Annotated in this window: 49 protein-coding genes, 1 pseudogene and 2 CRISPR repeat arrays; of the genes and pseudogenes, 22 read left to right on the top strand and 28 right to left on the bottom strand. The window is 69.7% G+C overall.

Going from position 1 to position 57,227, the window contains the following annotated elements:
• Nucleotides 1–41 precede the first annotated feature (41 nt).
• The 3 genes from ACIG87_RS24270 to ACIG87_RS24260 all read left to right on the top strand — a co-directional run bounded on the left by ACIG87_RS24270 (nt 42) and on the right by ACIG87_RS24260 (nt 2,301).
• Complete coding sequence (locus tag ACIG87_RS24270) at nt 42–419, top strand: winged helix-turn-helix transcriptional regulator (protein WP_396853454.1); 378 nt, start codon at nt 42–44, stop codon at nt 417–419.
• A 42-nt stretch (nt 420–461) separates the two neighbouring features.
• Nucleotides 462–1,529: an MFS transporter gene (locus ACIG87_RS24265; protein ID WP_396853453.1), complete on the top strand. Its 1,068-nt coding sequence runs from the start codon at nt 462–464 to the stop codon at nt 1,527–1,529.
• Nucleotides 1,530–1,635: 106 nt separating this feature from the next.
• Nucleotides 1,636–2,301, top strand: a complete 666-nt coding sequence (locus ACIG87_RS24260; RefSeq protein WP_396853451.1) for a hypothetical protein — start codon at nt 1,636–1,638, stop codon at nt 2,299–2,301.
• A gap of 175 nt (nt 2,302–2,476) precedes the next feature.
• Here the strand turns inward: ACIG87_RS24260 and ACIG87_RS24255 are convergent, their stop codons facing one another.
• Nucleotides 2,477–3,250: a phosphotransferase gene (locus ACIG87_RS24255; protein ID WP_396853450.1), complete on the bottom strand. Its 774-nt coding sequence runs from the start codon at nt 3,248–3,250 to the stop codon at nt 2,477–2,479.
• Nucleotides 3,251–3,808: 558 nt separating this feature from the next.
• Between ACIG87_RS24255 and ACIG87_RS24250 the strand changes: the two genes are divergently transcribed.
• Together ACIG87_RS24250 and ACIG87_RS24245 are read left to right on the top strand one after the other, a co-directional pair.
• Nucleotides 3,809–4,795, top strand: a complete 987-nt coding sequence (locus ACIG87_RS24250; RefSeq protein WP_396853449.1) for a serine hydrolase domain-containing protein — start codon at nt 3,809–3,811, stop codon at nt 4,793–4,795.
• Between the two features lie 118 nt (nt 4,796–4,913).
• Entirely contained in the window at nt 4,914–5,498 is a 585-nt protein-coding gene (locus tag ACIG87_RS24245; RefSeq protein ID WP_396853447.1) for a dihydrofolate reductase family protein, read from the top strand.
• A gap of 466 nt (nt 5,499–5,964) precedes the next feature.
• On the opposite strand, the gene ACIG87_RS24240 is transcribed toward ACIG87_RS24245, so the two are convergent.
• Nucleotides 5,965–6,906, bottom strand: a complete 942-nt coding sequence (locus tag ACIG87_RS24240) for a transposase (protein ID WP_396853446.1) — start codon at nt 6,904–6,906, stop codon at nt 5,965–5,967.
• Between the two features lie 7 nt (nt 6,907–6,913).
• Between ACIG87_RS24240 and ACIG87_RS24235 the strand changes: the two genes are divergently transcribed.
• Nucleotides 6,914–7,114 (top strand): DUF5984 family protein, encoded by a 201-nt coding sequence (locus ACIG87_RS24235; protein WP_396853444.1) that lies wholly within the window; start codon nt 6,914–6,916, stop codon nt 7,112–7,114.
• 54 nt (nt 7,115–7,168) lie between these two features.
• Here the strand turns inward: ACIG87_RS24235 and ACIG87_RS24230 are convergent, their stop codons facing one another.
• Entirely contained in the window at nt 7,169–9,835 is a 2,667-nt protein-coding gene (locus ACIG87_RS24230) for a DUF6493 family protein (RefSeq protein WP_396853443.1), read from the bottom strand.
• Nucleotides 9,832–11,166 (bottom strand): SWIM zinc finger family protein, encoded by a 1,335-nt coding sequence (locus tag ACIG87_RS24225; protein WP_396853442.1) that lies wholly within the window; start codon nt 11,164–11,166, stop codon nt 9,832–9,834. The genes ACIG87_RS24230 and ACIG87_RS24225 overlap by 4 nt, the downstream gene beginning before the upstream one ends.
• A 223-nt stretch (nt 11,167–11,389) precedes the next feature.
• Between ACIG87_RS24225 and ACIG87_RS24220 the strand changes: the two are divergent.
• Nucleotides 11,390–11,842, top strand: a pseudogene (locus ACIG87_RS24220) (GNAT family N-acetyltransferase); the annotation flags it as partial.
• A 101-nt stretch (nt 11,843–11,943) separates the two neighbouring features.
• On the opposite strand, the gene ACIG87_RS24215 reads toward ACIG87_RS24220, so the two are convergent.
• Both ACIG87_RS24215 and ACIG87_RS24210 read right to left on the bottom strand, forming a co-directional pair.
• Nucleotides 11,944–12,165, bottom strand: coding sequence for a DUF397 domain-containing protein (locus ACIG87_RS24215; RefSeq protein ID WP_396853441.1), 222 nt, complete (start codon nt 12,163–12,165; stop codon nt 11,944–11,946).
• A complete protein-coding gene (locus ACIG87_RS24210; RefSeq protein WP_396853439.1) occupies nt 12,162–13,019 on the bottom strand; it encodes a helix-turn-helix domain-containing protein in 858 nt (285 codons plus the stop codon). The genes ACIG87_RS24215 and ACIG87_RS24210 overlap by 4 nt, the downstream gene beginning before the upstream one ends.
• 434 nt (nt 13,020–13,453) lie before the next feature.
• Here ACIG87_RS24210 and ACIG87_RS24205 point away from each other — a divergent pair, with 434 nt between their 5' ends.
• Nucleotides 13,454–13,711, top strand: coding sequence for a hypothetical protein (locus tag ACIG87_RS24205; RefSeq protein ID WP_396853437.1), 258 nt, complete (start codon nt 13,454–13,456; stop codon nt 13,709–13,711).
• Nucleotides 13,708–14,040 carry a hypothetical protein gene (locus tag ACIG87_RS24200; protein ID WP_396853436.1) on the top strand — a complete coding sequence of 111 codons (333 nt, stop codon included), beginning with the start codon at nt 13,708–13,710 and terminating at the stop codon, nt 14,038–14,040. The genes ACIG87_RS24205 and ACIG87_RS24200 overlap by 4 nt, the downstream gene beginning before the upstream one ends.
• 26 nt (nt 14,041–14,066) lie before the next feature.
• On the opposite strand, the gene ACIG87_RS24195 is transcribed toward ACIG87_RS24200, so the two are convergent.
• On the bottom strand, nt 14,067–14,843 hold the full coding sequence (locus tag ACIG87_RS24195) for a DeoR/GlpR family DNA-binding transcription regulator (protein WP_396853434.1): 777 nt from the start codon (nt 14,841–14,843) through the stop codon (nt 14,067–14,069).
• A 40-nt stretch (nt 14,844–14,883) separates the two neighbouring features.
• Nucleotides 14,884–16,929: a beta-galactosidase gene (locus ACIG87_RS24190; protein ID WP_396853433.1), complete on the bottom strand. Its 2,046-nt coding sequence runs from the start codon at nt 16,927–16,929 to the stop codon at nt 14,884–14,886.
• Between the two features lie 277 nt (nt 16,930–17,206).
• Here ACIG87_RS24190 and ACIG87_RS24185 point away from each other — a divergent pair, with 277 nt between their 5' ends.
• The 4 genes from ACIG87_RS24185 to ACIG87_RS24170 are packed head-to-tail and all read left to right on the top strand — an operon-like array spanning nt 17,207 to nt 22,563.
• On the top strand, nt 17,207–18,532 hold the full coding sequence (locus tag ACIG87_RS24185) for an ABC transporter substrate-binding protein (protein WP_396853431.1): 1,326 nt from the start codon (nt 17,207–17,209) through the stop codon (nt 18,530–18,532).
• Between the two features lie 22 nt (nt 18,533–18,554).
• On the top strand, nt 18,555–19,514 hold the full coding sequence (locus ACIG87_RS24180) for a carbohydrate ABC transporter permease (protein WP_396853430.1): 960 nt from the start codon (nt 18,555–18,557) through the stop codon (nt 19,512–19,514).
• A complete protein-coding gene (locus ACIG87_RS24175; RefSeq protein ID WP_396853428.1) occupies nt 19,511–20,428 on the top strand; it encodes a carbohydrate ABC transporter permease in 918 nt (305 codons plus the stop codon). Before ACIG87_RS24180 ends, ACIG87_RS24175 begins: the two co-directional genes overlap by 4 nt.
• On the top strand, nt 20,425–22,563 hold the full coding sequence (locus tag ACIG87_RS24170; RefSeq protein ID WP_396853426.1) for an alpha-galactosidase: 2,139 nt from the start codon (nt 20,425–20,427) through the stop codon (nt 22,561–22,563). Before ACIG87_RS24175 ends, ACIG87_RS24170 begins: the two co-directional genes overlap by 4 nt.
• Before the next feature lie 170 nt (nt 22,564–22,733).
• Here the strand turns inward: ACIG87_RS24170 and ACIG87_RS24165 are convergent, their stop codons facing one another.
• Nucleotides 22,734–24,134, bottom strand: coding sequence for a cellulase family glycosylhydrolase (locus tag ACIG87_RS24165; protein ID WP_396853424.1), 1,401 nt, complete (start codon nt 24,132–24,134; stop codon nt 22,734–22,736).
• Nucleotides 24,135–24,527: 393 nt separating this feature from the next.
• On the opposite strand from ACIG87_RS24165, the gene ACIG87_RS24160 reads away from it, so the two are divergent.
• Nucleotides 24,528–25,490, top strand: coding sequence for a TIGR03557 family F420-dependent LLM class oxidoreductase (locus ACIG87_RS24160; protein ID WP_396853423.1), 963 nt, complete (start codon nt 24,528–24,530; stop codon nt 25,488–25,490).
• 60 nt (nt 25,491–25,550) lie between these two features.
• Here ACIG87_RS24160 and ACIG87_RS24155 read toward each other — a convergent pair whose 3' ends face one another.
• The 9 genes from ACIG87_RS24155 to ACIG87_RS24115 form a co-directional block, all read right to left on the bottom strand.
• Nucleotides 25,551–26,717: a hypothetical protein gene (locus tag ACIG87_RS24155; RefSeq protein ID WP_396853421.1), complete on the bottom strand. Its 1,167-nt coding sequence runs from the start codon at nt 26,715–26,717 to the stop codon at nt 25,551–25,553.
• Complete coding sequence (locus tag ACIG87_RS24150) at nt 26,714–27,232, bottom strand: SigE family RNA polymerase sigma factor (RefSeq protein ID WP_396853420.1); 519 nt, start codon at nt 27,230–27,232, stop codon at nt 26,714–26,716. Before ACIG87_RS24150 ends, ACIG87_RS24155 begins: the two co-directional genes overlap by 4 nt.
• Before the next feature lie 81 nt (nt 27,233–27,313).
• Nucleotides 27,314–28,216 (bottom strand): hypothetical protein, encoded by a 903-nt coding sequence (locus ACIG87_RS24145; RefSeq protein WP_396853418.1) that lies wholly within the window; start codon nt 28,214–28,216, stop codon nt 27,314–27,316.
• A 157-nt stretch (nt 28,217–28,373) separates the two neighbouring features.
• A complete protein-coding gene (locus ACIG87_RS24140) occupies nt 28,374–29,180 on the bottom strand; it encodes an endonuclease/exonuclease/phosphatase family protein (RefSeq protein WP_396853416.1) in 807 nt (268 codons plus the stop codon).
• Between the two features lie 10 nt (nt 29,181–29,190).
• The gene (locus ACIG87_RS24135) at nt 29,191–30,684 is read right to left on the bottom strand and encodes a phosphatase PAP2 family protein (RefSeq protein ID WP_396853415.1); all 1,494 of its coding nucleotides are present in this window, start codon (nt 30,682–30,684) and stop codon (nt 29,191–29,193) included.
• A gap of 83 nt (nt 30,685–30,767) precedes the next feature.
• Nucleotides 30,768–31,769 (bottom strand): YihY/virulence factor BrkB family protein, encoded by a 1,002-nt coding sequence (locus tag ACIG87_RS24130; RefSeq protein WP_396853413.1) that lies wholly within the window; start codon nt 31,767–31,769, stop codon nt 30,768–30,770.
• Nucleotides 31,762–32,769 (bottom strand): diacylglycerol/lipid kinase family protein, encoded by a 1,008-nt coding sequence (locus ACIG87_RS24125; protein ID WP_396853412.1) that lies wholly within the window; start codon nt 32,767–32,769, stop codon nt 31,762–31,764. The genes ACIG87_RS24130 and ACIG87_RS24125 overlap by 8 nt, the downstream gene beginning before the upstream one ends.
• Nucleotides 32,770–32,871: 102 nt before the next feature.
• On the bottom strand, nt 32,872–33,453 hold the full coding sequence (locus tag ACIG87_RS24120; RefSeq protein ID WP_396853410.1) for a Clp protease N-terminal domain-containing protein: 582 nt from the start codon (nt 33,451–33,453) through the stop codon (nt 32,872–32,874).
• Nucleotides 33,450–33,686: an HTH domain-containing protein gene (locus ACIG87_RS24115; protein ID WP_219468848.1), complete on the bottom strand. Its 237-nt coding sequence runs from the start codon at nt 33,684–33,686 to the stop codon at nt 33,450–33,452. The genes ACIG87_RS24120 and ACIG87_RS24115 overlap by 4 nt, the downstream gene beginning before the upstream one ends.
• Nucleotides 33,687–33,934: 248 nt before the next feature.
• On the opposite strand from ACIG87_RS24115, the gene ACIG87_RS24110 reads away from it, so the two are divergent.
• The 3 genes from ACIG87_RS24110 to ACIG87_RS24100 all read left to right on the top strand — a co-directional run bounded on the left by ACIG87_RS24110 (nt 33,935) and on the right by ACIG87_RS24100 (nt 36,170).
• The gene (locus tag ACIG87_RS24110; RefSeq protein WP_396853409.1) at nt 33,935–34,447 is read left to right on the top strand and encodes a hypothetical protein; all 513 of its coding nucleotides are present in this window, start codon (nt 33,935–33,937) and stop codon (nt 34,445–34,447) included.
• Nucleotides 34,448–34,497: 50 nt separating this feature from the next.
• Nucleotides 34,498–34,839, top strand: coding sequence for a hypothetical protein (locus tag ACIG87_RS24105; RefSeq protein ID WP_396853407.1), 342 nt, complete (start codon nt 34,498–34,500; stop codon nt 34,837–34,839).
• Nucleotides 34,840–35,318: 479 nt separating this feature from the next.
• Nucleotides 35,319–36,170, top strand: a complete 852-nt coding sequence (locus ACIG87_RS24100; RefSeq protein ID WP_396853406.1) for a PP2C family protein-serine/threonine phosphatase — start codon at nt 35,319–35,321, stop codon at nt 36,168–36,170.
• Here the strand turns inward: ACIG87_RS24100 and ACIG87_RS24095 are convergent.
• The 6 genes from ACIG87_RS24095 to ACIG87_RS24070 all read right to left on the bottom strand — a co-directional run bounded on the left by ACIG87_RS24095 (nt 36,126) and on the right by ACIG87_RS24070 (nt 44,130).
• A complete protein-coding gene (locus ACIG87_RS24095; RefSeq protein WP_396853404.1) occupies nt 36,126–37,562 on the bottom strand; it encodes a GH1 family beta-glucosidase in 1,437 nt (478 codons plus the stop codon). The two genes, ACIG87_RS24100 and ACIG87_RS24095, sit on opposite strands and share 45 nt — an antisense overlap.
• A complete protein-coding gene (gene yicI, locus ACIG87_RS24090) occupies nt 37,559–39,799 on the bottom strand; it encodes an alpha-xylosidase (RefSeq protein ID WP_396853403.1) in 2,241 nt (746 codons plus the stop codon). Before yicI ends, ACIG87_RS24095 begins: the two co-directional genes overlap by 4 nt.
• Complete coding sequence (locus tag ACIG87_RS24085; protein WP_396853401.1) at nt 39,796–40,671, bottom strand: carbohydrate ABC transporter permease; 876 nt, start codon at nt 40,669–40,671, stop codon at nt 39,796–39,798. The genes yicI and ACIG87_RS24085 overlap by 4 nt, the downstream gene beginning before the upstream one ends.
• A gap of 1 nt (nt 40,672) precedes the next feature.
• A complete protein-coding gene (locus ACIG87_RS24080; RefSeq protein WP_396853399.1) occupies nt 40,673–41,644 on the bottom strand; it encodes a carbohydrate ABC transporter permease in 972 nt (323 codons plus the stop codon).
• Nucleotides 41,645–41,711: 67 nt separating this feature from the next.
• Nucleotides 41,712–43,016: an ABC transporter substrate-binding protein gene (locus ACIG87_RS24075; protein ID WP_396853397.1), complete on the bottom strand. Its 1,305-nt coding sequence runs from the start codon at nt 43,014–43,016 to the stop codon at nt 41,712–41,714.
• 79 nt (nt 43,017–43,095) lie between these two features.
• Complete coding sequence (locus ACIG87_RS24070) at nt 43,096–44,130, bottom strand: LacI family DNA-binding transcriptional regulator (RefSeq protein WP_396853568.1); 1,035 nt, start codon at nt 44,128–44,130, stop codon at nt 43,096–43,098.
• A 492-nt stretch (nt 44,131–44,622) separates the two neighbouring features.
• A CRISPR array of direct repeats spans nt 44,623–45,626; the repeat unit is 28 nt; unit sequence CTGCTCCCCGCGCATGCGGGGGTGATCC.
• Nucleotides 45,627–47,791: 2,165 nt separating this feature from the next.
• Between ACIG87_RS24070 and ACIG87_RS24065 the strand changes: the two genes are divergently transcribed.
• The 4 genes from ACIG87_RS24065 to ACIG87_RS24050 all read left to right on the top strand — a co-directional run bounded on the left by ACIG87_RS24065 (nt 47,792) and on the right by ACIG87_RS24050 (nt 53,743).
• Nucleotides 47,792–48,793, top strand: coding sequence for an SAM-dependent methyltransferase (locus tag ACIG87_RS24065; protein ID WP_396853395.1), 1,002 nt, complete (start codon nt 47,792–47,794; stop codon nt 48,791–48,793).
• Nucleotides 48,794–49,429: 636 nt separating this feature from the next.
• Nucleotides 49,430–50,067: a CRISPR direct-repeat array (repeat unit 28 nt; unit sequence CTGCTCCCCGCGCATGCGGGGGTGATCC).
• A 114-nt stretch (nt 50,068–50,181) separates the two neighbouring features.
• Nucleotides 50,182–50,958 carry a transposase family protein gene (locus tag ACIG87_RS24060; RefSeq protein ID WP_396853567.1) on the top strand — a complete coding sequence of 259 codons (777 nt, stop codon included), beginning with the start codon at nt 50,182–50,184 and terminating at the stop codon, nt 50,956–50,958.
• A 340-nt stretch (nt 50,959–51,298) separates the two neighbouring features.
• A complete protein-coding gene (gene fxlM / locus ACIG87_RS24055) occupies nt 51,299–52,648 on the top strand; it encodes a methyltransferase, FxLD system (protein WP_396853394.1) in 1,350 nt (449 codons plus the stop codon).
• A 3-nt stretch (nt 52,649–52,651) separates the two neighbouring features.
• Nucleotides 52,652–53,743: a hypothetical protein gene (locus ACIG87_RS24050; protein ID WP_396853393.1), complete on the top strand. Its 1,092-nt coding sequence runs from the start codon at nt 52,652–52,654 to the stop codon at nt 53,741–53,743.
• Nucleotides 53,744–53,868: 125 nt separating this feature from the next.
• Here the strand turns inward: ACIG87_RS24050 and ACIG87_RS24045 are convergent, their stop codons facing one another.
• The 4 genes from ACIG87_RS24045 to ACIG87_RS24030 all read right to left on the bottom strand — a co-directional run bounded on the left by ACIG87_RS24045 (nt 53,869) and on the right by ACIG87_RS24030 (nt 56,554).
• The gene (locus tag ACIG87_RS24045; RefSeq protein ID WP_396853392.1) at nt 53,869–54,420 is read right to left on the bottom strand and encodes a hypothetical protein; all 552 of its coding nucleotides are present in this window, start codon (nt 54,418–54,420) and stop codon (nt 53,869–53,871) included.
• A gap of 14 nt (nt 54,421–54,434) precedes the next feature.
• Entirely contained in the window at nt 54,435–55,037 is a 603-nt protein-coding gene (locus ACIG87_RS24040; protein WP_396853391.1) for a matrixin family metalloprotease, read from the bottom strand.
• Between the two features lie 264 nt (nt 55,038–55,301).
• Nucleotides 55,302–55,985: a hypothetical protein gene (locus ACIG87_RS24035; protein ID WP_396853389.1), complete on the bottom strand. Its 684-nt coding sequence runs from the start codon at nt 55,983–55,985 to the stop codon at nt 55,302–55,304.
• Nucleotides 55,986–56,053: 68 nt separating this feature from the next.
• Nucleotides 56,054–56,554, bottom strand: coding sequence for an RNA polymerase sigma factor (locus tag ACIG87_RS24030; RefSeq protein WP_396853388.1), 501 nt, complete (start codon nt 56,552–56,554; stop codon nt 56,054–56,056).
• 371 nt (nt 56,555–56,925) lie between these two features.
• Between ACIG87_RS24030 and ACIG87_RS24025 the strand changes: the two genes are divergently transcribed.
• On the top strand, nt 56,926–57,171 hold the full coding sequence (locus ACIG87_RS24025; protein ID WP_396853386.1) for a hypothetical protein: 246 nt from the start codon (nt 56,926–56,928) through the stop codon (nt 57,169–57,171).
• The last annotated feature ends 56 nt before the right edge of the window (nt 57,172–57,227 follow it).

The following is a 57,227-nucleotide window of genomic DNA, read 5'->3' as shown; positions in this document are numbered from 1 at the left end:
TACAAAAGGCACACGGGTGTGCCTGAGGCACAGGGGATGACATGTCGCAGTACGAACAAACCTGCATGATCCGTGGCGACGGCGGCCGGACGATCCGGGCGATCCTGGATCGGATCTGCAACAAGTGGACACTGCTGATCGTGGCGACCCTCGACCGGGGCGCACTGCGCTTCACCGAACTGCACCAGCAGATACCCGGCATCTCCCAACGCATGCTGACGCTGACCCTACGCAACCTGGAACGCGACGGCCTGGTGGCCCGGACGGCGTACGCGGAGGTCCCGCCCCGCGTGGAGTACGCGCTGACCCCCACCGGCAAGAGCCTCATCCCACCCGCGCTGGCCCTCGCCGGCTGGGCCATCGAGCACGTCCCCCACATCGAAGCGAGCCGGGCGCTCCACCAGACCCGGCCCGGATGACATCGAACTGTCTTCCCGCGCTACGCCAGCCGGGTGCCCCGGATGGCCGAACAGAGCGGCACCAGCTTCGGCCCGCACCCCGTCTGCCTGATTGCCGTGACCCCGGCCGGGGTCACGGACAACCTGCGGTTGAAGGGCCGCGTACAGGGGATGCTCGGCGGCGTGATGGGCCTGAGCTATGTGGCCGGTCCGCTGGTCGGCGGGTTCCTGACCGATCACGCCGGGTGGCGGTGGATCTTCCTCGTCAACCTGCCGATCGGGGTCGTCGTGGTCCTGCTGATCGTCACCCGGCTGCCGTGGCGGCGCGGGGCGGGTACGGCGGCGTCCCCGGACTATGCCGGGGTCGCGGTGTTCACCGGGGCCGTCGCGACCCTGCTGGTCGGTCTGCACGAACGGGCTCCCTGGATGCTCGCGGTGGCCCTGCTGCTCGCCGTGGTGTTCGTACTGGTGGAGAGACACGTCGCGGAGCCGCTCATGCCGCTACGGCTCTTCCGGGTCAGGGCGTACGCGCTGGCCTGCGCCGCGGCGTTCGGCGGCGCGTTCGCGTTGTACGTGTCGCTGGTCTTCCTGCCCCGCCTTCTCCAAGGGGTGTGGAATGTCAGCGCCACCTCGTCCGGGGTACGGATGTATCCGCTGATGCTCGGGATGGTGGCCGGTAGTGGCATCACCGGAGCGCTGATCACGTGGGTCCGGCCGTGTCTCTTCGTCGGCGCGGCCCTGATCGGCATCGGCGCGGTGGTGCTGGGCGGGATCGGCGCAGACAGCTCCGCAGTGCTGCTGGCGACCGGAATGGGACTGGTCGGGCTGGGGCTCGGGCCGACCATGTCCGGGCTGACCGTGGTGATCCAGACCGCGGTGCCTGCGGAGTACCTGGGCACGGCGACCAGCAACCTGGGCTTCTTCCGGCAGGTCGGCGGATCGGTGGTGCTGGCCGTGGCCGACACGGTCTACCGGTCGTCGGCCGGCTCGACGCCCACCTCGACGGCGCACGCCATCACGACGGTCACCGGGATCCTGGCCTTCGTCGGGGCGGTGCTCCTGCTGCTGGCCACTGCGGGCCTGCCGCGCTCGCCACGCACCACGGCCGTGCTCGTACCGCAGAATCGGTGAGGACCAGACGGCCGGGCTCAGCGCCATCCGGGAACTCCGTCGCCAAGTCACGCCGGCTCCGGTGACAATGCTCGCGCCTGAAGGCGGACCGAGAGGATGCGGTGGAGTGGTTCAACGGTTGGGCGGGCGTAAGTGGCCGGTGGTGATCAGCTGGGTGCAGCTCGGATGCCACCGGTACCGGGTGGTGCGGCCGGCGAAGGCACCGAGGTTCGCCGGTCTCTACGAGGGGCGTCTCGGAGCCCAGTTCTGCCTCGACAAGAAGACCGCGCTGATGTTCGCCCAGGCGTGGGGCCTGGCTGCCCGGTCACCACACACGATCGTCTACCTCCCACTACGCCACGCGGAGATGCCCACCGACCATGTCTGGGGACGTCCGCTCGACATGGTGCTGCTGCACCACCGTCTCGCGTTCCCGCCGTCACGGTGGAAGCAGGTCCGCTCCCGGCTCGGGGCCGGCAGGCCGCACACCGTCGAGTTACCTGGTCGAGCATGGCCGTCGCGGTCGATCGCCGACCACCGAAAGACCTGGCACCACGAGTTTCGTGATCATCTTCGGTGGGACATCGCTGCCGACACGTTGGTGCTCACCGGCAGCCGCGAGGCATTCGAACTGCAAGCCGACCAGGTCCGCGCCCTGGCCGAGGAGTGCCCGGCCCATCGTGCCGACAATCCGGCGACGCACTGCTGCGCCGAGATCGGCATGGGCAGAAGCCGGCACCATCCCGACCAACGCCGGCCCTACGCCGAACTGCACGCCGAGTACTCACAGTAAAGCCAAAGCCACGAAGGCGGCAGCGACGGCGAGCACTCCGCGACAGAGGCGGGCGGCCCGAGGCGTCACCGTTTGCCTACCGGCGGAGGATGTGGTGATGAAGCCGAACCTCCCGTCCCGAGCGGCGCTGTAAGCGGCCCGGATGACATCGGACGGCCGGGTGGAGGGGCCTCGATCAATGCGTCCAGAAGCTGGCCGGGAGGGCCTCGACGTCGATCGCAGACCGGTCGAGAAGCTCCGCGATGGGCAGCAGGGCGGTCGCCGGGGCGTCCCCGGCGCGGGCCAGGTGGCGGATCACCTCGGCCTGCCGCCGGGCCCGCTGCGGCACCGCAGCGGCGACATCACCCCGGTTGCCCTCGTAGCCGTACGCGTCGAGCAGAAGATGCAATCGGCGGGCCCGCTCGCGCAGGTCGTCGCCGCGCAACAATGAACCGTCGCGCGGCGACGCGAGCGGCACCCAGGTCAGCGCGGAGAACGCCAGATCCCACTCCCGGGACGACGGACCGGCGGTGTCCCAGTCGCAGAACCCGACCAACCGGTCACCGTCCACCACCGCGTTCAACGGAGAAGCATCCTGGTGCCCGACGACCAACCCGGGCCCCATCGGACGGCCGGCGAACCAGCACTCGCCCTGCGGCGGCGGGAAGCCGGCGGTCAGGTCATGGACCCGTCGCAGCCACCGGCCGACCTGGACCAGCATCGAGTCGGCCGACACCCAACCGGGCCAGGGCTCCCGGCCGCCGATCGTCTCCCCCGGCAGATAGGTGAGTATCTCGCGTCCCTGCTCGTCGAAGCCGAGCGCACGGGGAGCGGCATCGAACCCGGCATCCTCAAGATGGCGCAGCACCGCATGCACCGTCGCGGTCCACGGCGAGGCCCGCTTGTGTACGAGACCATCGATCAACACGGCGCCGGTGGTGTTACCCCCGGGCAGCACTTCTTCGCGCATCCGCCAGGTACACCGGGCTCCGCGACGACAGCGACACCGAGTTTCGCAAGCTATCGGCTGTCGACCGGGCCCCACCGCCGATTGACGTCCCACACTGGTCGAACATCCGACACCGCACGCCCTGTCACATCGAGTCGCGAGCGACTCGCGGCATGTGCGGAAGCGGCGATGGACGTCGCGGACACGGTCACCAGGTTGACCGGTTCGGCCGTCGGCCGGCTCAACATGACCGCGATGCAACCGGTCGCGGTCGCATGCTGATGCGCGGCGGCAGCAGGTCGCGCTGGACGTGGCGGGTTGTGCTGCTCGTGCTCGGCATTACCCCGCGCACCCGTCGACAGCGACCTCATCGAAGCCACAATGGGCTTGCACGGTTCTGGACGTCGACGTCGAGGCTCTGCGCCAGGACGTGGCCGTCTCTCACGACTGGAAGCACGGCTACGGCGGGCAGTTACGGCGGCCGGGCTTGGCACTCCCGCCCGGGGCGTCCCAAAAGCGAGAATTCCGGTATAAAGAGCATGCTGTTCCACTGACCGGCATCGTCCCCTCGGAGTGCCCATGACAACGCAGTTACGTGACCGTCTCGACGGGATACTCCAAGCTGGCCCGGCCGACGGTCTGCATGCTGTCGCGGCGGTTCGCCGTGGTCACACCGTGCTGGAGTGCTACAGGACCGGCGAGGACTTCACCTGGAATGACTCGCTGGGTGTCGTCGAGTTCGGGCCCGAGACGCTGCACGACATCCGGTCGGTCACCAAGAGCGTAACCGGGCTCTTGTACGGCATCGCGCTCGGCGAAGGGCTTGTCCCACCGCCGACGGAGCCGCTCCTGCGGCGGTTCCCGCAGTACCCCGACCTGGCGGTCGACCCCCAGCGTGCCCGGCTCACCGTTGAGCACGCGCTGACGATGTCGTTGGGGGTGGAATGGTGCGAGAATCTTCCGTACAACAGCCCGGCCAACGCCGAGATCGCGATGGAGCTGGCGCCGGACCGGTACCGGTACATCCTGGAGCGGCCGATCCTCGAGCCGCCCGGTACCCGATGGACGTACTGCGGCGGTGCCACGGCGCTGCTCGGCCGACTGATCGCCGACGGCACCGGGCGGTCCCTGCCGGAGTACGGGCAGGCCATGCTGTTCGCGCCGCTGGGCATCGGGAACTTCGAGTGGATGACCGGTGCGGACGGGGTGGCCTCCGCCGCGTCCGGGCTGCGACTCGCGCCCCGAGACCTGGCCAGGCTCGGCGAGCTGGTGCTGGCCGAGGGAACCTGGGACGGTCAGCGGATCATCCCCGCCGACTGGATCCGTACGATGCTCCGGCCACGGCTGCAGACCAGCTGGGGTGCGCAGTACGGCTACCAGTGGTACATCGAATCCATCGGGGGCCGTCGGGTGGTGACCGGCGCGGGCAACGGCGGCCAGCGCCTGTTCGTCCTGCCCGACCTGGAACTCACCGTGGCCGTCACCGCCGGCAACTATGACGACCCCGACCAGTGGCGGACCCCGATCATGGTGCTGGAACGGGTCATCCTTCCCGCAATGGCTTGACGGCTCCCGATCACCTGGCGCACCCCGGCGAGGAGGGTTGGCGCCAGGCGTTCACCAAGCTGGACGCCACGCTGATGAATGTCCAGGCTGTCGCGGCTGATCATCGAGAGGTAGAGGCATGGCAAAGCTGATCTACGTGACGAACATGTCGCTTGACGGCTACATCGAGGACGAACGCGGCGCGTTCGACTGGTTCCCACCCGACGACGAGGTATTCGCGTTCACCACCGACCTCCTGCGGTCGGTGGGCACGTTTCTCTACGGGCGGCGCCTGTACGAGGCAATGGCCGTCTGGGAGACCGACGCCGCTCTGGCCGCGCAGTCCGACCTCATGGCCGACTTCGCGAGCACCTGGCAGAAGGCGAGCAAAGTCGTGTACTCCACGACCCTCACTGCCGTGTCGACTGCCGACACCCGACTCGAACGCCGTTTCGACCCCGCCGCAGTGAACGAACTGAAGGCCACGGCCAGCAGCGATCTCACCGTAGGAGGTGCCGACCTCGCGACGCAGGCTTTCAAGGCCGGGCTGGTCGACGAGTGCCAGCTGTTCATCCTGCCCATCGTCGTCGGCGGGGGTAAGCCAGGATTGCCGACCGGCCTGCGCGCCAATCTTGAGCTTCTCGATGAGCGTCGATTCCGAAACGGCGTCGTACACCTGCGCTACCGCCCTCTCGGGCAGCGCCTGCTCCACTCGACCTGCTGAACGCAACCGCAGACACACGCTCGCCGCCGCAGACGAGGGTGCTCCTGGATGCGGCTGTCTCGGCACCGCACTTCCCTGGCGTCTACCTTGCTCGGCAGGGAGCGGACGGTGATCTCGTGTACGTAGGCATGGCCGGCGAGCGCCGCGGCCAGGGACTTCGAGGACGGCTGACGGTGTACCGCCGCGGGAAGGCTGCGGTCAGTGGACTGGGAGAAGCTGTACTGGATCGAGCACTCGCCGATCCAGCTTTTGTGCGAATGCGCCTCAAGGAACTCCTCGCCGGTCAGCCCAAGCGCGCCGCCGTCTGGGCCCAGGACGCCATGCGGTGGGCCGACCTGCACCTCCGGTGGACCACCACTGCGGACAGGCCGGCCGCGGTGGCCCTTGAACGAACCGTTCTGGATGCGTTGGCCGCGACACCGCTCTGGAACCGCGCGCGCTCCCTGATCGCGGCTAGTGTTCCGTCTCAGTTTTGAGTAGCCGTTTGCTGGAGGGCGACTCGTCCACGTCGGACTTTGGCCAGGATCGATTCGGCGGTGGCGGTCCACACGAATGGTTTCGGGTCGTCGTTGTGCACGCGTAGGTACTCCTCGATCGCGGTGATGAGGTCGTCCACGCTGTGGAACACGCCGCGGCGGATCATCTTGTCGGTCAGTGCGGCGAACCAGCGCTCGACCATGTTCAGCCAGGATGAGCTGGTCGGGGTGAAGTGCAGGTGGAAGCGGGGATGCTTGGCCAGCCACGCCTTGACGTTGGGGTGGGTGTGGGTGCCGTAGTTGTCGACGATCATGTGGATCTGCAGGTTGCGGGGCACCGTGGTGTCGATCGTGCGCAGGAACCGCAGGAACTCGTCGTGCCGGTGCAGCGCGTTCCTCAGGCGGGCAGCGAGGATCGCTTCATGATCGGTTGCGTCATCCGCCGACTGCTTGAAGCCGTGGAACGGATCGCAGAACGTACGCCAGGCGACGTTCCACTCCCAGGGATCCCCGGTGAGTTCCCAGTGCCCCAGGGCCATGAACGCACTGTTCACGGCAACGAGATTCATCGCCGCGTCGGAGACGAACATCGGTGTGTCCGTGAACCGCTCCAGCAGCCGCATCGCCCCCGGGCCGACCTCGCTCGGCACCTGCCCGTCCGCAGCGGCGTACCCGGCCAGCGCGCAGAGCCGCTCGTACTCCGCCCGCTCGATCCGTAGCGCACGGGCGATGGCGTTCACCACCCCGGCGGACGGATGGCTGCGCCCCTGCTCCAACCGGCGTACGTAGTCCGCAGACATCCCCGCGAGTTCGCCGAGTTCCTCCCGCCGCAACCCTCGCACCCGCCGACGGCCGATCGGCAGCCCGACAGCCGCAGGTGCCGTGCTTTCCCGCAACTGGCGTACCGCAGCACCGAACTCGTGACGTTCCACGGCCCAATTGTGCCCGGACAGTCTGGAACGCTGCGGAAGGCTACCCCGCGTAGATCTTGACCTCGTCCAGCTGCGGCGGGAACACGAAGAACGGCGGCACTCGCTGGCCAAGAACCTCTGCCGTTCCCCGCAGACCGATTGGAACACAGTCCGCCAGGGTGCCCACCTGCTGCTCGGGGAGGTTCCCCCTGCGGACCGGACACCCTGACCCCAGACAGGAATCCGGTAACAGAGGGGCCCTTCCTTGCACCTGGGCGGGTCGTCAGGTCGCGATGAGCGCCCGGTGCAGGCGTCGCGCCTCGGTCACCAGGCGGGTCGCCCCGCCCCGGCCCGCGACGTCGGCGAGTCCCGGCACCTCGATCCGCACCCCGGTGCGGGTGGCCGTCTCCGTCGCCAGGGTCAGCAGGTCAGGCAGGCCACGAGGCGGCTTGTCGGCGGTGAGCAGGGTCGGCAGCGCCGCGGCCAGCAGCCGCCACACGGTCAGTGGGGCACCGGCCGTGGCGGTGTCCCGCAGCGGCTCGACGGCCCGGGACAGCTTCACCTGCCCGGTGGCGACCAGCCGACCGAGCTGCTCCCCCACCCCGGTGGCGTCGAGCCGACTGCCGGCGGCGAGCCCGAGCAGGGCATCCACCGTGGCGATCCGGTCGGCACCGTACCGGGCACCGAGGCCATAGGCCAGCGCCAGGTCGACGGCGACGCCACCGGACCCGGCGCAGTCGACGAGCAGGGGCAGCACCGCGGTGCCGTCGCGCAGATCCAGGTCGGCGGCGGCGGCCACCTCCGGCAGGGCGTACGCGGCGACCGCGCCCCGGTGACCGGGTAGGATCGACGGCCAGAGTCGCGGCCAGCCCCGGTACTCCAGATGGGTGAGCGGGGCCGGGTCGGCGGTCAGCAGGCCGTACCGGTCGTCGTACCCCTCCGGTGGCCGCAGCTCGACCAGCACACGCTGGAGCGGAAGGTGGTCGTACGCCCAGTCGTTCCTGCCCGTGCGCGGGCGGCGCTCCATGGTGACGACCCGCATGACCGGTTGCGGCAGCCCGCCGGTGCGCAACCAGGCGGCGAGCCGGTCACCGGCGGGCGTGCCGAGCGCCGCCGCTTTGCCGGCCACCGCCTCGTCGTCGGGGCCGGTGGGCAGCCGGAGCAGTGCCTGGGTGAGATCCCAGTGCCACGGTTCCCGGTCGCCGCATGCCGCCAGGCGCTCGAGCAGCACGAACGGGTCGAGCATGCCGTTGACCGAGGTGGGCGTGGCGAGCAGGCCGTGCTGACAGGCGTCGCCGAGCCGGTGACCGATCTCGGTGAGCCGGGCCTTCAGCAGGCGGTGCGGTGGGGGCACCCGGGGATCGGTGACGACCAGCTCCGGCCCCTTGGCCGAGCGGTCCGGGCGGTGCAGGGCGGCGAACAGCCGACCCCAGCGGGTCTTCGCCGCGACCGGCCGGTCGGCTCCACCGGCGCTGCGGAACATGTCGACGACCAGCTCCTGGAGGCCGAACGGATCCCGGTCGTACCGGTTGCCCCAGCTCCAGTGCCGGCGGTCGACGACCGGGTCGAGCGCGGCGCGTACCCGTGGACCGTCGGTGGCGGTGAGCCGGACCAGACCGTCGACGATCCGGTCCAGCGGCCCGTCGTGGCGGCCGGTGCCGAGCAGCGCGGCGACCTCCTCGGCCAGCTCGTCGACGTCGGTGATCGGTGCCGGGGCGGCGGCCGGTGGTGTGGGAACGGGCAGGTCGTCGCCGCGTGGCGTGGCGACCGCGCCACCGGTGACGACGGCCGGGGTAGCGCCGTGCCGGGTGGCCAGGGTGGTCGCCCGGTCACGGATCTCGACCGCGTCGTGCTCGACGGCGACGGCGATGACCTCGGCGATCGTGGCGGCCCGGTCGCCGTGCTGCCGGGCCAGCCGGTCGAGCCAGGCGAGCTGGGCCCGCACCAGGACCTTGTCGGGTCGCAGCAGCACCTCATGGGAGGTGTCGAGCAGCACGTCGAGGGGCGGATCGGGGAGTTCGCGCAGGGCCTTCTGCGCCATGGTAGCGACCGGGGCCGGCGCGTCGGCGAGCAGCCGGAGGTAGTCGGTGCGCCGCTCGGCGACCTCGGTCGGGGTCGGCTGGAGCTGGTCGAGCAGGGTGGTGAAGGCGCGCAGCGCGGCCGGTCGGTCGCCGCGCAGCAGCCGGCCGATCGAGCCGTCGATCAGCACCGCGCGGTCGACGACCCCCTCCTCGGCCAGCTGTGCCAGGGCGGTCGGCAACGGGTGTCGGCGCCGGTCCTCCCAGGTGGTGAGGACCTCGTCGTACATCATCGTCGTACCGAGGCCGTCGACCTCGAAGAGCCGGGGCAGCAACGCCGGCAGGAACGGATCGGTTCGCAGCCGATCGAGGACCAGCTGGCGCGGCCCGGAACGCCGGTGATCATCGGCCGGGAGCGACAGCACCCAGAGCTCCACGAACCGGTCGCCGGCCGGGGGCGGCAGGCCCTCGGCACGCAGCAGCGTGGCGATCATCCGCCAGTGTTCGACTTCGACCCAACTGCGCTGGGAAAGCTTGCCGGCCATCCGGTAGGCGAGGTCGCCGAGCCAACCGATCCCCCGATCGGCGGCGACCTGGCGTACCAGCCGGGCGGCCCGCGCGCCGTCGAGGGCGACCGACCGGCGGTTGACGACCGGCGCCGCCTGCGCCGCGCTGGGCAGGCAGCCGACCGCGGCGACCGTCAACGCCGTACCCGGGCCGACACTCCACCAGCCCACCTTCTCGGTCTTGACCCAGGCGACCAGCTCGCTGCCGATCTCGCGGCGACGACCCTCGGGCAGCCCGGCCAGGGCCTCGACGATCAGCTCGGCGGAACCTCCCTTGATCAGCTCGAACAGGTCGCTGGTGCCCTCGACCGCCAGCTCCCGCCGGCGCCGGACCATGCTCTTGGTCACCTCGTGCCGACGGCTCACCGCGACACCTCGGCCGCGTTGCCCGCCATCCGAACGGCGAGCGCGTGCTTGCACGGCCCGCGCTGGCCACGGTGCTTGGCCCACCACTGGCACGTGCAGGTAAACGTGTCGTCGGGCAGCCGGCGGACCCGGTACACCTCGCCGCCGCTGCGCACGGTGGCCGCCGCGCCGTCGGATTCGACGGCACCGCCCTCGAGCAGGGCCCGGGCACCGACCAGGCGGGGATTGTCCCGCTCGGCCCGCTCGGCGTCGTACGGCATCACCCGGTGGAAGTACGCCGCCTCGGAGACGTCGTAGCCGACCCGGCCGGCGGTGCCGAGCTGCGCCAGCGCGCCCCGGACCCGGTCCTGGTCTATCCCGGCCGAGGTGGCCAGCGCGTCCACGTCGATGGTCGGATCCCAGGAGAGCAGGGCCGAGATCAGGTCGGCGTCGTCGGCCACCTCGTCGCCGGCGAGCGCGGTGAGGGCCGCGCCCTCTCCGGAGAAGCCCCGGTAGGGCTCAGGTGAGAGGGTGAGCGAGAGCCGCAGGGCACCGGTGTCCAGCTCCCACGTGCTCGGCACCGGGGCCGAGCCGGCCGCCACGGTCGGACCGTAGACCTGCAGGCTCCGGGCGAAACGCAGCATCGGTCGCAGGGCGGTCAGCCGGGTCGCACCGGTCAGGCACACCGCGCCGGGAACGGGTCGGGAGGTCAGCCGCAGCGACCGGCCGGCTGGAACCGCCCAGAGCACCGAGCGGTCGCTCGACGTCGGCAGCCGCCGCAGGAACGCGGCCGCCTCGGTCGCCGGGATCTCGGCCCTCGGCTCGAACGCCGACGCCAGCACCTGCACCTCGGCGAAGCCACGCAGCCAGCGCACCGGCAGCGGCACCTTCTTCTCCACGACCGCGCCGCCGAGCGTGGTGACCGTCAGGTCGTCGGGCCCGACCGACAGCCGCAGCGGGTCACCGCCGCTGACCCGGGCGAGCGCCTCCCGCAGCGGATTGTTGACGTCGACGTTGGTGGTGCCGTGCTCGACGATGTCACCGTCGAGCCCAGCGGGCAGCGCGTCGAGGCGGGCGTAGACACCGCAGCAGCCGGAGAACGACTCGAACCGAAGCCGGTCGCGACTGCCGGTGACGACCGGGTCGAGGCTCGCCGGGCTGATCGGCCGGTGGTAACGGGTGCGGGCCACCTCGGCCACGGCGAGCAGCCCGACGGCGGCCGGCTGCGGCGTGGTGAGGAACCCGGTGAAGAACTGGGGGTTCGGTGCCGGCCCGCCGCTGGTCTGGAAGGCGAGACCATCCGGTCGCAGCACGGATGGGCCCAGGTATCGGTACGTCTGAACAGCGCTCACACCCTGGCAAGCTACGAGATCACTGCGACATTCTCGGCTGCGCCCCCAGGTGCAAGGAAGGGCCCCCACGTCCGGGGCGGTCGTCATGCCTGCACCAGGACGGGATGCCTGCGTTCCGCAGCTCAGCGTCGATATGGTCGGCGTCGCGGTGTGAAGGTGCAGGACTTCGCGGCGCGGCTCGGGCCCGACTACTACCGGCTGCTCGACCGACGCTCGGGCCCGATGCCGTCGCTGGGAGACCGACGGGTACGTCAGCCCTACCTCGACCGCACTGGCCGTGGTCGGCCCCGATGACACGGTGGTGGGCATCGCGAGCTGGGAGGCGCGCACCCGGGGCGGCCCCATCGGGGCGTGCTACGAGATCGGCCTCGCGCTGCTGCCGGAGCACCGGGGGCGCGGATTGGGCACCGCCGCCCAGGCCATGCTGGTGACCTACCTGTTCCGGTACACGATGGCCAACCGGCTCGAGGCGCAGACCGATGCGGAGAACCTCGCAGAGCAGACGGCACTGGAACGCATCGGGTTCCGCCGCGAGGGCGTCCTGCGCGGGGTACGGTTCCGGCACGGCGTCTGGCGCGACATGATGATCTACGGGCTGCTCCGTGACGAGACACCCCTACGCGACGGCCGGCACGACTCCGGCAGCCCTCATGACCACAGCTATCCGAGGGGCTGACCGCACCGGTTCGGCTGGCGCACCCCGACTGCCACGACATGACACGAGGGGTGGCACCCCGCAGGGCCGCCACCCCTCGTCCCGGCCAAAGGGGCGGTGAGTCACTCGCCGGTGAAGTCGAACTCGCCGTCCTTGACGCCACCGACGAAGGCCGCCCACTCGTCGGCCGTGTAGATGATCGTCGCCGCATCACGCGCCTTGCTGTGCCGGACAGCAACCCGCCCGGAGCCGTCGAGAAGCGGCCCCGCCTCAACGCAGCTTCCGCCGTTGTCGTTGCTCTTCGTGCTGATGTGCCAGGCCACCGCAGGTAGAACCTCGCTCATGACAACTCCTTCACGATGCTCGCGATCAACTGTGCCGACTCACTGGTGCTCAGCGCAGCATCCCTGAGCCGATCGTACGCGTGAACGAACTTCATTGATCTTGGCGCTTCCACGTAGAGTCGCCCGGCGAGATTCTCCAGATAGGCAACTGCCGGATACGGCTTCGGCAGCGTAAACAGCGTGAAGGCACCATCCATCCCCGCATGGAGGGCTTTCGCGGACGGTAGCACCCGGATCTCCACGTTCCGTCGGGCGGTCAGTTGCAGAAGATGTCGAAGCTGTTCGCACATCGTCTGTGGTCCACCGACCATCCGGCGCAAGACGCTCTCGTCAAGGACAGCGCCCACTTTGGTTCTGCCGTCGAGCACCTGCTGTCGCTCGATGCGCAACTCCACCCATCGGGACACTGTGGCAGCAGGCACGTCAGGCTCTTCCGCATTACGGATGACCGCTTTGGCGTACTCACGCGTCTGCATGAGACCAGGCAGCAGAATCGTGTTGTACGAACCGATGCGCTCGGCGCGGCCCTCCAGCCATGGGTACTCGATGAAGGACGAGTCGACGACGTCGCCGTAGTCCTCGTCCCAGCGGTCGGTGCGCCAGACCTCCTCGGCCAGCGCCAGCAGGCGAGCCCGTTCGGCGGCGTGATGAAAGCCGTACAGGTCGAGAAGCGCGATGACGTCGCCTTTGCGGATCGGCCAGTCCGCCCGTTCGTAGCGGCCGAGGGCCGACATGTCGCGTTGCAGATGCTCCGAAACGAGTTTCAAGGTCATCCCCCGCTCTTCCCGCAGGGCACGTAGTTGCTGCCCGAGCCACTGCGCGCGCAGGGTACGAATGAACGGCTTGTGCGGCATGATCCACCTCTCGAAAAAGTTGACGAGGCCCGCGAAGGAACCATTGCTCCAGTTCCAGCCCGCTGGAAATGTGGCCTTCGGGTGAGGGTGATCACCGGCCCCCGGGGACGCCCGGTGCAAGCGCAGTAACCGCGGCTGTGCCAACAGCCGAGAAGGTGACGAGAGACGGCCTCGCGGGTGGCAGCCGCATACCGGATCTCGTCGGGTCTCCACATGGAGCCGCGTCACTGACGCGTTCCGGCTCCGACCGACTTGCTGAATATCTATCACGGCAACCGGGGTCTTCGCGACCCCGACCCGCTCGACGTCGACACATCCACCGGCAGCCCGGTGTCCGTACCCGCCGAATGAGGCTGCGGTCACCGGGCGGGGCGGCCCTGCGCGGAACTCCCCCTCCGCCAGGGCCGCCCCATCCACCACACAGGAGGCGACCGATGACCCGAGGCACCGACTCTGACGGCACGTTGCCATCCCGGCTGCACCCGAGCCTGGTCCGCGACCACAAGTTTCCCAGCGCCCGGTTCGGTCGACGGGGTCTCGACCCTCAGGAGGTACGCCGCTTCCAGCACCGTGTCGCGTTGGAAATGGCCACCCTGCACCAGGAGGTGGCGCGGTTGACCGACGAGAACACCCGGGTCAAACGGGTGCTACGCGACTGGCGCAGCGGCCGGGCGAATCAGCGGCAGTCGTGAATCCGGAGGCAGCCTCCGGCCCGGACGCGGTCTTCGCGCCGCTGCCCCTGGCCGGTGACGCAGCAACGGGCGGGAAGAATGACGCACCCCGATACGTGGTGCACCTGCCCGTGACGGGCGCGGCGGATCAGGCCCAGGCGCTGCGCTTCGCGTACGCGCTGGCCCGTTCGCTGGCCCTGGTGCCGGGGATCGAGATCGCCGGCACCACCGTCTCCGCCGAGGACGCCCAGCACGTACGACAGTGGGTGTTCTGTGACCGGATCATGCCGGACCGGCGGCGTTGCCGGGGCCGGGCCGGGCACGGCGGGCCGTGCGATGCCGACGGCTGACCGGTGTCAGCCGGGCACCCGCCGGTTCACCCGACCTCGACGACGACCAACTCACCGACCTGCTCGCCGACCTGCTGCCGCCCGTCCGGCGACAGCCCGGCGTCGGTGACCAGCAGGTCGGCCTCGGCCAGCGGGGCGATGGTGGCGATGCCGATCGTCTCCCACTTGGTGTGGTCGGCCAGCACCACCAGTTGCCGGGCCGCGCCGATCAGTCGCCGGTTGACCGCCGCCTCCAACAGGTTGGGGGTGGTGAACCCGGTACGCGGGCTCATCCCGTGCACCCCGAGGAAGAGCAGATCCACGTTGAGGGTACGGATCGCCGCCTCGGCCACCGGCCCGGTGAGCGCGTCCGACGGGGTGCGGATGCCCCCGGTCAGCACCACCGTCTGGTCGACGCGCGGGTTCTGGTAGAGCGCGTCGGCGACCGGGATCGAGTTGGTCACCACGGTCAGCCCGGGTACATCGCCGAGCAGGGTGGCCAGCGCGGCGGTGGTGGTGCCGGCGGAGAGCGCGACGGCCATCCCCGGCTCCACCATCCGGGCGGCCCGCTCGGCGATGGCCCGCTTCTCGTCCTGTTGGCGCACCGACTTCGCGGCGAAGCCGGGCTCCTCGGCCGACCCCGGGCCGGCCAGGGTCGCCCCGCCGTGCACCTTGTCCACCAGCCCGCGCTCGGCCAGGACCTCCAGGTCCCGCCGGATGGTCATGTCGGAGACGCCGAACCGGCTCACCAGGTGGCTGACCCGCACCCCGCCGCGCTGCCGGATCAGCTCCAGGATGGCGTTCTGCCGTTGCTGGGCGAGCATCGAACCTCCCAACCGCGCGGACGAGGGAACGGTACGCAGGTCAGGCCGCCGCCGACGGGGATGGTTCAACCGCTGGGACCACTCCCGTCGCCGCCTGCTCCTCCCGGATCACGGCCACCTCCCCGGCGGGTACCCGCAGCGTCCCGCCGCAGGGCTGCCCGGTGAGCAGGTCGATGCCGGTCACGTCGAGCGTCGCCTCGGCGTCGGTGTGGTTGACCACGAACAGCCAGGACCGGTCGTCGGCGCGGCGGCGGACCACCTCGACGCCGCGCGGGGCGTCGACCGACGGCCGGACCCCGGACTCGGTGAGCAGCCGCGCCACCAGGGCGTCGGTGGCCGTCTCGTCGAGCCGGGTGGCCAGGTACCAGGCGGTGCCGTGGCCGACCCGGTGCCGGGTCAGCGCGGGTATGCCGGGCAGCGGCCCGTCCAGGTAGGACGCGACCACCTCGGCACCCGCCGGGTGCAGCCACTCGGTCCACACGTCGGCGGTGGAGCCGTCGTCGAGGGTGACCCGCTCGCCGTCGCGCAGCGGAAAGAACTCCTCGGTACGGATGCCGAGCAGTTCCCGGAACGCGCCCGGGTAGCCGCCGAGCCGGATGTGGTCGTGCTCGTCGACGATGCCGCTGAAGTACGTCACCAGCGCCGTCCCGCCGCCGGCGACGTAGCCGCGCAGCGCCTCGGCGTCGGCGTCACGGACCAGGTAGAGGGTGGGGACGAGGACCAGCCGGTAGCCGGAGAGGTCGGCCGACGGGTGCACCACGTCGGTGGTGATCCCGGCCCGCCAGAGGGCATCGTAGAGCGCCTTCATCCGGTCGGCGTAGGTGACGTCGGCACTGGGGCGGGAGTCCAGCTCGACCCCCCACCACGCCTCCCAGTCGAAGAGGATCGCCACCTCGGCCTCGACCCGGCTGCCGCGCACCTCGGCCAGGGCCTTGAGGTCGGCGCCGAGCCGGCAGACCTCGTCGAAGACCTTGGTGTCCGGGCCGGCGTGCGGGACCAGGGCGGAGTGGAACTTCTCCGCGCCGGCCCGGGAGGCCCGCCACTGGAAGAAGAGCACCCCGTCGGCGCCGCGCGCCACGTGGGTGAGGCTGTTGCGGCGCAGTTGGCCGGGGGTCTTGGCGACGTTGCGGGGTTGCCAGTTGACCGCGCTGGTGGAGTGCTCCATGAGCAGCCACGCCTCGCCTCCGGCGACGCCCCTGGTCTGGTCGGCGGCGAACGACAGGCCGAGGTGGGCGTTCGGGTCGGCGGCGTCCAGGTAGTGGTCGTTGGCGACCAGGTCCACGTCGGACGTCCAGGAGTGGTAGTCCATGTGCTTGGCCATGCCGACCATGAAGTTGGTGGTCACCGGTTGGCGGACCCGCCGGGCGAGCACCTCCCGCTCGGCGCGCAGCTGGGCGCGCTGCGCGTCGGAGGAGAAGCGCAGGAAGTCCAGTTGCTGGGTGGGGTTGGCGAAGGTGAGCGCGGCGCGCGGCGGGTTGATCTCGGCCCAGTCGTGGTAACGCTGGCTCCAGAAGGTGGTGCCCCAGGCGTCGTTGAGCCGGTCCAGGTCGGTGTAGCGCTCGCGCAGCCAGCCCCGGAACGCCTCGGCGCTGACGTCGCAGTAGCAGTGCACGTTGTGGCAGCCCAGCTCGTTGGAGACGTGCCACATGACCACGGCGGGGTGGTCGGCGTACCGGTCGGCGACCGTCTCGACCAGGGCCAGGGAGCGCTGGCGGAAGATCGGTGAGCTGGGGCAGTACGCCTGCCGCCCGCCGGGCCACAGCACGGTGCCGTCGGCGCTACGGGGCAGCGTCTCGGGGTGCCGGTGGGCCAGCCACGGGGGTGGGCTGGCGGTGGCGGTGGCCAGGTCGACGTGGATGCCGCCGTCGTGCAGGACGTCGAGGGCCCGGTCGAGCCAGCCGAACTCGTACCGGCCGGGGGACGGTTCGAGCAGAGCCCAGGAGAAGATCCCGACCGAGACCAGGTTGACCCCGGCCTGTCGCATGAGCGCGACGTCGTCGACCCAGACCTGCTCGGGCCACTGCTCGGGGTTGTAGTCGGCGCCGAAGTAGATCCCGTCGCCCTGCCAGGTGCCGTGCTGCCACATGAGAGCAGAGCGTGCCCTTCCCGACCGATCAAGTCAACACTTTCCAACATCGACAAGTTTTCCAACGTTTACCGCCGGGACTGGTTGCCAACGCTGCGATATCGAACCCGAGCTGCCCTCTTGACAGAGCCGTACGGACGGGTAGCTTCAACCGCCACCGGGAGTTCGTGTTTGCCAATGTTCGTTCTCGGTGGATCTATGTTGGCATTCCCCAACGGCCCCCACCACCACTGACGGCCCTCGGGCGCAGCACACCTCTTCATCCGCAGGAGGCACCATGTCCCGTCCCCGTACCGAAGCCGAGTACCTGGCTCGGCTCGTACCGTCCTCCGTCGCCGGCATCGGACGACGTTCCCTGCTCGCCGGGGTCGGCGCGGGCGCGCTGCTCGGCACCGGGCTGCTCGCCGGCTGCGGCTCCGACTCCGACTCGGGTGCCGACAGCAAGGAGGTGTCGGTCGGCTCGAACCAGTCCGACCCGAACCCGAAGGCGGTCATCGTCAAGGTCATGGACGGGTTCAAGACCGCGTCCGGGATCACCCCCGCGATCAACACGGTGGACCACAACACCTACCAGGAGAACATCAACAACTACCTCCAGGGCAAGCCGGACGACGTGTTCATGTGGTTCGCCGGCTACCGGATGCGGTTCTTCGCCGCCAAGGGTCTGGCCGGGGACCTCAGCGACGTGTGGGGCAAGCTCTCCGGCTACTCCGACGCGTTCAAGAAGGCGTCCACCGGCGACGACGGCAAGCAGTACCTCGTACCGTCGTCGTACTACCCGTGGGCGCTCTTCTACCGCAAGTCGGTCTGGAAGCAGTACGGCTACCAGGTGCCGACCACGCTCGACCAGCTCAACGCGCTGAGCGCGCAGATGAAGCGGGACGGCCTCACCCCGATCGCCTTCGCCGACAAGGACGGCTGGCCGGCGATGGGCACCTTCGACATCCTCAACCTGCGGATCAACGGCTACCAGTTCCACATCGACCTGATGGCCGGCAAGGAGGCGTGGACCTCCGACAAGGTCAAGAAGGTCTTCGACACCTGGAACGGGCTGCTCCCGCTGCACCAGCCGGACAGCCTGGGCCGCACCTGGCAGGAGGCCGCCCAGTCGCTGCAGCAGAAGAAGAGCGGCATGTACCTGCTCGGCCTCTTCGTGGCCCAGCAGTTCAGCAACGAGGAGCAGGACGACCTCGACTTCTTCACCTTCCCCGAGATCGACTCCGCCGTCGGGGCCAAGGCGCTGGACGCGCCCATCGACGGTTACATGCTGGCCCGCAAGCCGAAGTCCGAGGCCAACGCCAAGAAGCTGCTGGAGTACGTCGGCTCGAAGGAAGCCGCGGACATCACCGTGAAGAACGACCCCAGCACCCTGGTCGCCAACGGCGGCGCGGACACCGGCGGCTACACGGCCCTGCAGAAGAAGGCCGCCGAACTGGTCGGTTCGGCCACCGAGGTCGCCCAGTTCCTCGACCGGGACACCCGACCGGACTTCGCCTCCACCGTGATCATCCCGGCGCTCCAGCAGTTCATCAAGAACCCCAGGGACATCGACGGCCTGGTCAACAGCATCGAGAACCAGAAAAAGTCGATCTTCACCAGCTGACGGCGAGAGGGGGAGGACCGTCGTGTCCGACCTGCCCCTGATCCAAGCGGATCACGCCGTGCCGGCACCGGCCACGACCACCACCTCCCCGGGTGGTCGTGGCCGGCGGCTACGGCTCCTGTCCCGCACCGACCGCATGGTGATCACGCTGATGGTGCTCGTACCGCTGCTGCTGGTGGTCGGTCTGATCTGGCTGCCCGCACTGGCCACCGTGGCGCTCTCCGGCACCGACTGGGACGGCATCGGCCCGCTCAGCGAGATCGACTGGGTCGGCGGCCGGAACTACTCCGACGTGGTCAACATCTACCCGCCGTTCGTGCCGGCGATGCAGAACAACCTGCTGTGGCTGGCCGCGCTCTTCGTGGTCGCCACCCCGTTCGGGATGCTCCTGGCCGTGCTGCTCGACAAGGAAATGCGCGGCAGCCGGTTCTACCAGACCGCGCTCTACCTGCCGGTGGTGCTGTCGCTGGCGCTCATCGGTTTCGTCTGGCAGCTCATCTACTCCCGCGACCAGGGGCTGCTCAACGCCGTCCTGGGCAGCCAGACCGACTGGTACGGCGACCCGAACGTCAACATCTGGGCCGTGCTGGTCGCCGCCGGGTGGCGGCACGTCGGCTACATCATGCTGCTCTACCTGGCCGGGCTGAAGGGGGTCGACCCGTCGCTGCGGGAGGCCGCCTCGGTCGACGGGGCCTCGGAGACCAGCACCTTCTTCCGGGTGATCTTCCCGGTGCTGCGGCCCATCAACATCATCGTGCTGGTGGTGACCGTGATCGAGTCGCTGCGCGCGTTCGACCTGGTCTGGGTGATCAACAAGGGCCGCAACGGTCTGGAGCTGATCTCCGCCCTGGTCACCCAGAACGTGGTCGGCGAGGCGAGCCGGATCGGCTTCGGCTCCGCCCTGGCGACGATCATGCTGGCCGTCTCGCTGGTCTTCATCACCATCTACCTGGCCGTCGTGATGAGGGAGAACCGGCGATGACGCGCACCCTGACCCGTGAGCCGGGGTCCGCACCGACGTCGAAGTCTGCCCCGCGCCGCCCACCGCTGCGTCCCGCCCGGGTGGTGCTGCACCTGTTCCTCGGCGCGGTCGCGGTCGGCTGGCTCTTCCCGATCCTCTGGGCGGTGCTGACCTCGCTGCGGTCGTACGCCTACACCGCCGCCCACGGGTACGTCTCGCTCGGCGGGTGGACGTTCGACAACTACGTCACCGCCTGGCAGACCGCCGAGTTCGGCAAGCACTTCCTCAACTCGGTCTACATCACCGTCCCGGCGGTGCTGCTGACCCTCTTCCTAGCCTCGTGCGTGGCGTTCGTGATCGCCCGGTTCAGCTGGAAGCTCAACATCGTCCTGCTCGGTCTCTTCACCGCCGCCAACCTGCTGCCCCAGCAGGCGCTGCTGATCCCGCTGTTCCGGATCTTCACGCAGGTGCCGCTGCCGGAGTTCATGAGCGACTCCGAGCTGCTCTATGACAGCTACTGGGGGCTGATCCTGGTCAACGTCGCCTTCCAGTGCGGCTTCTGCGTCTTCGTGCTGAGCAACTACATGAAGGCGCTCCCCCGCGACCTGTACGAGGCGGCCATGGTGGACGGGGCGGGCATCTGGCGGCAGTACTGGCAGGTGACCATGCCGCTGTGCCGGCCGGCGCTGGCGGCCCTGGCCACCCTGGAGGTGACCTGGATCTACAACGAGTTCTTCTGGGCCACCGTGCTGATGCGCACCGGCGACAAGTTCCCGGTGACCAGCTCGCTGAACAACCTGCGCGGCGAGTTCTTCACCGACAACAACCTGGTGTCGGCCGGCTCGGTGCTGGTCGCCGTCCCCACCCTGGTGATCTTCTTCCTGTTGCAGAAGCAGTTCGTCAAGGGCCTGACCCTGGGAGCGTCCAAGGGATGAGCATCGTCCACCTGCGCCGCGCGCGGACCAGTCTGGTGCTCGACGCGCGCGGCCCGGGGCTGCCCCGGATCGCGCACTGGGGCGTCGGCCTCGGCCCGGTGCCCGCCGACGACCTGCCGGCCCTGGTCGACGCCACCGTACCGCCGGTCGTGCCGAGCAGCTTCGACGCGCCGACCGTGCTGTCGCTGCTGCCCGAGGCGAGCGCCGGTTGGAGCGGCCGACCCGGCCTCGCCGGCCACCGCCACGGACAGGACTGGTCCACCACCTTCCACCTCGACGGAATCGACGTCGACGACCCGCAGGGCGGCGCGGCGAGGGTGACCGTCCGGGCGACGGACGCGGGGGTGGGGTTGGCCCTGACCGTCGAGATCACCCTCGACCCGGCCGGGCTGCTGACCGTGCGGCACCGGCTGCGCAACGACGGCGACCGACCCTACGAGGTGCGGGAGCTGACGCCGGTGCTGCCGGTGCCGGCGGTCGCCACCGAACTGCTCGACCTGACCGGGCGCTGGTGCCGCGAACGTGCGCCGCAGCGGCACCCGTGGCCGCTGGGGGCCTGGGTCCGCGAGGGTCGGCACGGCCGCACCGGACACGACGCCACGCTGCTGCTGGTCGCCGGCACCGCCGGTTTCGGCTTCGGCCACGGCGAGGTGTGGGCGGTGCACACCGCGTGGAGCGGCGACCACGTGACCGCCGCCGAGCGCCGCCCGACCGGGGAGTCCACCCTGAGCGGCGGGGAGTTGCTCGCCCCGGGCGAGGTCGTCCTCGGCCCCAGCGACGAGTACGCCACCCCGCTGCTCTACGCGGCGCACTCCTCGGCCGGGTTGGACGGGCTCAGCGACGTGCTGCACACCCACCTGCGGTCCCGCCCGGGTCACCCCCGCGCGCCACGCCCGGTGACCCTCAACGTCTGGGAGGCGGTCTACTTCGACCACGACCTGGACCGGCTGCGGGCGCTCGCCGACCGGGCCGCCGAGGTCGGCGTGGAGCGGTTCGTCCTCGACGACGGTTGGTTCCGGGGACGCCGGCACGACCGGGCGGGCCTGGGCGACTGGCACGTCGACGCCGACGTCTGGCCGGCCGGCCTGCACCCGCTCGTCGACCACGTGCGCGGGCTGGGCATGCAGTTCGGGCTCTGGGTCGAACCGGAGATGGTCAACCCCGACTCCGACCTGTTCCGCGCCCACCCCGACTGGGTGCTCGCCCCGCCCGGCCGGCTGCCCCTGCCGTGGCGGCACCAACAGGTCCTCGACCTGGCCCACCCGGACGCGTACGGGTACCTGCTCGGCCGGCTCGACGCGCTGCTGACCGAGCACGACGGCATCGCCTACCTCAAGTGGGACCACAACCGGGACCTCACCGAGGCCGGGCACGCCGGCCGGCCCGGGGTGCACGCGCAGACGGTGGCGGCCTACCGGCTGCTCGACGAGTTGCGCGCCCGGCATCCGCACCTGGAGATCGAGAGCTGCTCGTCCGGCGGTGCCCGCGTCGACCTGGAGATCCTGCGGCGCACCGACCGGGTCTGGGCCAGCGACTGCAACGACGCCCTGGAACGGCTGTCGATCCAACGCTGGACCGGGCTGCTGCTGCCGCCGGAGCTGATCGGCACGCACATCGGCCCGGAGCGCTCGCACACCACCGGGCGGGTGCACGACCTGGGCTTCCGGGCGGTCACCGCGCTCTTCGGCCACCACGGCATCGAGTGGGACATCGGCGCGATCAGCGACGACGAGCGGGCCGAGCTGGCCGCCTGGGTGGCCCTGCACAAACGGCTCCGGCCGCTGCTGCACACCGGCCGGGTGACCCGGATCGACCACCCGGACCCGGCCGTCCAGGCGCACGGCGTGGTCGCCCACGACCGCTCCCGCGCGGTGTACGCGGTGTCCCGGCTGGCCACCTCCGCCACGCAGGCCCCGGGCCCGCTCCGGCTGCCCGGCCTCGACCCGGCCCGGCGGTACGCCGTCCGCCCGGCCGCAGGGGTGCCGGAGCCGGCGATGTTGCAGATCACCGCACCCCGCTGGCTGCCCACCGTGACACTGAGCGGTGCGGTGCTGGGGTCGTTGGGCCTGCAACTGCCCGCCCTGCACCCGGAACAGGCCCTGCTCCTGGAGGTCGACGCAATCGACATCGCTTGATCTATACAGGGGAGACGATATTGCGGTATCCGCGACAGGTCGACACCGCAATATCGCCCCCACTGAGTCGATCACGAAACACGCGAGGCGAGGCGGAGCCGAGCGGGGGCGTACCGGAGAAGGCGGTGGCCGGGTCCGGGCGGACCCGGCCACCGATGGTCCGGAGGCGATCAGCTCGCGGTGCAGGTCACCGCAGGAACCGGGTTGGTGCCGGTCCAGCTGCCGATGAAGCCGAAGGCGGCGCTGGCCCCGGCCCCGAGCCGGCCGTTGTAGTCGACGTTGCGGGCGGTCACGGTGCTGCCGCTGGTGCTCACCGAGGCGTTCCACGACTGACTGACGGTCTGGCCGTTGGCGAAGGTCCACTTCGTCGTCCAGCCGCTGATGGCCGCGTTGCCGGCCGTCACCTTGACCTCACCCTGGAAGCCGCCCTGCCACGAACCGATGATCGTGTAGGTCGCCGTGCAGCCACCGGTCGCCGGCGGAGTCGTGGTGGGCGGAGTGGTCGGCGGCGTGGTCGGCGGAGTCGTGGGTGGAGTGGTCGGCGGGGTCGTCGGCGGCGTGGTGGGCGGGGTGGTCGGGGTGGTGCCGGAGTAGACCGACGCCTCCTTCGACGTCGCCTTGATGCCGTTGGCGCCGTTGAAGATCCGCTGGCCCCAGGTGGTCAGGGCGGCCGGGTTGAAGTTCGTGGTCATGTCGAGGTATTCCACGCCGCCGCCGTTGCCGCTCCACGACCAGCCCAGGTAACCGATCCCGTTGGCCTGGCTGTACGACAGGATGGTGTCCTCGTCGGGGTTGCCGTCGGAGTGGTCGAAGCCGAACTCGCCGACCACGATGGGCAGCTTGGCGCTACGGAACCGGCCCAGGTAGTCGCTGATCTCGGCGGCGGTGTCGAAGACGCCGTACATGTGGATCGAGAAGACGGTGTTCTTCTGCGGGTCGGCGGCGAACACGCCGGCCGCGTTGTCGCGCATGGTGAACGACCAGTCCTGACCCCAGTTCGGCGCGTCCACCATGATCGTGTGGGTGAGCCCGCCGGCCCGCAGCCGCTTGATCGCGTTGGCGCTGTCGGTGGCCCAGGTGGCATAGCCCTGGTTGCCGTACGGCTCGTTGCCGATGTTGACGATGACGTACCGCTCCTGGCCCTGCAGGGCGCTGGCGATGCTCAGCCAGTAGTCGACCGCCCGGTCCAGGGTGATCGCGCCGGCCTGCTCGCCGTAGCCGGTGGTGTCGTGCACCTCCAGCACGCAGATCAGCTTGTTGGCCTTGCAGAGCGAGATGACGTTGCTGACGTCGGCGGCGGTGTTCTTGGTCCAGCGGTCACCGCTGGCCAGCACCACCCGTACGGTGTTCGCGCCCAGCGCCTTGATGTTGGCGAAGGAACTGGTCTGCTGCGGGTACCAGGTGTGGGCGTGGTTGACGCCACGCATGATGAACTCGTTGCCGTTGGCGTCGTAGAGCTTGCCGCCGGAGACCGAGAAACCGGCCGCGGCCTGGGCCGGCTGGCCGAAGGCGAACACGGCGGCGAGAACGGTGAGCAGGGCGACGCCGGCGACGGAAAGTCGCTTCTTCATGGCTTTCCTCAGGAAGGTCGACCCCGTTGCCCTGGCGGGGTGGCGATGGTGGTGACGGTGGCGCTCGGCTGTAGCCCGACAGCCGCCGCCTGACTCCCAGGCCGCGTGCGGATCAGCGTAGGCCGATGACACAGGGAAGGCAACCGGTTAAGTTGCCCGGCTGTCCCCGCCAGGTCCTGTGGCGACCCACGCCGGCCGCGGGCCGCCACAGGGGGCAGTCATCCCCACCACAGGATGTGACGCCACCAGCCTGAACCGGTTAAGCCGGACCTTAGACGCCGCTCCCGTCACCGTCAAGAGGCACCGCGCCGGACGACGCGCCGGGACAGCCGAGGTTGACCGGCACCGACCAGGGGTAATCGGTGACGATCGTCGCCCGGAAGGAGCAACAGGATGGTCAGCGTCGGCTACACCCTGATGTGCGAACAGGCCGGCCCGAAGCAGTTGGTCGACCACGCGGTACGGGCGGAGGCGGCCGGCTTCGACCAGCTGGTCATGTCCGACCACTACTACCCGTGGCTCGACGCGCAGGGCCACTCCCCGTACGCCTGGTCGGTGCTGGGCGCGGTCGCCCACGCCACCGGCCGGGCCGCGCTGATGTCCTTCGTGACCTGCCCGATCCGCCGCTACCACCCGGCGGTGGTGGCGCAGAAGGCCAGCACCATCGGGGTCCTCTCCGACGGCCGGTTCACCCTCGGCCTCGGTGCCGGGGAGAACCTCAACGAGCACGTGGTCGGCGGCTGGCCGCACGTCGAGCAGCGACACGAGATGTTCTCCGAGGCGCTCCAGATCATCCGTCCGCTGCTCAACGGTGAGACGTTGACCTTCTCCGGCAACCACTTCGACGTCCCCGACGCCTACCTCTGGGACCGGCCGGAACGCCCCGTCCCGATGGCCGTGGCCGCGTCCGGGCCGTCGTCGGCAGCGCTCGCCGCCGAGTACGCCGACGGCATCGTCGCCACCGAACCCGACCCCCGGATCATCCAGCTGTACGACGACGCGGGCGGCGTCGGGCGGCCCCGCTACGGCCAGGTGGCGATCTGCTACGGCCCCGACGAGGCCGAGTGTCGCAAGATCGCGCACGACCAGTTCCGCTGGTTCGGCAACGGCTGGAAGGTCAACGCCGACCTGCCCGACCCGGACGCCCTCGCCGCCGCCACCCAGTTCGTCCGCGAGAGTGACGTCGCCGACGGCATCCCCTGCGGCCCCGACGTCGACCGGCACGTCGAGGCGTTCCGCGCCTTCGTCGACGCCGGCTTCACCCACGTGTCGATCGTGCAGGTCGGCGGGGACACCCAGCCGATGTTCCTGGACTGGGCGCAGGAGCAGCTCCTCCCCCGCCTCCGCGAACTCTGATCCACACCCCTCACCCGGCCGGCCCGGACACCTCCCCGGGACCGGCCGTCGACCCCGCCACTACAGGGGACGCCAGCCGGTCGGGTCGTCGCTACCGTCGACCAGCCTGATCGAGGCGGCCAGGTCGAGCCCCCCGTCGCGCCCACCCACCGCGGCGTGGCCCGCCTCGGACTCCGTGTCCACCTCGGCGACGCAACCCGCGCAGCCGGGCACCTGGGCCACCCGATAGGCACCGAACCCCTTCGGCCCGTCGTCCGCCGAGGCGACCCGCCCACGCACCATCAGCCGGGTACGACGGAAGTCCGACCCGTCTCCGGCGAACACCCCGTCGGAGACGCCGATGAGGATGTCGCGCCCGCCCGCCTCGCCCGCGCCCGCCTTCATCACGTAGTGCGCGGTCACGTCCAGCCACCTCCCCCGGTACGTTCGGATCTCCACACCCTTGAGCATGCTGCCGGGCGGATCGGCGACCGGCTCGAACGGGACGGTCACCCGCTGTTCCTCCCAGAGCAGGCCGGTGGCCACCTGACGTACGACCGCCTCCGGCTGGTCGAACCCGATGACCCCCACGGAGATCCACCCGTCCGGCGCGTACTGCCAGGACAGCACGGTGTCGCCGCCGCCGGCCCACAGGTGGGCGGGGTGCCCCCCCACCGGGGCGACCGGGGATCCGGGCAGGTCGACCGACGGGGCCGGCGACGGCATCCGCCGATCCGACTTCCGCCGGTACTGGCCGAAGACGTCCTGTCCACGCGCACCCACCCGGACGACCACCGACGCGCTGGAGGCCATCATGGGACCGGGTTCCACCGGACCGCCGGGGCTCAGCGCCTCCGGCACGTCTGCCCGCACCGAGATCACGTACAGATCCGACTGGTACGACTGATGGCCGGCTCCGGCCGGCAGGTTCCCCAGCCGGAGCAACCGGCGGGTCGGGTCGAACCTCTCCGGGGCCACTGCCGGCGGCCCGGTCCGGCTCACCGTCGGTGACGGAAGGTTGCCGTCGCCGGGGATCGTGCCCTGCCGTACGCCGACGACCGCGACGGCGACGCCGAACAGGGCGAACACGGTCACGATGGCCGCCGCTGCCGTCACCACCCGGCGGCGACGTCGCATCACCTGTTCCCCCGCCACCAGCAAGGTCTCCGGCCCCACCCCGCCGTCGGGCAGGTCGTCGGCGGCCCGCGCCAACAGCTGCCGGACCAGGGTCTCCTCGTCGTGGCTCATCGATTCACCTCCGTCGGGTCCGCCAGCGGCAGCTGTCGGCGCAGCGCGGCGAGCCCGCGCGCGGTCTGGCTCTTGACGTTGCCGGTCGAGCAGCCCAGCACCCTGGCGGTCTGCTCGACGCTCAGGTCGGCGTAGAAGCGCAGCACCAGCACCACCCGCTGACCGGGAGGCACCGTTGCCAGCGCGGCCCGCACCGCCACCGTGTCCACCACCGCATCCGTCGGCGGGACACCCCTCGGCTCCGGTTCCGGCGCGCGGTCGAACAGCTGCACCCCGAACCAACGGGAGCGCCGCTCCTGCCGGAACGCGTTGACCAGCATCCGGTGCACGTACGCCGCCACGTCGTCGGCGGCCCGCGCCCGGCCCCACTTCACGTACAACCGGGTCAGTGTCTGCTGCACGACATCGTCGGCGCGGTGGGCGTCACCTCCGGTCAGCAGGTACGCCGTCCGTCGCAGCTTCGGCGTCACCGCCGTCACGAACTCGACGTACTCCTGCCGTTGCGTCGCCTGCATCGACCACTCCCCGTCCCGGACGCTGGCACTGTCACCGTACGGATGGCCCCCGGACCGGAATCGGTTGCACGGGGGCGCACCTCAGAACGGGCACCACCCGGCTTCGTCGTCGGGGTCGGTGACCAGCCGGACACGGCCGGCGAGGGCCAGCGCGGCCCCGGGGCCGCCGAGCGCGGCCAGACCGTGGGGCGTCAGGGCGCCGACCTCGGCCGCCGAGGGCCGCGTCGCACCAGGGATCCGACCGACCCGGTACGTGCCGAGACCGCCGGTCGACCACGCCGGCCGGCCGTCGACCACGGCGCTCCCGTCGTCGCCCACCCGGTCCCGGGTCACGCCGACGGTCAGATCGCCGTACGGCGACGAGGAGCCGGGTGCGACGTAGCCGGTCCACGCCCGGTGCCACCGACCGTCCCGCCGCTCGACCACCACCCGTTCGAGTCGGCAGCCCGTCGGGGGTGGCAGCCGGACGAAGGGCACCATGAGCGGTCGGTCCTCGTCGACCAGCCCTTCGGCGATCCGCCGCAGGACGCCGGCCGCGCCGGGCAGGTTGGTGGCCAGCACGGCGGCCCACCCGTCAGCGGCGTACCGCCAGACCAGGGCGGCACGCGCACCGTCGGGGCTGACGTACCGGTACGCCGGCCGGTCCCGCACCGGCGCGACGGCGACCCCGATCGGGGCCATCGGTGGGGCCGACCCGGCCAGCTCCGGATCCCACTCGCGCAGCGGCCGGCACACGTCCACACCCCGGGCACCCACCGTCACGGTCACCACCCGCCCGGCTCGGGCCGGATCAGTCGCTGGGCCGGGAGCGCGGTGCGGGACGGGTCCGGGCAGCAGTGCGGTGACCGAGTGCTCCCGCCGCTGCCCGGCATACGTCCGGTGGGTCAACTCCCCGGGTAGCCAGGAGAGCCGGAAGACCTGCCGACCGGGATCGAACTCCGCCGTGGCGTACCCGGTGTTCTCCTGCTCCCGCATGGCACCCATCGGCCACTCCCCGTCCCGGACGTTGGCGCTGTCACCGTACGGATGGCGGCGGGGCCGGGGACGGTTGCACGGGCTCGGTCAGCAGAGCCAGGGCCTGCTGGCGGCGGCGCGGGCCCGAGGTCGGACACGCCGACCACGGCAGGCGTCGACAAGTCCGTCAGGCCGGATCGAGGTCCAGGTCGGCGACGACCGGGTAGTGGTCGGAGCCGTACTCGGTGTCACCGCCGCGGACCACCCGGAAGTCCCGCAGCCGGGCGGCGAGCGCCGGGGTGCCGAGCAGGTAGTCCAACCGCATGCCGGAGAACTCGACGCCCCCGCCGTGCCAGGTCGGCGCGGTCAGGCCCGCCTCGGGCGGCCCGCCGGTGTGGGCCCAGAGGTCGACCAGGCCGGCGGCGAGCAGCCGGGCCACCGCCCGGGTCTCCACCGTCCGCCCGTCGCGGCGCAGGTGCCGTCGCCGGTACGCCGCCGGCAGCCGGGCCACCCGTTCGGCGTGCCCGGTGACCGGGTCGAGGGTGTTCAGATCACCGGCGAGCAGGGCCAGCTCCCCCGGCGTACGGCGCAGCGCCCCGGCGAGCCAACCGGCCTCGATCCGCCGCCGCAGCCCGGTGTACGGGTCGAGATGCGCGCTGAGCACGGTGAGCGGGCCGGCGGTGGTGGCCAGCTCCACCCGCTGCGCCGCGTGGTGGAACGGCCGCCGGACCGGCCCGGCCGAACAGATCCGCCACCCGGGGCGGACCAGCACGGCCACCGGCTGACCGAAGCAGGCACGGGCCAGCCGCGGGCGCATCCCCACCCGGTCGGCGAACCCGGCCAGCACGCCCGGCCGGTCGAAGCCGCGCAGCTCCTGCAGGGCCAGCACGTCGGGGGCCTGCGCGGCGACGACCCGGGCCACCAGGTCCCGGCGGTCGGGTCCGGTCCGGTCCCGGCCGCCGGTCCTGATGTTCCAGGTCATCATCCGCAGCACGGTCGGTGGCTCACTCCGGGCGGCCGGCCTTGGCCAGCTCGTCGTCCAGCTCGTCGACCTGCTCCGACTCGATCGCGGGGCGGTTGCCCTGGTCGACGTCGGCGTTGGGCCGGATCACCCAGTAGAGCAGGCCGATCCAGAGGCCGCTGAGCAGGAGCGCGCCCATGAAGTCGGTCGGGTGGTGCATCCCCCGGTACATCCGGGAGACCGCCACCCCGGCCGGCATGATCGCGGCCAGCGCCACGAAGAGCCAGCGCCACCAGCGGTCGGTGCGGACGAACACGACGATCGCGATGACGAGCCAGAGGCAGGTGGTCGCCGCGATGTGCCCGGACGGGAAGGAGGAGGTGGGCATCGGCCCGTCCAGGTTCTCCACCGCCGGGCGGGGCCGCTGCACCAACCGGGCCGAGGCGAGGAAGAGACTCAGCTCGCCGAAGAGCGCCAGCACCACGAAGAGCACCGGCCGCCAGCGCTTCCAGACGGCCAGCACCAGCGGGCAGAAGACCAGCGAGACGAGCAGGATGGCGTGGGTGTCGCCGAACTTGCTCCACCACCAGCTCAGTTCGGTGAGGAGGTCGGTGTGCCGGGCGGCGAACCAGCGCGGCACGTCGGTGTCCAGGGTCTCGAAGACGGTGCCCTTGGCGTGGTAGCTGACGTACGTGCCGAAGGCGTACAGGGCACCGAAGACGATCACCCAGCCGACCAGCAGTTCGGCGACGGCCGACCGGGGGTGCTCCAGCACGTGTTCCTCGGCCGGGGCCGGGGTGATCTCGTCGCCGGCCTCCGGCTCCAGGCCCTCGGCCAGCGGCGGCACCGGCCGGCCGCGCTCCCGCCGCCACAACCGGAAGGCGTACGCGGTGACGCCGAGCCAGGCCGCGCCGAGCAGCCAGCCGCCGAGCACGTCGGAGACGAAGTGCACGCCGAGCGCGATCCGGGTCAACCCGATCAGCGCCACCAGCACGGCGGCGATGGCGATCGCCGGCTTGCGCCAGCGGGGCGCCATGGCCGGCAGGAAGACCAGCAGCAACGCCCCGTACGCGACGAACGAGCCGAGCGCGTGTCCGCTGGGGAAACTGTTGCCGGGGGCGCTGGCGACCGGCACGTCGACCACCGGGCGGAGCCGGCCGACCAGGGCCTTGAGCGACGGGTCGAGGATCAGCCCGCCCACCCCGGTCACGATCAGATAGACCGCCAGCCGGGACTGGTGGCGGATCAGCAGGCTGACCACCGCGATGGTGACCAGCCAGATCAGCACCGGTCGGCCGCCCAGGTCGGTGATCGCCTGGAGCACGGTGACCAGCGCGTGGTGCGGTGCGACGAGCCCGTTGAACCACTCGGCCGCCTCGTGGTCGGCGTGGTACATCGGGCTCCACCTGAACCGGACGAGCATCAGCAACAGCCCGAAGCCGACGCCCGCGCCGGCCACGGCCAACAGGCCGGCGACGCTCCGTTCGGCGAAATGGCCGAGCGGCCGTCGGGCCGTCGTCTCCCTGACCGCGGTCAACCCGCACCTCCCTGCGTCGACGTGGCGAGGCGCGCTGTACCCGATTCCGCCACCTCGTACACGCCCGTCGGGTGAGGCGGGGTCTACAGCGCGGTCATCTCACCGGTGTCGAGCATCTCCACCCGCTCGGCCTCGGGCTCCCACAGGTCCGGCTGGGCCGGCTCCGGCACCCCGATCCGCATCGCCTCCAGTTGGGCGGCGAAGGCCAGCCCGCCGAAGAGCGCCATGCCGGTGAGGTTGGCCCACAGCAGCAACGCCATCATCCCGGTCAGCGCCCCGTACGTCTGGCCGAAGCCGCCGGCGAACCTGACGTACCCGGCGAGCAGCAGGCTGGCCAGCCACCACAGGGCGGTGGCGATGCCGGCGCCGAAGAAGAGCCAGGACAGGCCGGGCTGCTTGCGCCGGGGCGCGTGCCGGAAGATCACCGCCACCGCGACCACGGTCAGCACGAGGCTCAGCGGCCAGCGCACCACCTCCCAGGCTCCGGCAGCGAGGTCACCCCACTCGTAGTGCCGCTGCACCGACTCGCCCATCGCCCCGCCGCCGACCAGGATCAGGAACCCGGCCAGCGCCGGCAGGCCGGCGACCACGGCGAGCACCGCCGCCCGCAGGTACTTCCAGAGCGCGGGGCGGTCCCGCTCCACACCGTAGATCCGGTTCGCGCCGCGCTCGATCTGGGCCATCGTGGTGGTCAGCGCCACCAGACCGGTGATCAGGCCGAGGGTCAGCGCCAACTCACCGGTGCTCTCGGTGCGGTCGCTGTCACCGAGCAGGTCCTGCACCACCTGCTCGCTCTGCCCGGGAGTCAGCGCCAGCACGGTGTCGGCGACCACCTGGCCGCCTTCCTCGACACCCAGGTCGCTGATCAGGCCGGTCAGCGCGATCAGGAACGGGACGACGGCGAGGCAGAGCTGCAGGGCGAAGGCCCGGGAGTGGCTGAACCCGTCGCCGTAGCGGAACCGGATGAACGCGTCCCGCAGCAGCCGCCAGCCACCGTGGCGGCGCAGCGTACGCCAGGCGTCGTCGGCGGAGAGTTCGTCCGACGACATCAACCGGGTCTCGGGGACGAGCCGGGTGCTACTCACGGCGGGCTTCCTCGACCAACTTCTCACCGCGCTTCGCTGCCGCGTCGGCGTCGTACGCCAGGTCCGGGTCACGCGCCGGGCGCGGCACGCAGAGCCAGAGCGACCCGGGCCTGACCTCGGCGGTCAGGACGCGGCCCGGCGCGATCAGGTCGCCGTCGAGCTGTCGGGGTTGGGCCCGGTTGCTGGTGATGACGACCTTGCGGGCCCGGTGGACCTCCAACTGCGGGACGCTGCCCTGCCGGCGGACCAGCGCCCAGCCCATGGTGAGCCAGTGGCGCAGGGTGCGCGGGGTGAGCACGGCCACGTCGAGCCAGCCGTCGTCGGGTTCGGCCTCGGTGAGCAGGCGGACCCCACCCTGGAGCCGCCCGACGTTGGCGACCAGCACGGAGCGGGCCCGGCGGCGCACCGGTGGCCGGTCGTCGATCCGGATGGTGACCCGCATCGGCCGGTCCCGCAGGTGCTTCGCGGCCCCCACCACGTACGCGGGCCAGCCGATCCGGGCCTTGGTGGTCTCGGAGGTGTCCGCCAGCATCTGGGCGTCGAAGCCCATCCCGGCCATCACCGCGAAGCACTGGTCGTCGACGACGCCGACGTCCAGCCGGCGTCGCCCGCGCTCGACGGCCACCTCCAGGCCGGCGGCCAGGTCGTTGGAGAGCCCCAGGTTGGCGGCGAGCAGGTTGCCGGTGCCCTGCGGCAGCACGGCGAGTTCGACGTCGGTGCCGGCCAGCGCGGTGACGCAGGCCATCACCGTGCCGTCGCCGCCGCAGGCGAAGACCAGTTCCGCGCCGGCGGCGACGGCCTGTTCGGTCTGTCCCCGGCCGGGGTCCTCGGCGGTGGTCTCGTACCAGCTCGGGGCGGGCCAGCCGGCGGTGGCGAGGGCCTCGTCCACGGTCCGCCGGAACTCGTCGAGATCGGTCACCTTGGTCGGGTTGACCACCACCGCCGAGCGCGGGGGGCGGTCGTCGCCGGTCACCGTGCGCTGCTGTTCTGCACCATCCACGGCGCAAGTGTGCAGCACCCCGGGCCGGTCAGCGACCGGACGGTGACCGACGTTGCATTGACCGCAAACAGGTTTGAGCCGGGCCGGGACCGGATGGGCCGGTCAGGCCGCCGTCCGGAGCGCGAGCTCGATCCGTCGGCGCAGGTCGTCGAGGTCGACGCCCGCCTCGATCAGCACCCGGGCGCCCAGGCCGCCACCCTCACGGAGCAGGCCGAGCAGGATGTGTTCGGTGCCGATGTGGCGGTGGTGCAGCCGGAGCGCCTCGCGCAGCGCCAGCTCCAGCACCTTGCGGGAGCGGGACGAGAACGGCCCGCCGACCGCCCGACGCAGCCGCCACCGGCGGCGTGGGGCCGGGACGGCCTCGCGCAGGGCGTCCGGGCCGAAGGAGTCCTCGATCCGGGCGACGATGGCCGCGAGGTCGATGCCGATCTCGCGCAGCGCGGCGGCGTCCGCCTCGCCGAGCCCGATCCCGCCGTCGCCGACGTGTCGCCGGATCCGCGCGCGCAGGTCGTCGGCGCGCACGCCGGCCCCGGTCAGCACCCGGCTGGCGAGCGCGTCGTCGTCGGCCAGGATGGCCAGCAGCAGGTGTTCGGTGCCGACGGGCCGCCGCCCGTCGCTGCGGGCCTGCTCGACCGCCCGTCGGACGACAGCGCGGGCCCGGTCGGTGAACCGCACGAACATCATTCCTCCCAGGTTCCTCGGACCGCCGGTCGCCCGGCGTGCTTCTTGTGGACCGCCTGCCGGCTGACCTCGAGCGCGTCGGCGATCTCCTGCCAGGACCAGCCCTGCCGTCGGGCGTTGTCCACCTGGACCACCTCCAGCCGTTCGAGGAGCCGGCGCAGGGCGAGCACCGCGCGCAGGCCGACCCTGGGGTCGGTGCTGCCGGCCGCCGCCGCGAGTTCCGTTGCCCGACTCATGGTGTCAACTTACGTTGACACTCCCTAACCAGGGCCCTACCAGTCACAAGCGATGTTCATCTTGCTGGCTGACGGCGCCGTCACGCTCTCCCGCCATGGGTGCGTGATTCCGTCCACCCAGGCGAGTTGGGCAAAGTTTGGAAACTCTTCGTATATCCACAGTCGTGGATGCAAATTTTGGGTTCCGTCTACCGGTTCCCCATTGGAAGCATCGGGCCGAACTGATGCCACGGTAAGGAGGCACACAAGTGCAGAGAGTGATCCGACGCGTTGGACGCCAGGGAAGCGCGATCTTACTTATCGTCGCCACCCTCCTGGCCGCCGCAGCCTCACCAGCCGCAGCTCGGCCCAGCGAAGTGTCGGCAGCTTCCTCGCTGTCGCCCGATCTCTTCCGGACGGACGAGCGCGGAGCCCTTGCGAGACTCGCCATGGCCAAGGCAAGCCAGCCACAGGCACTCGCCCCCATCGTCTACGCCGACATCGCCTGCCACATCCTTCCGACGAGGTACGTTCAGGACAAGGGGTGGGGCGTGGACGCCCAACCCAACAGGCAGTTGCACATCTACCGCGACCTGTTCATCAACGGCCAGTGGTGGAAGACCACCGAGAACTGGCCCTACGCGTCGTCGAGCGGATCATGGAGCACTCCGACCGGGGACCATGCAAGTCTGCTCAGCGGTACCTTCATGTTGTGGGTGACCGCCTACTACAACTCGGATGATGCCTACATCGGTCGCGCGACCGACATTTGTACCGCCTGAAGGCCGGCAGCGGCCACCGCCATGGAGGCATGGTCAGCCCTGGAGTGGTGATGATCGACGAGAACCCCGCCAACGACCCGACCCGTGAGTGGATCACGGGCGGGCCCGACGTCGCGTTCGACGCTCGCGCCTTGCTCCGCAAGATCGACAGCAACGGCCAGGGCCTCGTGCGCTATCTCGCCGAGCGGGCCGGCAGCCCGGTTGCCACCCAGACGATCGCCACTGATCTAGGCGTCTCGACGCAATCGATCGAGGATTGCGTCGCCTGGATCAACAAGCTCGCCGAAGCCTTGGGCTACGTACCGCTCGTAATCTGGTCGGGTGTCGGGCTACTCATCACCACTGACGCAGCTGTTGTCGCACGTCAGGGGCTGATCGACGCCCAGCGTTGACGGATCCAGGGGCGGTGGGCTCAGTCGAGTCCACCGCCTCCGGTCTGTCGGTTCCGCCTCGCGGTAAGCCTACGCCGGATCGCACCAAACGCCCATAACGCCGCCAGTAGCAGTGCAGCGGGTATCAACAGGCCAAAGGCGGATCTCAGCAGCGTGGGGAAGTCCATCGTCACCCCCGCTCTCGAAGCCCTCGTGGACGCTACGTTTCAGGCCACCCGTCGATGCGGTTATGGCGTCATACCTCGCAGCACTGGCAAGCGTTGCCGACCGCCTGTCCACCCACAGACCAACCGGCGGCCAGCAGAGAGATCAGTTTCGGTGAGAAGAAGACACCGTAGCGCTTCTCACCGGATCTGATCCGCTGCTGGTCAGCGCGCTGGCCCGGATCACCTTCGCCGAGAACCCACAGACGAATCGGCCTGCACCGACACGACGCCGGACGCCCCGGTCCCGGCCCGCAGCGGTGCTACCGTCCGCTGGTGTTCCGTCGCCGCACCGCCGACCAGCCCGTCGAGGCGGCCCGTCGGCTGCCCGTCGGCCGGGTCGAGTGGAAGGTCGCCGGCGGTTCCGTGGTCGGCCACCGCTACCCGGCCAACTTCGACGTCCTGCATGTCGACCCGGAACTGCCGTTCGTGGCGGTCGTCGACGGCATGGGCGAGGGCGAGGGCAGCCGGATCGCCGGCAGCACCACGCGGGACACCCTGCACGAACTGGTCCACGCCAGCTGGCCGACCGTCGGCCCCCGCGAGCTGCGCGCTGCGGTCACCGAGGCCCAGATCCGGGTACGCCGGGCCAGCGCCGCCCTGGACGAACTGGCCGGCTGCACCCTGACCGCCCTGGTCGCCGAGCCGGACGGCGAGCTGGCCTGGCTCGTCCAACTGGGCGACTGCCGGGCGTACCGACTGCGGGACGGGTTGCTGGAACTGGTGACCGTGGACCACACGATGGCCTGGCTGGGGGTGCTGCACGGCTGGTGGTCGGCGAACTCCCCGGAGGCGGCCCGAGCCCGCTACCAGCTCCTGCGCTATCTCGGCCACCCCGACCGGCCGGACCCGGACCTGCTCGGGGTGGCGCTGCGGCCGGACGACACCTGGCTGCTCTGCACCGACGGGGTGAGCGACCAGCTCGACTACCACCGGATCCGTGAGCTGCTCGGCGAGCCGGACCCGAGCCGCGCGGTACGCGCCCTGCTCGCCGAGTCACTGGCCGAGGGCGGCAGCGACAACGCCACCGCCGTCGTCCTGCGCCTCACCTCCGCGCACCATTCCGCACCCTCGCCTGCGCCGTCAACTGCTGACGCCGACCCCGACGCTCGAAGAGTCAGGAACTGACAGCTGGCCGTTGGTGGCCAGGTGGCGGTACCAGTGGGCGCTGTCCTTCCAGGTGCGCTCCTGGGTGTCGTAGTCGACGCGGATGATGCCGAAGCGACGGTCGTAGCCGTAGCCCCACTCGAAGTTGTCCAGCAGCGACCAGACGAAGTAGCCCCGGACGTCCGCGCCCTGCGCGCGGGCGTCGGCCATCGCGCCGATGTGCCGGCGCAGGTAGTCGATCCGCCGGTCGTCGTGGACCCGTCCGTCGGCCGAGACCACGTCGTCGAACGCCGCGCCGTTCTCGGTGATCATCAACGGCTGGCCCGGGTACTCGCGATGCAACCGCAGCAGCAACTCGGTCAGGGCCGGTGGGTCGATGTTCCACCCCATCGCCGTGTACGGGCCGGGCTGCGGCAGGAAGTCGACGTCGTCGGCGCCCACCCACGGCGAGTGGGCCGAGGCGCCGTGCCCGTCGGCGTCGGAACGGGCCGAGTGTCCGTCCCAGGTGCGGACCAGGGTGCTGGAGTAGTAGTTGACCCCGAGCACGTCCAGCGGCACCGCGATCAGCTTCTCGTCACCCTGGCGCACGAACGACCAGTCGGTGACGGCGGCGGTGTCGGCCAGCAGGTCGGCCGGGTACGCCCCGTCCAGCATCGGGCCGAGGAACGCCCGGTTCGCCAACGCGTCGATCCGCCGGACCGCGTCGGAGTCGGCGGTCGAGTCGGACGCGCCCCGGACGACGTGCAGGTTCAACGTCACCGACAGCTCGGCGTCCGGTGCCAACTCCCGGACCACCCGCCCGGCCAGGCCGTGCGCCAGGTTCAGGTGGTGCACCGCCGCCAGCGCGGCCGCCGGTTCGGTCCGACCGGGCGCGTGTACGCCGGAGCCGTAGCCCAGGTACGCCGAACACCACGGCTCGTTGAGCGTGGTCCAGGTGTGCACCCGGTCGCCGAGCGCCGCGACGATCCCCGACGCGTACTCCTCGAAGCGCAGCGCCGTCTCCCGCGCCGGCCACCCGCCGGCGTCCTCCAGTTCCTGCGGCAGGTCCCAGTGGTACATGGTCGCGACCGGTCGGACGCCGCGCTCCAGCAGGCCGTCGACCAGCCGTGCGTAGAAGTCCAGGCCGGCCTGGTGGAACCGCCCGGAACCGCCCGGCTGCACCCGGGGCCAGGAGATCGAGAAACGGTACGCGCCCAACCCCAGTTCGGCGATGTGGTCCAGGTCCTGCGACCACCTGTGGTAATGGTCGGCGGCCACGTCGCCGGTGTCACCGTTGCGGGTACGCCCGGGGGTGTGGCTGTAGGTGTCCCAGATGGACGGGCCGCGGCCGTCCTCGGTGGCCGCGCCCTCGATCTGGTACGCCGCCGTGGCTGAACCCCAGACGAAGTCCTCCGGGAAGTTCCGTGCCGTCATCGTCCCGACCTCTCCGTGCCGGCCACCACGCAGTGGTACGCCGACGACTCGCCCGCCACCAGCTCGGCGGTCGCCACCCCGCCGCGGAAGCTCACCTCGAACTGCGCGCCCGGCCCCTCGCCGGGCGCCGGGATCCGTACCCGTTGCCGTTGCCCCTCCGCTGGAGCGTAGAGCCGCAGTTCCACCCCGTCGGCCCAGTCGTAGTCGGGCCGGTCGGAGCGCGACCCGAACCCGATGACCGCGCCGGGCCGGGCGAGCACCGGCAGGCTGTCGTACTCGTGCTTCTCGGTGACCCAGGCCGGGCCGGTGAGCTGCGCGCCGGTGACCAGGTGGGTCCACGTGCCGGCGGGCACGTAGAAGGTGACCTGCCCGTCGGCGCTGAGCACCGGGGCGACCAGCACGTCCGGGCCGAGCATGTACTGCCGATCGAGGTGCGCCACGGCCGGATCGTCCGGGAACTCCACGATCATCGGACGCATCATCGGGATTCCGTCCCGGTGCGCCTCCTCGGCCGTCGCCGCCAGGTACGGCATGAGACTGAGCTTGAGCCGGGTGAAGTGGCGCAGCACGTCCACCGCCTCCGCGTCGTACGCCCACGGCACCCGGTACGAGCCGGAGCCGTGCAGCCGCGAGTGCGAGGAGAGCAGGCCGAACGCGATCCACCGCTTGAACACCGCCGGGTCGGGGGTGCCCTCGAAGCCGCCGATGTCGTGACTCCAGTAGCCGAAGCCGGACGACGCCAGGGACAGCCCACCGCGCAGCGACTCGGCCATCGCGACGAACGTCGACTCGCAGTCGCCGCCCCAGTGCACCGGGAACTGCTGGCCGCCGGCGGTGGCCGAGCGGGCGAACAGCACCGCCTCGCCCTCGCCACGCACGGTCCGCAGCAGCTCGAAGACCGCCTTGTTGTAGAGGTAGGAGTAGTAGTTGTGCATGCGCTGCGGGTCCGACCCGTCGTGCCACACCACGTCGGTCGGGATGCGCTCACCGAAGTCGGTCTTGAAGCAGTCGACGCCCATGTCCAGCAGCGCCCTGAGCTTGCCGGTGAACCAGGCCACCGCGTCCGGGTTGGTGAAGTCGACGAGCGCCATGCCGGCCTGCCACTTGTCCCACTGCCACACCGACCCGTCCGGGTTGCGCACCAGGTAGCCGGCCTGGCGGCCCTCCTCGAAGAGGTACGAGCGCTGCGCGATGTACGGGTTGATCCACACGCACACCTTCAGGCCGCGCTCGTGCAGTCGGCGCAGCATGCCCTCCGGGTCGGGGAAGGTCGCCGGATCCCAGACGAAGTCCACCCAGTGGAACTGGCGCATCCAGAAGCAGTCGAAGTGGAACACCGACAGCGGCAGGTCCCGCTCGGCCATCCCGTCGACGAACTCGGTCACCGTCTTCTCGTCGTACGACGTGGTGAACGACGTGGACAGCCACAGCCCGTACGACCAGGCGGGCACCCGGGCCGGTCGGCCGGTCAACGCCGTGTAGCGGCGCAGCACGTCCTTCGGGGTGGGCCCGTCGATGACGTGGTAGGTGAGCGACTGGCCCTCGACGCTGAACTGCGTCTGCGCCACGACCTCCGAGCCGACCTCGAACGACACGTGCTCCGGGTGGTCCACGAAAACCCCGTAGCCGGCGCTGCTGAGATAGAACGGCACGTTCTTGTACGCCTGCTCGCTGGCGGTGCCGCCGTCGGCGTTCCAGACGTCGACCGTCTGTCCGTTCTTCACGAACGGGCCGAACCGCTCGCCCAACCCGTACACCGTCTCGCCGACGCCGAGAGCGAGCCGCTCGTGCACGTACCGGCGGCCCTCGCCGTCGGCGACGATTCCGACGCTGCGACCGGTGGAGGCCGTGATCAGCCGGTCGCCGTGCCGGAACTCGACCCGCCAGCCGTCGACCAGCGCGACCCGGACGGTCAGCTCGCCGGTGGTCAGCGACGCGCTGATGCCGGTGATGTCGACGGTGACCGGGTGCGTGTCGTCGGTGTTCAACCCGAAGTGGGGTTCACGGGGCAGTCCGCCGTTGTGGTGGCCGATGGTGACTCCGACCACGCCGGGCGCGGGGGAGAAGAAACGGACGGTGACGACGGGCCGGTTGAGCGTGTCGCCCCGACCGTTGATGCGACCGGCCGGCGCGAAGACGGTGAAACCACGGTCGTCGGGCTCGACCGATTCCACCGTGCCGGGGCGCAGCACGCTGACCCCCGGGCGCAGTTGCCAGTACCCGTCGGTGAACTTCACTTCTCGGCTCCTGCCGTGATGCCACGCGCCAGAGTGCGCTGGAAGATGAGGAAGAAGAGGATGGCCGGCACCAGGCTGATCAACGCGCCGGCGTTGGTCGTCGGGGCGTCCATCAGGCGGTCACCCTGCAGCGACGCGAGCGCGACCGGGATGGTCTGTGTCTGGTTGTCGATCAGCATGACCAGCGGGATGAGGAACTCGTTCCAGGTCCAGATGAAGAAGAAGATGAGCAGGACGGCGAGGGTCGGCCGCAGGTTCGGAAAGATCACCCGCCACAGCACCGTCCACTTGCCGGCGCCATCGAGCGCCGCGGCCTCCAGCAGCGCGCGCGGGAACGTGCCCAGCACCGAGGCGAGCAGGTACGTGCCGAACGCGCTCTGGATGACGGTGAAGATGATGATCACCGACGGTCGGGTGTTGTAGAGGCCGATCTCCTTGGCGGCGTAGTACAGCGGGTAGATCAACGCCTCCTGCGGCAACATGTTGGCCAGCAGGAACAACCCGACGATCCACAACCGGCCGCGGACCCGGCCGATACCCAGGGCGTACGCGTTGAGCAGCGACACGAGGACGCCGAGCACCGCCACGGACCCGGCGATGAGCGCCGAGTTCCACAACTTGAGCGGAAAGTTCACCTCGGACCAGTACGTCCGCAGACCCCTGGTGTAGAACTCCGTCGGCCAGCTCAGGGGGCCGCCCGACGAGTAGTCACCGGGCGACTTGAACGCGTTGAGCAGCATGAACGCGAACGGCACCAGCATGACGAGCGCGCCCACGGTGACTCCGGCGAGCACCACCCAGCGGCTGACGCCACGGTGGTGCCGGTCGCGCACCGGCCGGCGGAGGGGGGCGTCGGTGATCGTGACGGCCATCTCAGAACCCCCGGTCCCGGCGCTCGCTGCGGGCCTGCACCCAGATGAAGACCACGGCCACCACGACGATGATCACGGTGAGCACGGTGGAGATCGCGGAGCCGTACCCGACCTGGAGCTTCTTGAAGAACGTGTAGTACGCGAAGTACGACGGCACGTTCGTGGAGTTCTCCGGGCCGCCCCGGGTCAGCGCGAAGATCGGCCCGAACACCTTCAACGCGGCGATGGTGCAGGTCAGGGCCACCACGAAGGTCTCCGGGCGGATCTGTGGAAGCGTGATCGCCCGGAACCGGCGCAACCAGTTCGCCCCGTCGACCTCGGCCGCCTCGTACAGCTCCGGGTCGACCCGCTGCAACGCCGCCATGAACACGACCACCGGGTAGCCGATCTGCACCCAGATCATCACCGCCATCACCGCCGGCAGCGCGGTGTCCGGGTCGCCCAACCAGTCGTGGCGCAGCGCCCCGAGACCGACCGCGTCGAGCAGACTGTTGAACGCGCCGTCGGGGCGCAGGATCCAGCCCCAGACGATGCCGGCCACCACCACGGGCAGCACCTGCGGCAGATAGAACGCGGCCCGCAACGCCGCCGCCGTACGCGGCTTGAACCGACGCCCGATGACGTCGAAGAGCACCGAGGCGAGCAGCAGCCCGAGCAGGGTCGGCACCACCACCATCGCGACGATCATCGCCACGGTGTTGCGGAACGACGCCCAGAACACCTCGTCGCGCAGCAACTGCTGGTAGTTGTCCCACCCGACGAAGGTGGGGTCACCGACGCCCGACCACCGGGTCAGCGACAGGTAGCCGGTGCCGACCAGCGGCACGCCGATGACCAGGATGAACAGCACCGCTCCGGGGAGCAGGTAGAGCCAGTACGCCGCGTCGCGGCCTCGTGGTCGACGCCGGGACGCAGGCGCGGGGGTGGGGGTCGCCGCCGACGGTGTGGCGGCGACGGTGTCGGAGACTGCCATGGAGGATCCTTCCCGGCGGGGCGGGCGGGCACGTCGGTCGTGCCGGTCGCGCCCGCCGCTCGCCGTGTCACTTGCCGGTGATCTCCTTGACGCCATCGGCGTACGGCTTGGCGATCGTGTCGAGCACCTGATCGGGGGACTTGGACCCGTTGATCAGGCTCTGGAAGCCGCCGACCAGCACGTCGTAGTAGCCGGGCACCGGCCAGTCCGGGTAGAAGGCCAGACCGTCCTGCTTGCTGACCGTGTTGAAGTCCCCGATCAGCTTGCGGTCCTTCGGGTCGCTGATCTTGGCGGGGTCGCCGGCCACCGGGATACCACCGTTGTTGCCGATCAGGTCCTGGATCTCCGGGCGCAGGGTGATGTCGATGAAGTCGTACGCCAGGCTCTTGGCCTTGCTGCTCGTCGGGACGACCCAGAGGTTGCCGGACGAGCCGGCGTTCAGGGTGTTGCCCGGGAACAGGAAGGTGTCCCAGTTGGCCTTCATCTCGGCCTTGAAGCGGCCGTACCACCAACTCCCCGAGACGATCATCGGCGTCTTGCCCGCGATGAACGCGGTGCCCATGTCCTCGGCCTTGAGACTCGCCGAGTCCTTGGCCACGTAGCCCTTCCGCACCCAGTCGGCGAAGGTTTCCGCACCGTACTTCAGCGGGTCGGCGTGGAAGTCGACCGGGTTCTTGTAGAGCTGGTAGTTGTCGACGAACTGCCGGTCGGCCTTCGACAGGGCCAGCTGGTAGAAGAGCTGCCCGGCCGGGTACTCGGCACCGGCCATGCCCAGTGGGGTGATGCCCTTGCCGACGAAGGTGTCCATCGCGCCGGTCAGCTCCGCCATGGTGGTGGGCACCTTGACGCCGTTGCGGTCGAACAGGTCCTTGTTGTAGTAGACCGTGACGTACTCGCCGTAGTTCGGCACGCCGAACCAGTTGCCCGACCCCATCACGCCCTTGTCGCTGTACCGGGCGGTGGTCTGGAGGCTGGGGCTGAGCTTGTCGGCCCAACCGCGCTTGTCCGCCTCGCCGCTGAGGTCGGTGAGCAGGCCCTGGGACGACAGCAGGCCGGCCGTCGCATTGCCCTTGTTGTACTCCATGATGTCCGGACCCTCGGACGAATTGATGATCATGCCGGCGTTCTGCTGGATCTGCTCGAACGCCTTGCGCTCGAAGCGCACCTCGACGCCCGGGTGCTCGGTCTTGAAGATCTCGATGGCCCGGTCCCAGCCGATCCCCATCGCGCTGTTCTCGCCCTCGTAGTGCCAGAGTTTGAGGGTCTTGGCCCCGCTGTCGTCACCGCTGTCGTCGCCCCCGCACGCGGCCACGGTGGTCGTCGCGGTCGCCGCCAGGGCGATCGCGGCGACGATCCGGCGGAATCGCTGCATTGCTATCCTCCTCGTTGAGTATCGAGCCCGGTACTTCGCTGGGTCCGTCGTCGCGTTGCCGCGCGACGACGGGCCGTTTCTACTGGTCAGCCCCCATCGGTTGGCGGCTTCGTGGTGCTGCGGTCGATCCCCGGACCTCCAGCGCGCACGGCAGCAGCTGCTGGTGGCGCTCGGCACCGGTCCCGTCCAGGTGGCGCACCAGCGCCTCGATCGCGATCCGGCCCATCGCCGACCCGGGCGACGTCATCGCGGTCAACGCCGGGGTGGCCAGCTCGGCGACCTGGGGCGAGGTGACCATCGAGACGACCGACACGTCGTCGGGCACGGACAGCCCACGCGCGGTCAGTTCGCCGAGCATGCCGAAGATCGCCGTCTCGTTCATGGCCAGCACGGCCGTCAGGCCCGGCGCCCGCGCGAAGGCGGCGGCCAGCGCGGCCCGCCCGCCAGCGGCGCTGTCCTCGGCCGGGATCATGACCGGCTCCAGGCCGTGGCCGGTCATGGCCGTGACAAAGGCGTCCCGGGTACGCAAAGCCGGCCCGTAACCGCTGGTCAGGGTCTCGGCCGAGTGGTTGACGTAGACGATCTGCCGGTGCCCCAGGCCGACCAGGTGCGCCACCGCCTCCCGCACGGTCTGCTCGAAGTCGATGTCAACGTAGGAGAGCCCGTCGGTGTCCCCGGTACGCCCGATCAGCACCAGCGGCACACCGGCCTGCTGGAGCGCGGTGACCCGCTCGTCGGTGAGCTGCACCTCCATCAGCACGACGCCGTCGAACATCCGCTGGCTGGCCAGCCGGCGCAGGTCGTCGAGGTCGCCGCCACCGCCGACGGGTGACAACACCAGGTGGTAGCCGACGGCGCTGGCCGCCGCGGCGGCCCCGGTGACGAACGCCGTCTCGGTCGCGCCGAGGCCGCGCTCGTCCATCGGCAGCAGCAGGCCCAGGATCCGGCTGCGCCGACTGGCCAGACCACGGGCCATGGCGTTGGGCTGGTAGTCGAGCTCGGCCATGGCGGCGAGCACCTTGGCCCGGGTGGCGTGGGAGATCGGCCGGGCACCGGTGAGCACGTAGGAAACGGTGCTGGCCGAGACCTGCGCCAGGCGGGCGACGTCTTGCATGGTGGCCACCGCGCACCTCCTCCGGCCAGGCAGGGGACCGCATTCGAATGATCGTCGAAGCGGTTCGACGAAGCGGTTCGACAGACGCTAAACCCCTGTTACGGCGACGTCAATAGCCGATGTCGAGGGAGTCACGTCAGCCGCGCCCCGCCTCGCTTGCCGCCCGCGCGCCCGCGCTCCGCCCGCGCCTCCCGCACGTCGATCCTGCGCGGCAGCCGTCCGCGACGGCCTGCGCCGCGCACGCCGCCGCCAACCTCAGCCTGCCGCCGACCGTCGTCTTCGACGCTCGGCCTCTTCGCCCAACAGGCCAAGATCAAGCTTGATGAGAGAAGGGTGTACGACGCCATCGCCGGGGTCCGCCTTGGCTACCATGCTCCGTGGCCCCAACTGCCGACCTCGACCAGCGGAAGCAGGACCGACCACATGAACGGGCTGTCAGCCAAAGTGATTGAAAACGACGTAGTTGATCTCTAGCGCCCCAGGTCAGGAAGTCTGCTCCCCGCGCATGCGGGGGTGATCCGTCGGTCGCCCAGACCATGCGCAAGATCGAGGGCTGCTCCCCGCGCATGCGGGGGTGATCCCCGTCACCGGCGGCTGGGGCACGGCGACGACCGCTGCTCCCCGCGCATGCGGGGGTGATCCCACCCCGATCCGGGTGCGGGTCGCCGAGGCCGACTGCTCCCCGCGCATGCGGGGGTGATCCGACGTCACGACGTTCGGCTCCTACGACGCGGCCCTGCTCCCCGCGCATGCGGGGGTGATCCCGTGCCCAGCTCGACGACGACGAGGAGTCGATCCTGCTCCCCGCGCATGCGGGGGTGATCCCTTCCGGCCGACCAGTTGCGCGGCCACGTTCAGCTGCTCCCCGCGCATGCGGGGGTGATCCCAGCATGGGCAGGTTGGCCTCGGCGGCCAGGCGCTGCTCCCCGCGCATGCGGGGGTGATCCCAAGGCGGTGACCCAGTGGTGACCACCCAGATGCTGCTCCCCGCGCATGCGGGGGTGATCCTGACCCGACCGCCGTCAAAACCACCGACACGTCCTGCTCCCCGCGCATGCGGGGGTGATCCGGCGCTCCGCTCGAAGGTTGGGTAGGCCAGAGGCTGCTCCCCGCGCATGCGGGGGTGATCCTGCTGATCTCGGCTCGCCGTCGGGGCACCCCCTCTGCTCCCCGCGCATGCGGGGGTGATCCCGCCGTTGCTCATCAGCGTCGTGGCGAAGAAATCTGCTCCCCGCGCATGCGGGGGTGATCCTAACGCCGACGATTACGCCGACGGTTAGGGCAACTGCTCCCCGCGCATGCGGGGGTGATCCCTTCGGGCGCTTCGTGAATCGGCCGACCATCCCCTGCTCCCCGCGCATGCGGGGGTGATCCGTGGATCGACCGCATCAAGGACTTCGGGGTCTGCTGCTCCCCGCGCATGCGGGGGTGATCCCGGCGCGTACGTCTCGTTGATCCGGGTGGTGCGCTGCTCCCCGCGCATGCGGGGGTTATCCGTGGAGGCTCGGTTGTACTGCCGTTGCACCCCGATAGTGTGTAAGCCCCCTTCAGATCACCGGTGTCATCGAGGATCAGCACCCCACCCGGGTCACCGAGCGCGTCGATCACGTAGCCGCGCACGTCATCGCCGACCTTGTCGGCGTCCGAGACTGCCTCGCCCAACAGCCGCTGCATCGCATGCGGCGAGGCGTCCCCGGCCTATTCGGCCAACTGCCAACACGATCGAGTGTCCACATCCGACAACAGTCCGCACAGGAACGCCCGCGCCCTGCCGGCGCGGCTCGACCCGGGAGAACCGGCCCGCGATCCACGCGAACCCGGTGTCGAACTCCGCCAACCATCTCTCGGCATCTACGCTGCGCCCAGCGGCCACCACACGATCCTCACTTGTCCTCACAAACTGCGCATGATCAACCGGTGGCCTTCTCCATGCCCGCAGACGCGCCGACCAGCCCCGGTCAGGCTGAACTCATCGCCGGCCATCTACATAACGGACCCGGACTGCCGTACTAGACTGAGCCGTGCCGCCTGAGCTGCCCTTATGTGCGAGGATGGAGTCCGATACATGCAGGTGACCGAAGTTCTAGACCCGCTTGCGGCACTGATTCGCGCCAGCGAACACCCCGATATTGCGGGGGTGCTGCGCTACGGCGGTGACACCCGCCCCGGCGGACAATCGCCCCCTGGGGTCAAGGTCACCTATCAGTCCGGTTCGTCTGCGTTGCTCTGGGCTGCCGAGGAACCACGTCCGGCCCCGGCTGGGGTGCCGCTCCCGGCGGAGATGCCCCCGCCCACACAGCGAGCAGCCCGAATGCTCGCCTTCACGACGCAACTACTGGACTACGCGCGTCCGCCCACCTTCAAGTCGTGGGAGACGTGCGACTACCCCGGGGTCCACCTGTCGCCTTCCGCACTTCGGATCAACTGCGAGGATGGCACGACGGTCTATCTCCGTGTCGTCGTGGCATCCGGTTCCGGCAGGGAACCAGAGGTGGACCCCCACCCGGACTATCGGTTCCCTGAAGGAGTCCGAGAATGGCCCCTCAAAGTCAGTGCAGCACCTGCGGCGCGCGAGTAGGCGTCACCCCGGGGCAATCCCGCCCCGCCGCACCAGCCAATCGGCAGCCGGGGCACCTGCCCCGGTTCAGGCCAACCGACCATGTAAACGCGCTCCACAGAGACGCCCTCCCGCCAGGAGGCCAACTCCCTTAACGTTCAGCCGAGCCGCTTACGCACGTCGAGGCGGTTACCGCGGTTGAATCGCTGACGTCTGTGGTCGGTTCGGTTCCGGTTGGTCACATGCGGCGTGTCGGTGAACGTCGATGACGGTCGTTCCATGCCGGGTGTATGAGGTACGCCGATAGTGGGAGTCTGTCCGCTGCCGGACGGGCCAAGCGGCAACAGCTACGGATGCAGGCCGCGCGGATGTTCGCCGTTGACGTGCCAGCGACGACCGCAGACCGAGACGAGCATGGCGTACGGAGGCTGCATAGGCCCTCGCCATCGGCCTGGTCGACCGACCCACCCTCCGCATCGACATCGATGCAGACGGAGAGGGCACGCCAGCAACGACGTCACCGAGCAGGGAGCCCGACACAGCCATCACGGTGTACGCATCAACTGACAGCGACCTGATCGACATCGCCGCCGACCGTCGCCGAGTGAACCCGGTAACCGTCACGACCACGGGGCGGCTCACAACGCCATCGGCAGGTTCCGCGCTGGCTACCATCCTCTATACACAACAGCGGACCCACCAGCGGAGCAGGACCGACCACATGAACGGGCTGTCAGCCAAAGTGAAGGAAAAGAAGTAGTTGATCTTTAGCGCCCCAGGTCAAGCAGTCTGCTCCCCGCGCATGCGGGGGTGATCCCCGCTTCAGGGTGGGATGCCGGTAGAGATCCACTGAGCCTTTTCCAGGCTGATCTTGCAGCTCAGGGTGGGTGTGGCGGGCCCGGTGATCGATGGGTGCGAGGCTCACGTCGGCCAAGGCCCGAAACCTCGACCGGGAGCCTCGTCATGCCGTCGTACCCTGCCATGATCCCGAGGGGAGCCGCCCTGTCAACGCCGTCTCAGATCCAGGCCCTGGTTCAGAGGGCCCGGCACCTCGGGTTCCCGGGTACGCCGCGCGTCAGGGTCCTGGATGGAGCCCATCGGCTCATGACAACCATGAACTTCAGCAACGACCACGAGCGGCGGTTGCCGTCAGAACGTCCGCACGGTCCGATCCATGGTGGACACAACATCGCGATATCCATGGTTGTCGGTTTATTATGTGGCGGACCGGCGAGCCGGTCCCGCGCCGCAGAAACCTCCGAAAGGGCTCGAATGACGGCAATCGCCAACCGCCCGGACAGGGCGGCAGCTGACCTGGAAAACGCCAATATCGCACGGATTTACGATTACTATCTGGGAGGCCTCTACAACTTCGCCATCGACCGGCAGAAGGCGGAGCGCATCAAGCTGACGCTACCCAGCGTCGACCTGCTGGCTCGCGGTAACCGGGACTGGCTGCGCCGATCCGTGCGGTATCTGGTGGCGCAGGGGGTGGAGCAGTTCATCGACATCGCGGCGGGTCTGCCGACTGCCACCAACACGCACGAGGTGGCGCACGCCCTCAACCCCCGCGCTCGGGTGATTTACGTGGACAACGACCCATCGACCGTCATCCACGGCGAGGAAATCCTCGCGAAGGAGCCGCTCGCAGCCATGGCGGAAGCCGACGGGAGGCACCCTGAGCAGGTATTCGCACACCCAGCAATCCGTGAGTTGATCGATCTGTCTCAGCCGGTGGGGATCATCATGGGCGGGCTGCTCGTGTTCATCTCCGACGAGGATGATCCGAAGGGGCTCATCGCGGCGTACCGGGACGCCCTGGCGCCTGGCAGTTACCTCGCGATCTCCCACCTCACCGCCGACACGGTGGACGCGGAAACAAGAGCACAGGTAGACCGAATGGTCGCTGCCTACCAAGCCGGGGTCGGTGCGGCCCTCCATGTGCGGGACAAGGCGACGTTCACGTCCTGGTTCGAAGGTATGGAACTGATTGATCCGGGGGTGACCCTGATGGCGGACTGGCGTCCGGACCCGGGTCTGGACGTGGATGCCCAAACGCCGTCGCGGCAGCTCGGCTACGGCGCGATTGGCCGGATCGCTACGTAGCTGCTGATGAACGATGTCGAGATCAGCGCCCGTCGACCCGTGATGCGGAACGACACGGCGTAGCAACGCGGGAAGCCGGTGGTGCGTGGCGCCCCACCGGCAATCGGCGTCGGCGATCTCGTCGTCGAGCCAGACGAATGGCGGCGTACCGCATCAGCGGACGGTCTTCCATCCAATGAGCTTTTTCCAAGCTGATCTTGCAGCTCGACAGACGCGGCGGACCCTCCTACCCCGCCACGACCCCGTTGTCCAACCGGACCCGTTGAGTCCGCTGAGCGATCATTACGGCACGGCGGGGCCGAATCGGCAGTACGGCGAGGCAGACGAAGCTGTCCACCGCCTCGTCCGACGCGCGCTGGCCACGGCGGCCATGACCGACAGGACTTGTTCCCACCCTGGCACGAATGCCACTGGACCGTCGTCAAGCTCCACGAAACAACGGCTGGCGCAAGGGCCAGCCGGTCTGGAACTCGACTGGCCCATGTGACGCCGACGCCGGGTCCGCATTGACTACCATCCGCTGTACGTCAACCGTCGGCCTCAACCAGCGGAAGCAGGACCGACCCCATGAACGAGCCGTCAGCCAAAGTGAACAAAAACAGCACAGTTGATCTTTAGCGCCCCAGGTCAAGAAGACTGCTCCCCGCGCATGCGGGGGTGATCCGACCGCCGCCGAGGAGGCAGCGGCGCAGTTCGCCTGCTCCCCGCGCATGCGGGGGTGATCCTACTGCTCGACATGTATACGTTGAAGCGCAAGCCTGCTCCCCGCGCATGCGGGGGTGATCCCTCCCGGCGGGACGCGCTGACGCTGGGCGAGCTCTGCTCCCCGCGCATGCGGGGGTGATCCCTTCGGCAGCTGCGGTGCGCCGATCGTCGCGCCCTGCTCCCCGCGCATGCGGGGGTGATCCGTGCGGAAACGTCGTCGCGCCATGCCTCTTTGCCTGCTCCCCGCGCATGCGGGGGTGATCCCACCTCGGTCAGGTCGTCCACGGTGCCCGGCTTCTGCTCCCCGCGCATGCGGGGGTGATCCGCAAAGCAAGCGGCGTGGCCGGATGCACCTGGCCTGCTCCCCGCGCATGCGGGGGTGATCCCTGCTCGCCGCCGGTCAGCTCGCCTGACGCGATCTGCTCCCCGCGCATGCGGGGGTGATCCGCACCTGGTCTGCGTGGAGTGACCCGGTGGGGGCTGCTCCCCGCGCATGCGGGGGTGATCCGAACCACGCCTCGTCGCCGGCAGCACCCGGCCGCCGCTCCCCGCGCATGAGGGGGTGATCTTCCGGGGCATGGATTCCACCCTCGAGTAGCACTGCTCCGCCCATGCGGGCGTCAGCGACCTTTCTAAAGGACGTCTCGTAACTCGGACGCAGGTCCATGGTGGATCATGTCGTGGTGCAGGTGATCACGGCGGCTCGCCCGGAGTGGATCTTCCCGTTCACTGGGCTGCAGCCCGCCCAGTTCCGCAGGCTGGTCAGGTTGGTCGCCGAGCGGGGTGGTGACGTGATCGCTGACGGCCGGCCGGGCCGGCAGTGGTCTCTCGACCTCGCCGACCGAGTGCTGCTGGTAGCCGCGTACTGGCGCACGAACCTGACGATGCGGCAGGTCGGACCGCTGTTCGGGGTATCGCACTCCGCCGCGCACCGGGTCATCGACACCCTCGGCCCCCTGCTCGCCCTCACCCCGCGACGCCGACGACGCATCGACCAGATCACCATCGTCGACGGCACCCTCATCCCGACCCGGGACCGCCGCCTGGCCGCCCCGAGCAAGAACTACCGCTACTCGGCGAACTTGCAGGTCGCCATCGACGCCCACACCCGCCTCGTCGTCGCCCTCGGCGATCCGCAACCCGGTAACCGCAACGACACCATCGTCTACCGCACCTCCGGCGTCGACCAGAGACTCACCGGCCGGATCGTCATGGCCGGCGCCTACCGCGGCAACCCCGAAGTGATCATCCCGTACCGCAAGCCCGCCGACGGCAGCGAACTACCCAAGTGGAAAGCGGACCTGAACAAGCAGCACCGCACCGTCCGCGCCCAGGTCGAGCACGCCCTGGCTCGGATGAAGACCTTCAAGATCCTGCGCGACTACCGCCGAGCCGCCAGCACATTGGCCGACACCGCTTCCGGCATCGCCCACCTCCACAACATCATCCTCGCGGGGTGACACCAGCACCGGTGCCGGGCAACGCCTTCACCGAGTTACGAGACGTCCTTTAAAGTCGCCCAAGAGCGACCGCTTACCCACGCCGACCCCGCCTTGCACAACGATCAACAGCGCGAACCGCTCGTACGGGCCATGACGAAACTACTCACCGTCAACCCACTCAGCCTCTGCACGCTCCCGGACGGCCCACTCACCAGATGGACGCCATGGATCGAGGCGTTCGAGAAGGCCGGCCAAGACCTTCTAGCTAGCTCTCTCCTGGGAAGGCCGACTACACCGCGGCCTGCGCGCGGTACTCGCCCACCACATCATCTTCCACGCCAACCGGGCCGGAATCTCTGTGCCCGACCTGTCCACCATGGCGGCGTTGGCGATGACCGGCACCCTCGGTTTCGACGCCGTGGTGTCGTTCGCCTCCGACCCACCTCCGACCACTAGGGTTGCCCCAGTGACTACTGTCAGCGATCACGACTCCGCTACCCCCGACGCCCTGCGCGACATCATGACCCAACGACTGATCACCGAGAAGGTCATCCGCACCCCCGCCGTACGCGACGCCTTCGCCACCGTTCCCCGACACCTGTTCGTGCCGGGCGTCACCCCGAAAGCCGCCTACCTCGACGGCGCGGTCTACACCAAGTTCGCCGCTGACGGCACCAAGATCAGCGCGGCGAGCCAGCCCCGCATCGTCGCCATGATGCTCGAACAACTCGACCTGCAACCCGGCCACATCGTCCTGGAGGCCGGCGCGGGCACCGGCTACAACGCCGCCCTCATGGGCCACCTCGTCGGACCCACCGGACACATCTACACCATCGATGTCGACGCCGACCTCGTGGACGGCGCGACCAACCACCTCGCCACCGCCGGCGCCAGCAACGTGACCGCGATCCTCGGCGACGGCGCACACGGACACGTCACCCGCGCCCCCTACGACCGGATCATCGCCACCGTCGGCGTGTGGGACCTCCCCACCCCATGGCTGGACCAACTCGCACCAGACGGCCGTCTGGTGGTGCCGATGCGCCTTCGCGGCGCCACGTCCCGCTCCATCGCCTTCACCCGTACCCCCGACGGCCTTGTCAGCATCGACAGTCAACTCGCCGTGTTCATGCCTCTGCGCGGAAGCCTGGACGACGCTCGCCGCATCGTCGCGATCAACGCACAGCAGGACGTGACCTTGGCCGTCAACAAGGACCAGGCCGTCAACGCCGACCAGCTCACCGGCGTGCTCGACACGACCGCGTACACCCAGTGGACCGGCGTGATCTTCCCGCCGATGGTCCCCTACGAGTGGATCGAGCTGTGGCTCGCCCTGCGCCTACCCAACTCGATCCTGCGGATGAACACCGCACGCGACGCCGTCGACCGTGGGCAGGTCACCCCCATGCACCCCCAGTGGGGCGCCATGGCCACCGTCGAGGGCCCCAGCCTCGCCTACCTCACCCTCCGACCCGCCGCACCTGTCGACGGGCAGAAACGCTACGAGATCGGCGTCATCGGCCACGGCCCCGACGGCGTCGCCCTCGCCGACATCGTCACCGAGGAAACGGCACGATGGGACAGCGACTACCGCACCCGCAACGTGCGCTTCGAGATCCCCACCACCCGACCCGGTGAACACGCCCCCGACAAAGGTCGATTCGTGATCGACCGACCGCACCACCCAGTCACCGTCATCTGGGAGTAACCCGTGTCCGCCGGGACGACAGCACGCCACTTCCCCCTCGTCGCCCGGTCACGGCCCGCCTGCACCGCACTGCCCGCGAGGATCGGCGCGCTCGCCGACCTCGCGGCCCAGGCAGACCGCGACAACGACCCAACCGCCGCGGCACGCGTGCACAACCAGGCCGCACTCATCGCCTCCGACTGCGACCAACACGAACTCGCGCGCACCTGGTGCCACCGCCACGCACACGCCTGGCTCCACCATGACCAGCAAGGCGGCGTGGCAGGCCGTCGCGCCCTCGAACCCCTGGTCAACCTCGCACGCCTACACATCCGCGCAGGAGACCACGACGACGGCTTCACACTGCTCAACACCCTCTATCAAGCCGTCGCCTGTCGCGCTGACACCGTCATCGACGACATACCGGTCCCAGCGACCGCACTCACTCACACCCCAGAGACTCACCACGACCTGGTGCGATGGCTGTGGAGCGTCCTCCTCGCCGACGGCACCCGCGCCCTGACCAGCGCGGGCCGCTGGGACGAAGCCGAGCAACACCTCCAGCGGCACAAGGGCATCGGCCATCGCATGCTCGACGGCCGCCAGGTCGCCATAGTCGCCCGCCTCCACCGCCACCAACACGCCGCCGCCCAACGCCTCATCGATGACACCCAACCGGGCGAGGCGTGGGAAACCGCCGTCACCGCCTGCCTAGCCGGGCTCGGCCACCCGCCCACCCCCACCCGTATCGACCGGATGACCAGGCACTACCACCTTCTGGACCCATCGCCCACACAGATCGTGTTCCGCACCCGCCTCGCCCTGTCGATCATTGAACTCAGCGGCGGTGTCAAGACCACCAACCTCGAAGCCACCATGAACCACGCGGTAAACGCGGCTATCCAGGCCGCAGATGGCTACGCTGCCCGCGACATCCTCACGCATCGCGAGTGGAGCTCGACATTGCGGCGGGATCATTACGATCCGCTGGCGAAGATCGTTGAGGACAGCGCACTTGGCAGCCCGATGCCCCCGCGCGACGTCCAGATGCTGACTACTGCCCTCCTAATGAGCGAAGCAGTCATTGCCCGGACTGGTGAACTACCATCGATGTAGCAGGTCTTTAAGACCCGAGGTCAAGAAGCGGGCCGCCGTCCGGGCGATGCCGTGGCGTTTATGGGCGGCCCGCGAGCGGCGGAGCGGCCCGGTGGTGCGGGCCGCTCCGCCGAGGGAACTTTCGATCAGTTGAGGAAGGTGCCGGTTTCGACGGCGGTGGCACTGACGGTTCTTGGTAGTTCGGGCGGATCGCCCGCACCAGCGAACTGGAAGGTGTGTCCGTCGCTGCTGCGTGCGAACGTGCCCTGGTCACCGGTGATCAGCCAGCGTCCGGTAAGCTCGCCGGGCTTAAGCTGGAAAGGTTGAACGAAGAGCAGGTACTCCCGGTCCTTGGCGAGGATCGCGCCGGTGTCGTGCAGCTTCATGGTCTCGTCGCCGACCTGCTGGACGGCGAGTACATCCGAGGACACCTTGCCCCAGAGCACTTCCCGCACTCTCACCTTTGAGATCGTGACAGGCAGGTCCTCCAGCTTGTCCCTGGTGGACGACTCCACCGTCCCCCGAACGATCGCCGTGCTCTGCGCCCGTAATTCAGCCAGGGTGGCGTAGTCCTTGACCCGGCTGGCACTCAAATCAGTTTGGCCTTCCGGCTGTGCTGCGATCTCACTGCCGGGTGCGCTCCCGCATCCGGCCAGAAGCGCTGCAGCTATCACTACCAAGGCGAGTCTTTTCAGCATGTACGGGTCTCCGGTCAGTAGATGAAGTTCGCTGCGGCGACGTCGTCGGCTTTCGGGGCATTGACCAGGCAGCTGTCGTAACGCAGGTCGGTCGTGGGGTAGGCAAGCGGAACGCTGACACACGGACCGATGCCGCTATGGGCGATCCCGAGGACGTGGCCGAGTTCGTGCGCCATCACGCTCTGCTTCTTTGCCGCCGAATAGCCGTCGGCGTAATAGGTATTCCAGGTTGCGGTAAGTTTCGTGGTCCAGGTACCGCCGCTACCGCAAACCGGGTTACCGCCACCGACTTTTTGAGTGATGCCGTCGTAGCTGACGTTGCCGTAGTTGGCGATGTTAATGCCGACGTGCCCACCTGACGCGACCTTCGAAAAGGAGATTGGCGTCGAGGTCGCTTGCCAGGCCGAGGCGCTGCTTTGCGCGACGGTGCCGTAGGCGCCACCACCTGTGCCGTCGGTCCACTGGACCGTGGTGCTGGAGACCTTGCACCCGTGTAGTGCGTAGGCCAATGCGGGGGCTGCTGTCATGACGAGCGTCGTGGCGCTGACGAGCGTGGCGGAGGTGACGATCGCGGCCGTCCGAAATAGACTGCGAGGCGTCCTGGAGACGATGCTCATTCTTCTCCTTGCCGGAAGAGGGGACCACGGCGGCTGTGGTGGGCCAGTACCCCAGCCATACTTTGTTGCCGGAAGCGCGCTCCAGGAAATGATTCTAGTGCGTCAATGCGTCGCTCGTTGGGAGATTCGCTTCGCGGGCATCACTCCTTGCCAACCTGTGGTGACGAAGAGTAGTCGTGGCCCTGGTCGCAGTCGCGCTACCGCCACTGAAAGTGAGTGAACCAAAGCGATGAGTGATGTATCACGATTTGGTCTCGGCGTGATTCAGTGGAACACCTCCCGCCATGCAGCCGTCTCGGTGGGCGTGTAGCTGCGGGTGAATCCGCAGGCCCAGGCGATCGGATCGGCCAGCGGCGCGCCGTCGTAGCGCGGCTCCCCTGAGACCAGCAGCCGCGACCCCATCTGGTAGGCGGTGCTGTCCTGCCCGAACGAACCCTCCGGTCGCGGCATCGCGACGACGACGGTCGGGCCCGCACCTCCTCGGAACCATCGATTTACCTTGAAGGTCACTGGCACATAGCCGTCGGGCATGCCGGCGGTGGATTCGGTGGAACCGATGTTGGTCACCGTCCCGTCGAAGCCGAAGGCCCTCCGCGCCAATGCCGCCTGGGTGTAGGACTCCACGCAACTCTGTGCGGCTTGGTGCCCCGCGAAGACGTCGGCACCGCCCGAGGTCGAGAGGTCTGGCCCCGGGTCGTTCCCTGGCACGCCCAACGCCACGAAGGCGGCGACCGCCACGGCAGTTCCTCCGACAAGACTCACCGCCCAGCGACGACGGCGGCGAACCGGAGCAAGCCCCACTGCGCGCGGTTGCCGAGAAGGCGGCAACGGCTGGTCGACGATCCGCGTCAGCAACTTGCGGCGCGCCTCGGCGTCGTCGAGAGCCGAGACGCGCTCCGCGTCGAGCGCCATCGCCTGTCTGACAAGGTCCGCAAGTCGATCGCTCATCCCGTTACCCCCTTCTCCACTTCTCATGTCCGGCACGCACCCCCGCGTTACACCCCGCCACATGTTTGCTACAGGATCACGCCCTCCGCGCTCAACTCCCGAGCGAAGCGGACTCGCGCGCGGTGCAGTCGCACGCGGACGTTCACTGCCGTACAACCGAGCACTCCAGCCGCCTCGGCCGGGGTCAAGCCCTCCACCGCGACGAGGCCGAGGATGTCCTGATCGTCCGGGCGCAGGCGGCCGAACGCCGCCGCCACCGAATCTGCCTGGTCATACGCCGCTGAGGTGTCCAGCACCGGCGAGGCGGCATAGGCCTGGACCTTTGCGGTCAGCCGCTCGTGGCGCCGCCGGGCACGGTCGTAATTCGCGAGGGTCAGCCGGGCGACACCGTACAGCCACAGCAGCCCCTGTTGCCCTTCGGGCATATCGTCCAACCGCCGCCACGCGGTCAGGAAGACCTCAGCGACAACATCACTAGCGTCCTGCACGTCAGCGGTGCGGCGCAGCGTGTATGCGAAGATCGACTTGTAGTGAGCCGCATACTCCCGTTCAAACCGAGTCAACCGCATGCCCACTCCATGTCCGGCAGATCCCCAGGCGTTACATGACCGACAACAATGCGCACAACATGCAAGTGATGGTGGGAGAATCGACAGATAAGGATGAAAAGACACCTTCAGGCTACTTCGGTAGTTTACCCTGCAATCTGACTTCCATAGTTCGTAGGCATACGGGGGCTGCTTGGGCGGCATCGTTGCTGGTCGCGGTTCTGTGTAGGGCCGGCAGGGCTTGGAGGACGTTGGCACACGCTTTCTGTGTCTGATTTGGATCTTCCTGGGAAGATCGATCTTGCCGTGGGGGCATGCGCTTGCGGACCACCCAGCGGAAGAACAAGGACGGCAGGGTGGTCCGTTACGTGTAGCTCGCGCACAACCGCCGGGTGGGCGGCACTACGCAGGCCGAGGTGCTGCACAACTTCGGCCGCGAGGACCGGCTCGGTACCGCCGGGCTGGTCGCCTCGATCAACCGCTACCTGGGCGAGGACGGCGCCGATGCGTCGGTGCCGGCGGATGTCACCGCCTCGGTGTCGATCGGGGCGGTGTGGCTGCTTGAGGGCCTGTGGCGGCAGTCGGAGATCGACCGGGCCCTAGTACTCCAACGTCACCTGGCCTGTCTGCGCTGGTAGTGGGATCGTCGGGCTCGGGCTTGGGATGTTCGCCGCCAGTACGACCAGTGCAGGAT

It is taken from the genome of Micromonospora sp. NPDC051925 (genome assembly GCF_044548625.1).
Classification (GTDB): Bacteria; Actinomycetota; Actinomycetes; order Mycobacteriales; family Micromonosporaceae; genus Micromonospora.
The sequence above is the reverse complement of the archived record's forward strand: the minus strand, read 5'-3'. Positions and strand labels throughout refer to the sequence as shown.

What these genes read in the sequence shown, in the direction of transcription:
- ACIG87_RS24045 (WP_396853392.1), bottom strand. Translation starts at nt 54,420, where the DNA reads ATGCTGAAAAGACTCGCCTTGGTAGTGATAGCTGCAGCGCTTCTGGCC.
- ACIG87_RS24035 (WP_396853389.1), bottom strand. Translation starts at nt 55,985, where the DNA reads ATGAGCGATCGACTTGCGGACCTTGTCAGACAGGCGATGGCGCTCGAC.
- ACIG87_RS24145 (WP_396853418.1), bottom strand. Translation starts at nt 28,216, where the DNA reads ATGGGTGCCATGCGGGAGCAGGAGAACACCGGGTACGCCACGGCGGAG.
- ACIG87_RS24175 (WP_396853428.1), top strand. Translation starts at nt 19,511, where the DNA reads ATGACGCGCACCCTGACCCGTGAGCCGGGGTCCGCACCGACGTCGAAG.
- ACIG87_RS24190 (WP_396853433.1), bottom strand. Translation starts at nt 16,929, where the DNA reads ATGTGGCAGCACGGCACCTGGCAGGGCGACGGGATCTACTTCGGCGCC.
- ACIG87_RS24195 (WP_396853434.1), bottom strand. Translation starts at nt 14,843, where the DNA reads ATGCTCGCCCAGCAACGGCAGAACGCCATCCTGGAGCTGATCCGGCAG.
- ACIG87_RS24040 (WP_396853391.1), bottom strand. Translation starts at nt 55,037, where the DNA reads ATGAGCATCGTCTCCAGGACGCCTCGCAGTCTATTTCGGACGGCCGCG.
- ACIG87_RS24070 (WP_396853568.1), bottom strand. Translation starts at nt 44,130, where the DNA reads ATGCAAGACGTCGCCCGCCTGGCGCAGGTCTCGGCCAGCACCGTTTCC.
- ACIG87_RS24215 (WP_396853441.1), bottom strand. Translation starts at nt 12,165, where the DNA reads ATGAGCGAGGTTCTACCTGCGGTGGCCTGGCACATCAGCACGAAGAGC.
- ACIG87_RS24165 (WP_396853424.1), bottom strand. Translation starts at nt 24,134, where the DNA reads ATGAAGAAGCGACTTTCCGTCGCCGGCGTCGCCCTGCTCACCGTTCTC.
- ACIG87_RS24080 (WP_396853399.1), bottom strand. Translation starts at nt 41,644, where the DNA reads ATGGCAGTCTCCGACACCGTCGCCGCCACACCGTCGGCGGCGACCCCC.
- ACIG87_RS24095 (WP_396853404.1), bottom strand. Translation starts at nt 37,562, where the DNA reads ATGACGGCACGGAACTTCCCGGAGGACTTCGTCTGGGGTTCAGCCACG.
- ACIG87_RS24120 (WP_396853410.1), bottom strand. Translation starts at nt 33,453, where the DNA reads ATGATGTTCGTGCGGTTCACCGACCGGGCCCGCGCTGTCGTCCGACGG.
- ACIG87_RS24205 (WP_396853437.1), top strand. Translation starts at nt 13,454, where the DNA reads ATGACCCGAGGCACCGACTCTGACGGCACGTTGCCATCCCGGCTGCAC.
- ACIG87_RS24170 (WP_396853426.1), top strand. Translation starts at nt 20,425, where the DNA reads ATGAGCATCGTCCACCTGCGCCGCGCGCGGACCAGTCTGGTGCTCGAC.
- ACIG87_RS24085 (WP_396853401.1), bottom strand. Translation starts at nt 40,671, where the DNA reads ATGGCCGTCACGATCACCGACGCCCCCCTCCGCCGGCCGGTGCGCGAC.
- ACIG87_RS24245 (WP_396853447.1), top strand. Translation starts at nt 4,914, where the DNA reads ATGGCAAAGCTGATCTACGTGACGAACATGTCGCTTGACGGCTACATC.
- ACIG87_RS24210 (WP_396853439.1), bottom strand. Translation starts at nt 13,019, where the DNA reads ATGCCGCACAAGCCGTTCATTCGTACCCTGCGCGCGCAGTGGCTCGGG.
- ACIG87_RS24155 (WP_396853421.1), bottom strand. Translation starts at nt 26,717, where the DNA reads ATGAGCCACGACGAGGAGACCCTGGTCCGGCAGCTGTTGGCGCGGGCC.
- ACIG87_RS24105 (WP_396853407.1), top strand. Translation starts at nt 34,498, where the DNA reads ATGATCGACGAGAACCCCGCCAACGACCCGACCCGTGAGTGGATCACG.
- ACIG87_RS24115 (WP_219468848.1), bottom strand. Translation starts at nt 33,686, where the DNA reads ATGAGTCGGGCAACGGAACTCGCGGCGGCGGCCGGCAGCACCGACCCC.
- ACIG87_RS24185 (WP_396853431.1), top strand. Translation starts at nt 17,207, where the DNA reads ATGTCCCGTCCCCGTACCGAAGCCGAGTACCTGGCTCGGCTCGTACCG.
- ACIG87_RS24030 (WP_396853388.1), bottom strand. Translation starts at nt 56,554, where the DNA reads ATGCGGTTGACTCGGTTTGAACGGGAGTATGCGGCTCACTACAAGTCG.
- ACIG87_RS24160 (WP_396853423.1), top strand. Translation starts at nt 24,528, where the DNA reads ATGGTCAGCGTCGGCTACACCCTGATGTGCGAACAGGCCGGCCCGAAG.
- ACIG87_RS24075 (WP_396853397.1), bottom strand. Translation starts at nt 43,016, where the DNA reads ATGCAGCGATTCCGCCGGATCGTCGCCGCGATCGCCCTGGCGGCGACC.
- ACIG87_RS24150 (WP_396853420.1), bottom strand. Translation starts at nt 27,232, where the DNA reads ATGCAGGCGACGCAACGGCAGGAGTACGTCGAGTTCGTGACGGCGGTG.
- ACIG87_RS24255 (WP_396853450.1), bottom strand. Translation starts at nt 3,250, where the DNA reads ATGCGCGAAGAAGTGCTGCCCGGGGGTAACACCACCGGCGCCGTGTTG.
- ACIG87_RS24250 (WP_396853449.1), top strand. Translation starts at nt 3,809, where the DNA reads ATGACAACGCAGTTACGTGACCGTCTCGACGGGATACTCCAAGCTGGC.
- ACIG87_RS24065 (WP_396853395.1), top strand. Translation starts at nt 47,792, where the DNA reads ATGACAACCATGAACTTCAGCAACGACCACGAGCGGCGGTTGCCGTCA.
- ACIG87_RS24265 (WP_396853453.1), top strand. Translation starts at nt 462, where the DNA reads ATGGCCGAACAGAGCGGCACCAGCTTCGGCCCGCACCCCGTCTGCCTG.
- ACIG87_RS24270 (WP_396853454.1), top strand. Translation starts at nt 42, where the DNA reads ATGTCGCAGTACGAACAAACCTGCATGATCCGTGGCGACGGCGGCCGG.